53 protein-coding genes and 1 pseudogene (1 of these 54 cut by a window edge) are annotated in these 55,606 nt (G+C 72.1%); 13 read left to right on the top strand and 41 right to left on the bottom strand.

Annotation, left to right across the window (positions count from 1 at the left end):
• From pgsA to AB0F40_RS01665, 3 genes are all read right to left on the bottom strand, one after another.
• Window positions 1-428: the 5' portion of a CDP-diacylglycerol--glycerol-3-phosphate 3-phosphatidyltransferase gene (pgsA, locus tag AB0F40_RS01675; protein ID WP_357463157.1), read on the bottom strand. It extends 163 nt beyond the left edge of the window; only the first 428 of its 591 coding nucleotides appear in the window; its start codon is at window positions 426-428; its stop codon lies off the left edge, out of view.
• Between the two features lie 30 nt (window positions 429-458).
• Window positions 459-3,068: a DNA translocase FtsK 4TM domain-containing protein gene (locus tag AB0F40_RS01670; RefSeq protein WP_357463553.1), complete on the bottom strand. Its 2,610-nt coding sequence runs from the start codon at window positions 3,066-3,068 to the stop codon at window positions 459-461.
• Window positions 3,069-3,396: 328 nt separating this feature from the next.
• Window positions 3,397-3,807: a hypothetical protein gene (locus tag AB0F40_RS01665; RefSeq protein ID WP_357463154.1), complete on the bottom strand. Its 411-nt coding sequence runs from the start codon at window positions 3,805-3,807 to the stop codon at window positions 3,397-3,399.
• Window positions 3,808-3,900: 93 nt separating this feature from the next.
• Here AB0F40_RS01665 and AB0F40_RS01660 point away from each other — a divergent pair, with 93 nt between their 5' ends.
• Window positions 3,901-4,488 carry a TetR-like C-terminal domain-containing protein gene (locus AB0F40_RS01660; RefSeq protein ID WP_357463151.1) on the top strand — a complete coding sequence of 196 codons (588 nt, stop codon included), beginning with the start codon at window positions 3,901-3,903 and terminating at the stop codon, window positions 4,486-4,488.
• Window positions 4,489-4,505: 17 nt separating this feature from the next.
• Here the strand turns inward: AB0F40_RS01660 and AB0F40_RS01655 are convergent, their stop codons facing one another.
• The 5 genes from AB0F40_RS01655 to AB0F40_RS01635 form a co-directional block, all read right to left on the bottom strand.
• Entirely contained in the window at window positions 4,506-5,252 is a 747-nt protein-coding gene (locus AB0F40_RS01655) for a DUF4328 domain-containing protein (protein WP_357463148.1), read from the bottom strand.
• Window positions 5,253-5,349: 97 nt separating this feature from the next.
• Complete coding sequence (gene add / locus AB0F40_RS01650; protein ID WP_357463145.1) at window positions 5,350-6,363, bottom strand: adenosine deaminase; 1,014 nt, start codon at window positions 6,361-6,363, stop codon at window positions 5,350-5,352.
• 24 nt (window positions 6,364-6,387) lie between these two features.
• Window positions 6,388-7,218, bottom strand: a complete 831-nt coding sequence (locus AB0F40_RS01645) for a DUF4328 domain-containing protein (protein ID WP_357463142.1) — start codon at window positions 7,216-7,218, stop codon at window positions 6,388-6,390.
• 149 nt (window positions 7,219-7,367) lie between these two features.
• Entirely contained in the window at window positions 7,368-8,024 is a 657-nt protein-coding gene (locus AB0F40_RS01640; RefSeq protein ID WP_357463139.1) for a DUF998 domain-containing protein, read from the bottom strand.
• Window positions 8,025-8,118: 94 nt separating this feature from the next.
• A complete protein-coding gene (locus AB0F40_RS01635; RefSeq protein ID WP_357463136.1) occupies window positions 8,119-8,541 on the bottom strand; it encodes a MarR family winged helix-turn-helix transcriptional regulator in 423 nt (140 codons plus the stop codon).
• A gap of 89 nt (window positions 8,542-8,630) precedes the next feature.
• Between AB0F40_RS01635 and AB0F40_RS01630 the strand changes: the two genes are divergently transcribed.
• Window positions 8,631-9,446: an SDR family oxidoreductase gene (locus AB0F40_RS01630; RefSeq protein ID WP_357463133.1), complete on the top strand. Its 816-nt coding sequence runs from the start codon at window positions 8,631-8,633 to the stop codon at window positions 9,444-9,446.
• A gap of 94 nt (window positions 9,447-9,540) precedes the next feature.
• Here the strand turns inward: AB0F40_RS01630 and AB0F40_RS01625 are convergent, their stop codons facing one another.
• The 4 genes from AB0F40_RS01625 to rraA are packed head-to-tail and all read right to left on the bottom strand — an operon-like array spanning window position 9,541 to window position 13,339.
• Window positions 9,541-11,226 carry a ribonuclease J gene (locus AB0F40_RS01625; protein ID WP_357463130.1) on the bottom strand — a complete coding sequence of 562 codons (1,686 nt, stop codon included), beginning with the start codon at window positions 11,224-11,226 and terminating at the stop codon, window positions 9,541-9,543.
• Window positions 11,227-11,263: 37 nt separating this feature from the next.
• Window positions 11,264-12,253, bottom strand: coding sequence for a 4-hydroxy-tetrahydrodipicolinate synthase (dapA, locus tag AB0F40_RS01620; protein ID WP_357463127.1), 990 nt, complete (start codon window positions 12,251-12,253; stop codon window positions 11,264-11,266).
• 16 nt (window positions 12,254-12,269) lie between these two features.
• Complete coding sequence (locus AB0F40_RS01615; protein WP_357463124.1) at window positions 12,270-12,878, bottom strand: AAA family ATPase; 609 nt, start codon at window positions 12,876-12,878, stop codon at window positions 12,270-12,272.
• Window positions 12,875-13,339: a ribonuclease E activity regulator RraA gene (gene rraA / locus AB0F40_RS01610; protein ID WP_357463121.1), complete on the bottom strand. Its 465-nt coding sequence runs from the start codon at window positions 13,337-13,339 to the stop codon at window positions 12,875-12,877. The genes AB0F40_RS01615 and rraA overlap by 4 nt, the downstream gene beginning before the upstream one ends.
• A 92-nt stretch (window positions 13,340-13,431) precedes the next feature.
• Between rraA and AB0F40_RS01605 the strand changes: the two genes are divergently transcribed.
• From AB0F40_RS01605 to AB0F40_RS01585, 5 genes are all read left to right on the top strand, one after another.
• Window positions 13,432-14,904 carry an NAD-dependent succinate-semialdehyde dehydrogenase gene (locus tag AB0F40_RS01605; protein ID WP_357463118.1) on the top strand — a complete coding sequence of 491 codons (1,473 nt, stop codon included), beginning with the start codon at window positions 13,432-13,434 and terminating at the stop codon, window positions 14,902-14,904.
• 60 nt (window positions 14,905-14,964) lie between these two features.
• Window positions 14,965-15,684: an AzlC family ABC transporter permease gene (locus tag AB0F40_RS01600; RefSeq protein WP_357463115.1), complete on the top strand. Its 720-nt coding sequence runs from the start codon at window positions 14,965-14,967 to the stop codon at window positions 15,682-15,684.
• The gene (locus tag AB0F40_RS01595) at window positions 15,681-16,001 is read left to right on the top strand and encodes an AzlD domain-containing protein (RefSeq protein ID WP_357463112.1); all 321 of its coding nucleotides are present in this window, start codon (window positions 15,681-15,683) and stop codon (window positions 15,999-16,001) included. The genes AB0F40_RS01600 and AB0F40_RS01595 overlap by 4 nt, the downstream gene beginning before the upstream one ends.
• A 94-nt stretch (window positions 16,002-16,095) precedes the next feature.
• Window positions 16,096-16,599, top strand: coding sequence for a GNAT family N-acetyltransferase (locus AB0F40_RS01590; protein ID WP_357463109.1), 504 nt, complete (start codon window positions 16,096-16,098; stop codon window positions 16,597-16,599).
• A 118-nt stretch (window positions 16,600-16,717) separates the two neighbouring features.
• Window positions 16,718-17,185, top strand: coding sequence for a hypothetical protein (locus AB0F40_RS01585; RefSeq protein WP_357463106.1), 468 nt, complete (start codon window positions 16,718-16,720; stop codon window positions 17,183-17,185).
• 114 nt (window positions 17,186-17,299) lie between these two features.
• Here AB0F40_RS01585 and AB0F40_RS01580 read toward each other — a convergent pair whose 3' ends face one another.
• The 5 genes from AB0F40_RS01580 to AB0F40_RS01560 all read right to left on the bottom strand — a co-directional run bounded on the left by AB0F40_RS01580 (window position 17,300) and on the right by AB0F40_RS01560 (window position 21,518).
• Complete coding sequence (locus tag AB0F40_RS01580) at window positions 17,300-18,640, bottom strand: MFS transporter (protein WP_357463550.1); 1,341 nt, start codon at window positions 18,638-18,640, stop codon at window positions 17,300-17,302.
• A 305-nt stretch (window positions 18,641-18,945) separates the two neighbouring features.
• Window positions 18,946-19,305 (bottom strand): PRC-barrel domain containing protein, encoded by a 360-nt coding sequence (locus AB0F40_RS01575; protein ID WP_357463103.1) that lies wholly within the window; start codon window positions 19,303-19,305, stop codon window positions 18,946-18,948.
• Between the two features lie 10 nt (window positions 19,306-19,315).
• Entirely contained in the window at window positions 19,316-19,792 is a 477-nt protein-coding gene (locus tag AB0F40_RS01570; RefSeq protein ID WP_357463099.1) for a hypothetical protein, read from the bottom strand.
• Window positions 19,789-21,018: an Nramp family divalent metal transporter gene (locus AB0F40_RS01565; RefSeq protein WP_357463096.1), complete on the bottom strand. Its 1,230-nt coding sequence runs from the start codon at window positions 21,016-21,018 to the stop codon at window positions 19,789-19,791. The genes AB0F40_RS01570 and AB0F40_RS01565 overlap by 4 nt, the downstream gene beginning before the upstream one ends.
• On the bottom strand, window positions 21,015-21,518 hold the full coding sequence (locus AB0F40_RS01560; RefSeq protein ID WP_357463093.1) for a hypothetical protein: 504 nt from the start codon (window positions 21,516-21,518) through the stop codon (window positions 21,015-21,017). The genes AB0F40_RS01565 and AB0F40_RS01560 overlap by 4 nt, the downstream gene beginning before the upstream one ends.
• A gap of 142 nt (window positions 21,519-21,660) precedes the next feature.
• On the opposite strand from AB0F40_RS01560, the gene AB0F40_RS01555 reads away from it, so the two are divergent.
• Window positions 21,661-22,623 carry a TIGR03557 family F420-dependent LLM class oxidoreductase gene (locus tag AB0F40_RS01555; RefSeq protein ID WP_357463091.1) on the top strand — a complete coding sequence of 321 codons (963 nt, stop codon included), beginning with the start codon at window positions 21,661-21,663 and terminating at the stop codon, window positions 22,621-22,623.
• A 55-nt stretch (window positions 22,624-22,678) separates the two neighbouring features.
• Here the strand turns inward: AB0F40_RS01555 and AB0F40_RS01550 are convergent, their stop codons facing one another.
• Window positions 22,679-23,092, bottom strand: coding sequence for a nitroreductase/quinone reductase family protein (locus AB0F40_RS01550; RefSeq protein ID WP_357463088.1), 414 nt, complete (start codon window positions 23,090-23,092; stop codon window positions 22,679-22,681).
• Window positions 23,092-23,849 (bottom strand): annotated as a pseudogene (locus tag AB0F40_RS01545) (SDR family oxidoreductase). The gene AB0F40_RS01550 and the pseudogene AB0F40_RS01545 overlap by 1 nt, the downstream one beginning before the upstream one ends.
• A gap of 163 nt (window positions 23,850-24,012) precedes the next feature.
• Between AB0F40_RS01545 and AB0F40_RS01540 the strand changes: the two are divergent.
• A complete protein-coding gene (locus AB0F40_RS01540) occupies window positions 24,013-24,636 on the top strand; it encodes a TetR/AcrR family transcriptional regulator (RefSeq protein ID WP_357463085.1) in 624 nt (207 codons plus the stop codon).
• Here AB0F40_RS01540 and AB0F40_RS01535 read toward each other — a convergent pair.
• From AB0F40_RS01535 to AB0F40_RS01460, 16 genes are all read right to left on the bottom strand, one after another.
• The gene (locus AB0F40_RS01535) at window positions 24,621-25,130 is read right to left on the bottom strand and encodes a hypothetical protein (RefSeq protein ID WP_357463082.1); all 510 of its coding nucleotides are present in this window, start codon (window positions 25,128-25,130) and stop codon (window positions 24,621-24,623) included. The genes AB0F40_RS01540 and AB0F40_RS01535 overlap by 16 nt on opposite strands.
• Entirely contained in the window at window positions 25,127-25,900 is a 774-nt protein-coding gene (gene dapB, locus AB0F40_RS01530; RefSeq protein WP_357463079.1) for a 4-hydroxy-tetrahydrodipicolinate reductase, read from the bottom strand. Before dapB ends, AB0F40_RS01535 begins: the two co-directional genes overlap by 4 nt.
• Before the next feature lie 84 nt (window positions 25,901-25,984).
• Window positions 25,985-27,313 (bottom strand): pitrilysin family protein, encoded by a 1,329-nt coding sequence (locus AB0F40_RS01525; protein ID WP_357463076.1) that lies wholly within the window; start codon window positions 27,311-27,313, stop codon window positions 25,985-25,987.
• Between the two features lies 1 nt (window position 27,314).
• A complete protein-coding gene (locus AB0F40_RS01520; RefSeq protein ID WP_357463073.1) occupies window positions 27,315-29,567 on the bottom strand; it encodes a polyribonucleotide nucleotidyltransferase in 2,253 nt (750 codons plus the stop codon).
• Between the two features lie 220 nt (window positions 29,568-29,787).
• Complete coding sequence (gene rpsO, locus AB0F40_RS01515; protein WP_020016810.1) at window positions 29,788-30,057, bottom strand: 30S ribosomal protein S15; 270 nt, start codon at window positions 30,055-30,057, stop codon at window positions 29,788-29,790.
• A 168-nt stretch (window positions 30,058-30,225) separates the two neighbouring features.
• A complete protein-coding gene (locus AB0F40_RS01510) occupies window positions 30,226-31,770 on the bottom strand; it encodes a DUF6297 family protein (RefSeq protein ID WP_357463068.1) in 1,545 nt (514 codons plus the stop codon).
• On the bottom strand, window positions 31,767-32,447 hold the full coding sequence (locus AB0F40_RS01505) for an ABC transporter ATP-binding protein (RefSeq protein ID WP_357463065.1): 681 nt from the start codon (window positions 32,445-32,447) through the stop codon (window positions 31,767-31,769). The genes AB0F40_RS01510 and AB0F40_RS01505 overlap by 4 nt, the downstream gene beginning before the upstream one ends.
• Before the next feature lie 7 nt (window positions 32,448-32,454).
• Entirely contained in the window at window positions 32,455-33,927 is a 1,473-nt protein-coding gene (locus tag AB0F40_RS01500; protein ID WP_357463062.1) for an ATP-binding protein, read from the bottom strand.
• 123 nt (window positions 33,928-34,050) lie between these two features.
• Window positions 34,051-35,073 carry a bifunctional riboflavin kinase/FAD synthetase gene (locus tag AB0F40_RS01495; RefSeq protein WP_357463059.1) on the bottom strand — a complete coding sequence of 341 codons (1,023 nt, stop codon included), beginning with the start codon at window positions 35,071-35,073 and terminating at the stop codon, window positions 34,051-34,053.
• A 148-nt stretch (window positions 35,074-35,221) separates the two neighbouring features.
• Window positions 35,222-36,301, bottom strand: a complete 1,080-nt coding sequence (gene truB / locus AB0F40_RS01490) for a tRNA pseudouridine(55) synthase TruB (protein WP_357463056.1) — start codon at window positions 36,299-36,301, stop codon at window positions 35,222-35,224.
• Window positions 36,302-36,437: 136 nt separating this feature from the next.
• On the bottom strand, window positions 36,438-36,875 hold the full coding sequence (rbfA, locus tag AB0F40_RS01485; RefSeq protein WP_357463053.1) for a 30S ribosome-binding factor RbfA: 438 nt from the start codon (window positions 36,873-36,875) through the stop codon (window positions 36,438-36,440).
• Window positions 36,876-36,964: 89 nt separating this feature from the next.
• A complete protein-coding gene (infB, locus tag AB0F40_RS01480) occupies window positions 36,965-39,973 on the bottom strand; it encodes a translation initiation factor IF-2 (protein ID WP_357463050.1) in 3,009 nt (1,002 codons plus the stop codon).
• 177 nt (window positions 39,974-40,150) lie between these two features.
• Complete coding sequence (locus AB0F40_RS01475) at window positions 40,151-40,426, bottom strand: YlxR family protein (protein ID WP_357463047.1); 276 nt, start codon at window positions 40,424-40,426, stop codon at window positions 40,151-40,153.
• A gap of 90 nt (window positions 40,427-40,516) precedes the next feature.
• Entirely contained in the window at window positions 40,517-41,566 is a 1,050-nt protein-coding gene (nusA, locus tag AB0F40_RS01470) for a transcription termination factor NusA (protein ID WP_357463044.1), read from the bottom strand.
• A 1-nt stretch (window position 41,567) separates the two neighbouring features.
• Complete coding sequence (rimP, locus tag AB0F40_RS01465) at window positions 41,568-42,161, bottom strand: ribosome maturation factor RimP (protein WP_357463041.1); 594 nt, start codon at window positions 42,159-42,161, stop codon at window positions 41,568-41,570.
• A gap of 107 nt (window positions 42,162-42,268) precedes the next feature.
• Entirely contained in the window at window positions 42,269-42,436 is a 168-nt protein-coding gene (locus tag AB0F40_RS01460; RefSeq protein ID WP_357463038.1) for a hypothetical protein, read from the bottom strand.
• Window positions 42,437-42,452: 16 nt separating this feature from the next.
• On the opposite strand from AB0F40_RS01460, the gene AB0F40_RS01455 reads away from it, so the two are divergent.
• On the top strand, window positions 42,453-43,409 hold the full coding sequence (locus tag AB0F40_RS01455) for a DUF4439 domain-containing protein (protein WP_357463035.1): 957 nt from the start codon (window positions 42,453-42,455) through the stop codon (window positions 43,407-43,409).
• Window positions 43,410-43,434: 25 nt separating this feature from the next.
• Here AB0F40_RS01455 and AB0F40_RS01450 read toward each other — a convergent pair whose 3' ends face one another.
• Complete coding sequence (locus tag AB0F40_RS01450; RefSeq protein ID WP_357463032.1) at window positions 43,435-45,261, bottom strand: proline--tRNA ligase; 1,827 nt, start codon at window positions 45,259-45,261, stop codon at window positions 43,435-43,437.
• 343 nt (window positions 45,262-45,604) lie between these two features.
• On the opposite strand from AB0F40_RS01450, the gene AB0F40_RS01445 reads away from it, so the two are divergent.
• The gene (locus AB0F40_RS01445) at window positions 45,605-46,588 is read left to right on the top strand and encodes a DNA-formamidopyrimidine glycosylase family protein (protein WP_357463029.1); all 984 of its coding nucleotides are present in this window, start codon (window positions 45,605-45,607) and stop codon (window positions 46,586-46,588) included.
• Between the two features lie 21 nt (window positions 46,589-46,609).
• On the opposite strand, the gene AB0F40_RS01440 is transcribed toward AB0F40_RS01445, so the two are convergent.
• The 3 genes from AB0F40_RS01440 to AB0F40_RS01430 form a co-directional block, all read right to left on the bottom strand.
• Window positions 46,610-47,569: a GNAT family N-acetyltransferase gene (locus AB0F40_RS01440; RefSeq protein WP_357463026.1), complete on the bottom strand. Its 960-nt coding sequence runs from the start codon at window positions 47,567-47,569 to the stop codon at window positions 46,610-46,612.
• Window positions 47,570-47,628: 59 nt separating this feature from the next.
• Window positions 47,629-48,771, bottom strand: coding sequence for a flavodoxin-dependent (E)-4-hydroxy-3-methylbut-2-enyl-diphosphate synthase (gene ispG / locus AB0F40_RS01435; protein ID WP_357463547.1), 1,143 nt, complete (start codon window positions 48,769-48,771; stop codon window positions 47,629-47,631).
• A 72-nt stretch (window positions 48,772-48,843) separates the two neighbouring features.
• Entirely contained in the window at window positions 48,844-50,166 is a 1,323-nt protein-coding gene (locus AB0F40_RS01430; protein ID WP_357463023.1) for a site-2 protease family protein, read from the bottom strand.
• Window positions 50,167-50,305: 139 nt separating this feature from the next.
• On the opposite strand from AB0F40_RS01430, the gene AB0F40_RS01425 reads away from it, so the two are divergent.
• Window positions 50,306-52,612, top strand: coding sequence for a hypothetical protein (locus tag AB0F40_RS01425; protein ID WP_357463020.1), 2,307 nt, complete (start codon window positions 50,306-50,308; stop codon window positions 52,610-52,612).
• 110 nt (window positions 52,613-52,722) lie between these two features.
• Here the strand turns inward: AB0F40_RS01425 and AB0F40_RS01420 are convergent, their stop codons facing one another.
• Window positions 52,723-53,706, bottom strand: coding sequence for an SDR family NAD(P)-dependent oxidoreductase (locus AB0F40_RS01420; RefSeq protein WP_357463017.1), 984 nt, complete (start codon window positions 53,704-53,706; stop codon window positions 52,723-52,725).
• A gap of 46 nt (window positions 53,707-53,752) precedes the next feature.
• A complete protein-coding gene (locus tag AB0F40_RS01415) occupies window positions 53,753-54,781 on the bottom strand; it encodes an aldo/keto reductase (protein ID WP_357463014.1) in 1,029 nt (342 codons plus the stop codon).
• Between the two features lie 122 nt (window positions 54,782-54,903).
• On the opposite strand from AB0F40_RS01415, the gene AB0F40_RS01410 reads away from it, so the two are divergent.
• Window positions 54,904-55,497, top strand: a complete 594-nt coding sequence (locus AB0F40_RS01410) for a TetR/AcrR family transcriptional regulator (protein WP_357463011.1) — start codon at window positions 54,904-54,906, stop codon at window positions 55,495-55,497.
• Window positions 55,498-55,606: the final 109 nt, after the last annotated feature.

Genomic DNA, 55,606 nt, shown 5'->3' with positions numbered 1-55,606 from the left:
ATCGCCACGGACTGCAGCACCGTCTTGAGCTTCCCGCCGCGCGACGCCGGCATCACCTCGTACTTGAGCATGCCCATGCGCATGAAGGTGATGCCCAGCTCGCGCACCAGGATCACCACGGGGATCCACCAGGGCAGCTCGCCGAGCGGGATCCAGAGCAGGATCAGGGCGGCGCCGATGAGCAGCTTGTCGGCGATCGGGTCGAGCAGCTTGCCCAGGTCGGTGATGAGCCCGCGCGACCGGGCGAGGTAGCCGTCCACCTTGTCCGACACGGCAGCGACCACGAAGATCGCCGTCGCCACGAGCCGCCACGTGGTGTCGTCGCCGCCTTCGACGAGGAGTGCCCAGGCGAAGAACGGGACCATGGCGATGCGAATCATCGTGACGATGTTCGCAATGTTCCAGGGCGACGGAGCGTCGTTGACCATTGCTCCAGCCTAGCCGTCTGGCGGGACCCCTCAGCGCAGCGCGTCGGCGTCGTCGTGGTAGTCCGTGGCGACGGGCGGCAGGTGGCCGTCCGTCCCGTCGGCGTACTGGTCGTCGGTGTCCCGGTTCGTGCCGCCCCCGCCCCGCTCGGGTTCCGCCTGGTCGAAGACCTGCGGCGGCTGCTCGCCCCGGATGAGCGCGAGCGCCGACGGCAGCTCGTCCGCCAGCACGAGCACGTCGCGCGCCTTGGAGCCCTCGGAGGGCCCCACGATCTCGCGCGACTCCAGCAGGTCCATGAGGCGCCCCGCCTTGGCGAACCCCACGCGGAGCTTGCGCTGCAGCATGGACGTGGAGCCGAACTGGGTCGTCACCACGAGCTCCGTGGCCTGCAGCAGCAGGTCGAGGTCGTCGCCGATGTCCTCGTCGACCTGCTTCTTCGCGGCGGTCGGCGCGGCGACGTCCTCGCGGTACACGGGCTTGAGCTGGCTCTTGACGTGCTCGACGACCTCGTGCACCTCGGACTCGGTGACCCAGGCGCCCTGGACACGCATCGGCTTGGCGGCGCCCATGGGCAGGAAGAGCGCGTCGCCCTGGCCGATGAGCTTCTCGGCACCCGGCTGGTCGAGCACCACGCGGGAGTCGGTGACCGACGACGTCGCGAAGGCGAGCCGCGACGGCACGTTCGCCTTGATGAGACCCGTGACGACGTCGACGGACGGGCGCTGCGTCGCGAGCACGAGGTGGATGCCCGCCGCGCGCGCGAGCTGGGTGATGCGCTGGATCGAGGCCTCGACGTCGCGTGGGGCGACCATCATGAGGTCCGCGAGCTCGTCGACGACCACGAGGAGGTACGGGTAGGGCGCGATCTTGCGCTCGGAGCCCGCCGGCGGCTTGACCTTGCCGGCCCGGACCGCCGTGTTGAAGTCGTCGATGTGCTTGAACCCGTACATCGCCAGGTCGTCGTAGCGCGAGTCCATCTCGCGCACCACCCAGTCGAGGGCCTCGGCGGCCTTCTTCGGGCTGGTGATGATCGGGGTGATCAGGTGCGGGATGCCCTCGTAGATCGTGAGCTCGACGCGCTTGGGGTCCACCAGGATGAGGCGCACCTGCTCGGGCGTGGCGCGCATCAGGATCGAGGTGATCATCGAGTTGATGAAGCTCGACTTACCGGCGCCGGTGGCGCCCGCCACGAGGATGTGCGGCATCTTCGCGAGGTTCGCGACGACGTAGCCGCCCTCGACGTCCTTGCCGACGCCCATCACCATGGAGTGCTCGGTGCGCCGCGCGGCGCCCGAGCGGAGCACGTCGCCCAGCACGACGGTCTCGCGGTCCGTGTTCGGGATCTCGATACCGATGGCGGACTTGCCCGGGATGGGCGACAGGATGCGCACGTCCGCGCTCGCCACCGCGTAGGCGATGTTGTTGGACAGCGACGTGATGCGCTCGACCTTGGTCTTGGCCCCTACCTCGACCTCGTAGCGGGTGACCGTCGGACCGCGGCTGAAGCCGGTGACCTTCGCGTCGACGCCGAACTGCTCGAACACGCCGGTGAGCGACTCGACCACCCGGTCGTTGGCGGCAGAGCGGGCCTTGTGCGGCGGCCCCTGCACCAGCAGGTCCTCGTCCGGCAGCAGGTAGACCGTGTCGCCGTCGAGCATGGGCTGCACACCGCGCGGCATCGGTTCGCTGCCCTGGGGCGGCCCCAGTCCGTCCGACTTGCCGCGGTCGCCGTCGGGGCCGAGGACGCCCGGGCCGATGGCGGGTGCGCCGGTCACCTTGCCGGCTGACTCGCTGGTCGGGATGCGCTGCGTCATGAGCTTGCTCGCCTTCGCGGCGCGTTCGGCGGCCTCCACCTCGGCGGCCTTCTCGAAGGCCTCGTCGCCCGCGAACCCGGCCAGCCGCTCCTTCTCCGCCGCGATCTCCTGCTTGGTCCGGCGCTTGCGGCGCTTCGTGCCGGTGGCGGCGCCGTCGTGCGCCGACACGCCTTCGGCCAGCGCGAGCCCGTCCTTGTCCGTCGCCGCCGGCTCGCTGTGGTTGCCGGTGAGCCGGTCGTACAGGCCGCGCAGCCGTGCCGGGATCCGGTGCACCGGGGTCGCGGTCACGATGAGCACCCCGAAGAACCCGGCCAGGACGTACAGGGGGATCGCGAACCACTGCGTCAGACCGGTGACCACCGGGGTCGCGAACAGGAACCCGATGACACCGCCAGCGTCCTGCACCGGGGCGAAGCCCTCGGCGGGCGAGGGCAGGTCCGCGCTGATGTGCACGAGGGAGCACGTGGCGACGACCAGGAAGCTGAGCCCGATCGCCACCCGCCCGTTCTGCTGGGCGCGCTCGGGATGGCGCATGACCCGGACGGCGAGCCAGACGAGCAGCACGGGCAGGGCGACGCCCGCCACGCCGAACGTGCCGGCGACCACCGCGTGCACGCCGTCGCCGAATGCCCCGTCGATGCCCCACCACTCTCGCGCGGCGACGATCACCGCCACGGCGAGCAGCGCGAAGCCGACGCCGTCGCGCCGGTGGTCCGGTTCCAGTTCCTGCCCTCCCTGCTGCTCTGCCTTCTGCGCGCCCCCGTCGGACGGGTCCTGCGCCGTGCGCGGCCCCGCGGCACGGGTGGCCCCGCCCACGGCGTGCGCCATGCCCATCCACAGCCCCCGTAGCGCACGGACCGGCCACGGCGGGCGGGACGGCACGGACGCAGCCTTGGTGGCCGGGCGGGTGGTCCCCCGGCGCTTCGTCGATCTCGACGCTGCGGCCTTGGGCCTCGGGCGCTTCGCGCCCTGCCCGGATCCCTTCCCGGAGCTTCGCCGGGCCGACGTGCGGGTCGCCATGATGTCGCCACCGTAACCGGGGACGACGGCCGGGCCCAGGAACCCTCGCGGTGTGTCCCGGACCGGGCAGTCATCCGTCTTGTCGCGCTCCGCCCGTCCGCGCACGCCGAGCGGCCTGGCCCGAGCCGGGTCCGGTTCAGGCCAGGAGCAGGCCGAACGCCAGCGTCACCACACCCGCCGCCAGGAACGCAGCCCCGGCCGGAAGCAGCACGACGGCGCGGTTGGGCGTCGTCCGCCCCCGTCCCATCGCGGAGAAGAAGAATCCCGCCGGCATCAGGATCGCCGCGCAGAGCACGCCGGTGGCGGCCAGCCAGTGCGCGAACCCCGTCAGGTTCGTCGCCTCCGCCAGGAGCACGCAGAGCAGGCCGAGGATCACCAGCACGCCGGCGTGCGCGTGGCCCGCCCGGTAAAAGCTCTTCTGCAGGTCGGTGGTGACCAGCTTGCCGCCGAAGACCTTGAGCAGGAAGAACCCGCCCGACTCGACCCCTACGACGGTGAGCAGCACGACGCCCGCTGTGATGCGGGCCGGATCCGAGAGCTCGAGCACGACTTCCTCCTGGGCTGTGAGTGGTCCGATGTTTAGTAACACTGTTATCAAACAACGTTCGCAAACTCCCGTCAAGACTTCTAGACTCACGCCATGGCTCGACCACGACTGCACGACGACGCCCTGCGCACCCGGCTCCTCGACGTCACCTCGCGTGTGATCTCGTCCGACGGCGAGAGCGCCGTCACGGTGCGGAAGGTCGCCGGCGCTGCGGGGACCAGCGCCTCCGCGGTCTACGCGCTGTTCGGCTCGCGCGAGGCGCTGGTCGAGTCCGTCAGCGACGAGGGGTTCCGGCGCTTCGCCGAGCACCTGACCGCCGTCGGGCAGAGCGACGACCCTGGTGCGGACCTCCGGGCCCTCGGCGGGGCCTACCGGCGGTTCGCGCTGGCCGATCCGCACTTCTACCGGGTCATGTTCTACCGCGCCGTGTCGCCGACATCCGGCGATCCGGCGTCCGCGATCGAGGGCCCGACCTTCCGGGTGCTGTACGACGCCGTCGCCCGGGCGGTCCACGGCGCGCCGCCCGAGCACGTGCTGAGCGCCGCCGTCGGGCTCTGGGGGCTGGTGCACGGCCTGGTCTCGCTCGAGCTGGCGGGCCTGCTCCCCGGGGACGAGCACGAGCGCGCGGCGGCCTTCGAGCACGCCGCGGGAAGGGTCGGACCCGCGCTGCTCGGCCGCTGACGCGGCACGGGGTTTCGTCAGGCCGCTGCGGCCGCCCGCTCCGCGAGCTCGCGCTGGCCGGCGGTGATGTCCCGGATGATCCGGATCCAGAGGACCAGGGCGACGACCCCGGCCGCGGCCCCGATTCCTTCGACGACGGGCAGCGGCATATCGACCGTCAGCCGGAACGAGCCGGTGCCCGACGAACTAGAGAAGTTGAAGAAGAGGCTGAACACGAAGACCAGCCAGGCGGCCCACCAGGCACCGAGCGAGTGCTGCTGCCCTCGTACGCAACCGCGCCGGATGTCGGTGACGACCTGGAACGGGAACCACAGGCTCACGACGGGAACCACCCAGCCGAGCCACACCCAGACCGGGCCCCGCTCCTGGAGGATCTCCGGACGGGCGGCGACCGCGAAGGCGCGTGACGCGTGGAGCCACAGGCCGCCGACCACGAACCCACCGAGCGCCAGCGCCTGGGCGAGGCCGCTGAGCTGGCTGAAGGCCAGGTAGAACGGCGACCCGGCGGCCGCGGACACTCCCTCCTGGAGGATCCGGTCCGCCACCGGCCTCGCCGGGATCGACGCCACGAACACCAGGACCTGCGTCAGTGCCAGGCAGATCGCGACCACGACCGCCACCTGGGCGGCGCGGGCGGGGACCGGAGGTATCAGGGCCGGCGGCGGACCGCCGGCAGCCCACGGAACGGGCAAGGCCGGTACTGGGCCGAGCGGCTGGGGCTGCTGCTCCGGCGGACGGGGCTCGTACGGGTTCGGCTGGGACAACGTCGCCTCCTCGCGCGGTGTGCTGGGAACACTATCGGCCGCCGAGTCAGGCAAACGGGGGCATAGCGGGTGATTTCTGCGCGGGATCCTCTGGTGGTCAGGCACCTGCCGTGCGCCACGCCTCCACCTCGGCCAGGTGCACGTCCACGCGGTCCTGCGCGAGGAAGGACCCGCGGAACGACGCGGCCGCGAGACCCGCCCGCTGGTCCCTGGTGAGTCCGTAGGCCGCGGTCACGGCGTCGTCGACGTCGTCGACGTACGCGTCGAAGTACGGCGGGTCGTCGGAGTTGATGCTCACGAGCATGCCCGCCTCGATCATCGCGGGCAGCGGATGCTCGGCGAGGCTCGGGACCGCGCGCAGCCGCACGTTGGACACGGGGCACACGGTGAACGGGACCTCCTGCTCCACGACACGCGCGACGAGCCCCGGGTCCTGGACCACGGAGATGCCGTGGTCGATCCGCTCGGCGTGCAGGGCGTCGAGGGCCTCCCGGACGTTGGCGGCGGGCCCCTCCTCTCCCGCGTGCGCGGTCCGCCGCAGGCCGGCCAGCTCGGCGCGCGCGAACACGTCCTGGAACAGGCGGGGCGGGTAGCCGACCTCCGCGTTGTCCAGACCCACGCCGACGATCGGTGCGTCCATGGCGAGCAGCCGCTCCAGGACGTCGAGCGCCTCCGCGCTGTCCCGGTCACGGTGGAACGCGGCGATGAGCAGGGTCGAGATGCCGTGCTCGGCCTCGCTCCGCTCCAGGACCCGCGCGATGCCGCCTACGACGGCCTCCAGCGGCACCCCGCGCACGAGGTGCGCCTGCGGGTCGAAGCTGATCTCGGCGTGTCGCACCCCCGCCCGCGCGACCCGCGCCAGGTAGGCGCGGGTCAGGTCGGCGAAGTCGGCCTCGGTGCGCAGCACCGACATGCCCGCCGTGTACAGGTCGAGGAACGACTGCAGGTCCTCGAACTCGTAGGCCGCACGCAGGCTCGCCGGGTCGGGGTACGGCAGCCCGACGCCGTTGCGGGCCGCCAGCTCGAACGCCAGGTCCGGTTCCAGCGTGCCCTCGAGGTGTACGTGCAGCTCTGCTCGAGGAGGGCGGGACGACGGGAGGAGAGCAGCCATACGGGCAGGTTAACGTGCCCTCGATCAGGCGAAACCTGCGGCCTTCTCCTGAGCTCGTGTGATCTCGCGGACGATCCGGACCCACCAGGCGAACGCGACGGTCAACGCCGCCACCGCGACGGACCGGACGAGGATCTCCGCGTCGGCGGAGGACGAGGCCAGCACCCGCAGGCCCGACAGGAGCCAGAAGGACCACCACAGGCCGAGCACGACTCGGCGTCCGCCGTCCGGGACCACGGCGCGGCGGACGTCGCGGACCACGCCGTAGGGGATCCACAGGAGGGCTACCGGCACCCACCAGCCGAACCATGTCCAGGCCGGGCCGTGCGCGAACCGCGCTGCGGGGTTCGCGGCCTCGGCGAACCTGCGGCTGGCCCGCAGCCAGACGCAGGCGGCCACGAAGGCGGCCAGCCCGAACAGGAGCGTCACCGTGTCGCCGTTGGGGTCGAACCGGACACCCAGGCCGATCTCGATGCCCGCGGCGGCCCCGCCCCTGCCGCCGGTGACGAGCAGGATCGCCAGCTCGGCGAACTCGACGAAGAGCAGGCAGCAAGCGGCGACGATCGTCCCGACGGCCAGCCCGGCAGGGGGCTCGGGCAAGGGCTTGCTCGGCAGGCGCCGCCGTGCGGGCGGATAGGCCTCGTCGACGGCCACCTGATGCTGCGGCGCGGTGTCGACACGTTGCCCGGTGGTGACCGGGTACTGGCCGGTGCGATGCTCGGGGTACTGCGGTTCGGCGTACGGGGACTGCGGGTGCGCAGGGCTGCCCAGCTGCTCGGGGTAGGGCGGCCGGTCCTGCTGGCCGGGCCCTGACCAGGACGCAGCGTTCTGGTGGGGAATACGCGGATCGGACATCAATGGCCTCCGGTGTGTTCCCGACACCGTACTCACACCGCTATGTCCGGTAGCCACCAATTGCGGGTGAACCGCGACGTCCGCAACCAGGTCGCCGTCTGACCGGAGCACCGGTCGGACGGCGAACCAGCGTGCGTGGCGCGCCGCGGTCAGCGGCGCGCCACGTCCGGGTGCGGCACCTCTCGGTAGAGCCGGACGGAGGCGAGCAGCAGCCAGGCGAACCCGACGACCACGGCCGCCCAGATGCCGGCCATCCCGGCGGGGCCCAGAGCCGCCCCACCGACGAAGCCCACGAGGATCACGACGGCGGCGACGCGCGACCAGAGCGCCCCGGTGCGCTCGCCGTGCCGGGTCAGCCACCCGCCGAGCAGGAACGCCGCCACGGCGAACGCGACGAACCCGATACCGCCGAACGCGAGGTGCAGCAGGCCCGCGACGCTCGGTGTGGTGGCCCCGTCCTGCCCCGGCGGGAAGCCGGGCATCGGGTCGGGCGGGAAGATCGCGCTCGCCACCATCGCCAGACCGTAGATGCCCACCCCGATCCCGGTACCGCGGGCGGTCGCCCGTGCCATCCCCAGGCCGGCGACGAAGACCATCACGCCGCTCAGGGCCAGGTTGGTGGTCTGCATCCAGCCGCCGTCGCCCAGCATGAGCGCGCTGAGCGGGTGCCGCGCGAGGTCGAACCCCTCGCGGGTGAGCAACAGGACCAGCCCGACGACCAGGTAGAACGGCCCCGCGACCACGCCCCAGCCGAGCATCGACCGCGTCACCGCGGCCGCCATGTCGAACTCCGTGTCCTGTTCCATCGTGTCCTCCGGACCCGTCACGCCGGCCCGACGCCGACGTCCTGTCCGATAGACGACGGACCGCCCGAGAACTGAGCGCCGTGCGGCCCGTGGGCTATCCGGCAGACCGGGTGACGCGCTCCAGCAGCGTCATGAGCTGCCGCAGCTCGCTCCCGTCGAGCACTGCCAGCGGGGTCTTCTCCAGGGCCACGCGCACCAGCTCGGCGCGCACCTCGCGTCCCTTGGCCGTCAGGACCAGGACGCGGGACCGTCGGTCGTCCGGGTCCACCGCACGCTCCGCCAGGCCCCGGTCGACGAGCTGGTTGCTGATGAACGTCAGGTTGGGCGCGTTGCAGTACAGCCGCTCGGCCATCACCTTCATCGACGGAGGCTTCTCGTCGGGATCGATCACCCACAGCGCCTGGAACGTCGCCGGCGTCATCTGGTGCTCGGCCAGCGACGGCCCGAGCAGGTCGTTCGTCCGCATCCAGATGTCGTGGGTCGCCGCGACCACCGCGGTGAGCTCTGGCGTGGTCATTCCCGCATCCTACCGATAGTTCGAGTCTCGAAGTAGTCGTGCTACGTTCGTGGCTCAATACTTCGAGACTCGAAACAATGGAGGACCTTGTGAGCGACGACTATCGCGGCGTCACAGTGCTCGTCACCGGCGCGTCGAAAGGGCTAGGGCGGGCCTACGCGCTGGAGCTGGCCCGCCGAGGAGCGCGGCTGATCCTGCTGGCCCGCTCGGAAGAACCGCTGCGGGAGCTCGTCGCCGAGATCAGGGAACGGCACGGCGGCCCGGACGCCGAGGTGATCGTCGGCGACCTCTCGGCTCCCGACGGGCCCGAGCGGATCCTGCGGCAGCTGCGCGACCGCCGTCTGACCGTCGACCTGCTGCTCAACAACGCGGGCGCCGGCAGCGTGGGCCCGTTCCTCGGCCGCCCCCTCGGGCCCCAGCTGAGCACGGTCGGGCTCAACATCGGCGGACTCCTCGCCCTGACGCATGCGATCGGGGCCGAGCTGGTCGCTCGCGGCTCGGGCGGCATCATCAACGTCTCGTCGACCGCCGCGTTCCAGCCCATGCCCTACCAGGCCAGCTACGCCGCGACCAAGGCGTTCGTGCTCTCCTTCACCGAGTCGCTGGCCGAGGAGCTACGGGGAACCGGGGTACACGTCATGGCCGCGCATCCCGGTGCGATCGCTACCGGCTTCTTCGACGGGACCACGGCCACCATCGATGCCCGGGCAGCCGACACGCCGGAGCGGGTCGCGGCCCACACGCTGGACGACTACGCCCGGCGGCGCGCCGTCTCCTACCCCGGCCGGGCGGTGAACCGTGCGATGACCTGGCCGGCGAGGCTCCTGCCGCGCACCGCCGCCGTGCGGATCGCCGGAGCGCTCAATCGCCGGCTGCGCCTGGACGAGGTCGTCGACCAGGCTTGACGATCTCGGCCGACGAGAACGGGGTTATGTGTCTGATCGGGCCGATCAGACACATAACCCCGTTCTCAACGGTCCTCCAGCCCGACCGGACCGGTCAGGCCTCCACGACCACCGGGACGATCATCGGCTTGCGGCGCAGCCGCGTCGCCACGTAGCGACCGATGGTGCGGCGCATGATCTGCTGGAGCTGGTGCGTGTCGGTCGCCCCGCCCGCGATCGCGTTCTCGAGCGCCGCGGTGACCTCTGGCATGACCTTGTCGAACACCGAGGCGTCCTCGGCCATGCCGCGGGCCAGCACCTGCGGCGGCGCGAGCACCTTGCCCGTGGCGGTGTCGATGACCGCGAAGACGGACACGAAGCCCTCCTGGCCCAGGACCACGCGGTCCTTGAGCTCGGCCTCGGTGATCTCGCCGACCGACGATCCGTCGACGTACACGTAGCCGCAGGGCACCGCGCCGACCACGGAGGCCTTGCCGTCCACTAGGTCCACGACCACGCCGTCCTCGGCGAGCACCACGTGGTCGGCGGGTACACCGGTCTTGACCGCGAGCGCCGCGTTGGCCACGAGGTGGCGCACCTCGCCGTGCACCGGCATGACGTTCTTGGGCTTGAGGATGTTGTAGCAGTACATGAGCTCGCCGGCGGACGCGTGCCCGGAGACGTGCACCTTCGCGTTACCTCCGTGCACGACACGTGCGCCGAGGCGGGTGAGCCCGTTGATGATGCGGAACACGGCGTTCTCGTTGCCCGGGATGAGCGACGAGGCGAGGATCACGGTGTCGCCGAACTCGACCTGCACCTTGTGGTCGCCGTTGGCCATGCGGGAGAGTGCCGCCATCGGCTCGCCCTGGGAGCCCGTGGACATGTAGACGATCTGGTCGTCCGGCAGCGAGTCGGCCTTCTTGAGGTCGATCAGCACGCCGGGCGGCACGTCGAGGTAGCCGAGGTCTGCGGCGATGCCCATGTTGCGCACCATGGAGCGGCCCACGAGGGCGACGCGGCGGCCGTGGGCGTGCGCGGCGCGCAGCACCTGCTGCACGCGGTGCACGTGGGACGAGAAGGACGCGACGATGATCCGCTTGTCCGCGTGGGCGAACACGTCGTCCAGCACCGGGCCGATCTCGGCCTCGGGCGTCACGAAGCCGGGCACCTCCGCGTTGGTGGAGTCCACCATGAAGAGGTCGACCCCCTTCTCGCCGAGGCGGGCGAAGGCGCGCAGGTCGGTGATGCGGCCGTCGAGCGGCAGCTGGTCCATCTTGAAGTCACCGGTGTGCAGGACGGTGCCGGCGGCGGTGGTGACCGCGACGGCGAGCGCGTCCGGGATGGAGTGGTTGACCGCGACGAACTCGCAGTCGAAGGCGCCGAGCTTCTCGCGCTGCCCTTCCTTCACCTCGAGGGTGTAGGGCTTGATGCGGTGCTCCTTGAGCTTCGCCTCGATGAATGCGAGCGTGAGACGCGAGCCGACCAGCGGGATGTCCTTGCGGAGCCGCAGCAGGTAGGGCACGGCACCGATGTGGTCCTCGTGGCCGTGCGTCAGCACGATCGCCTCGATGTCGTCGAGGCGATCCTTGATGTAGTCGAAGTCCGGCAGGATCAGGTCCACGCCGGGCTGGTTGTCCTCGGGGAAGAGGACACCGCAGTCGATGATGAGCAGCTTGCCGGCATGCTCGAGGACCGCCATGTTGCGTCCCACCTCGCCCAGGCCGCCGAGGGCGACCACGCGCAGTCCGCCTTCGGGCAGTGCGGGGGGCAGGGACAGTTCAGGGTGAGGGTGGCTCACTTGGCCTCCAAGGCCTCGTTACGTACAGAGAAAGTCTTTAACGGGGGGTGGCGATCGCCGGGTGCCCGATGACCGCAGTGGCGTCCTCGGGGAGCTCCGGCGGCGACATCGGATGCGCGCTCGCGGGGATCACGCCGCCCGCGACCAGGACGGCGCGCAGGTGGGCCACCTCGTGGTCGGTGGCGGCGACGTTGGGCAGCCGCAGCGTCCGGTGCTCCAGGACCCCCTGCGCCTGCAGGGCGGCCTTGGTCATCACGGCCTGCGCGCCGGCGCCGTTGAGCGCGTTGATGATCGGCACCGTGGTCCGGAACACCGTGAGCGCACCGGCGTGGTCACCGGCGTCCCACAGCCGCACGACCTCGGCGAACTTCCGCCCGACCAGGTGCGCGGACACCGACACGATGCCGGCTCCACCCACGCTCAGGGAGGGCAGCAGCAGCCCGTCGTCGCCGGAGTACCAGGCGAGACCGGTGGCCTCGATGAGCTGCTCCGCCGACCAGACGTCGCCGGTGGCGTCCTTGTTGGCCACGACCAGGGGGTGCTCGGCGATGCGCGCGAACGTCTCGGGCGCGATGCGCACCCCGGACCGGCCGGGGATGTCGTACAGCATGACGGGCAGCTCTGTGGAGTCGGCCACGGCCGCGAAGTGCTGGTACAGCCCTTCCTGCGTGGGCCGCGAGTAGTACGGCGACACGACCAGCAGCCCGTCGGCGCCGGCGTCCGCGGCCTGCGTGGCCATCCGGATCGCGTGCGCCGTGTCGTTCGACCCGGCACCGGCCAGGACCGCGGCCCGGTCGCCCACCGCCTCGACGACGGCGGCGACGAGCTCCACCTTCTCGGGCGTGTGCGTCACCGGGGACTCGCCGGTCGTGCCGGACAGGACGAGGCCGTCGTTCCCGTCGTCGACGAGCTTCTTCGCCAGCTTGGCCGCCGCTTTCAGGTCGATGGCGCCGTCGGGCGTCATCGGGGTGACCATCGCGGTCAGGACCGCGCCGAACGGGCGCGCGGAGGCAGCGGGAAGAACCATAGGCCTACCGTACCGTTTACCGCCCCGTCACCGGGCTCGTGCTCGCCGGTCCGGCAGGGTCCTGGCCGGGGTCGCGGACCGCTCCGAGAAGCCGCTCCAGCCGCCCGACGGCGTCGGCGAGCCGTTCGCCGGTCAGCCGGAGCACGCCCGGCCGCAGGGCCACCTCGCGCAGGCCCGTCGCGTAGTCCGCGAGCGCCGCCGGGCCGAGGTCGCGCCGTTGGGGTGCGTCGTCCGCGGCCAGGCGCGCCGCCACCAGAGCGTCCGGCGTCTCCACCAGGACGTGGACGAACCGCGCGCCCGCCGTGGCCGCGGCGTCCGCGAAGCGCGACACCTGGTCGGCGCGCGCCACGAGCTGCGGCACGACGACGTCGCGCCCGCCCCGCAGGTGCTCGACCGCCATGGCGAGCCCGAGCGCCCGGGCCGGCTCCGCCGTGTCCGGCGCGGCGCCGCTGATCAGCGACCGGACCACGTCGATGTCAAGGTTCAGCGTTCCGGGGTGCCGCGCCGACCAGGCCGCCGCGACCGTGGACTTGCCCACGCCAGGCAGCCCGTTGAGCAGGACCAGCCGCGGCCCGTGCGGCCGTTCGGCTCCCCCGGGCGCGACACACCCCTGCCCCCGCGTCATCGTTCGACCAGCACGCCGTCCTCGTCCGCGTACACCATCGCGCCCGGCCGGAACACGACGCCGCCGATCTCCACCGCCTCGTCCACCACGCCGGCGCCCGCCTTCGACGACTTGCGGGGGTTGGTCCCGAGCGCCTTCACGCCGAGCCGCAGCTCGCCGATCGCCGTGGAGTCCCGGATCGCACCGTGGACGATCGCGCCGGCCCAGCCGTTCTCGACCGCCGCGGCGGCGATGAGGTCGCCCAGCAGGGCGCTGCGGAGCGATCCGCCGCCGTCGACCACCAGGACCGCCCCCTCGCCCGGTGTCCGCGTGATCGCCTTGACCAGGCCGTTGTCCTCGTGGCACCGCACCGTCCGCACCGGGCCGGAGAAGGCACGGGTCCCGCCGAAGTCGCGCAGCTGCAGAGCGAGCGAGGCCAGCGCCTCCCCGTGCTGGTCGTACAGGTCGGCCGTCGCCGTCATGGTGATCCCCCGTCTCGTTGGCGTGCGCCAGACGATACTCGGTCGCGGGTCAGCCCCCGTGCGCCGGTTGCGCGGACATGGATACTCGGATTATGACGGCGACGACGCTCTCCCCCGCACTTGTGGCACACCTGCCCACCGGCCTCCTCGTCGACGGGCACTGGGGCCCCGTCGCGGGCGGAGCCACGTTCGAGGTCACCGACCCGGCGACCGCCGAGCCCATCTTCGACGTCTCCGACGCCACGCCTGCCGACGCCGTCCGCGCCCTCGACGCCGCGCACGCCGCCGCACCCGCCTGGCGCGCCGTGCCGCCCCGCGAACGTTCCGACCTGCTGCGGGCCGTCTTCGAGCGCCTCATCGCGCGCGCCGGCGACATCGCGGCGCTCATCACCGCCGAGGCGGGCAAGCCGCTGGCCGAGGCCCGTGCCGAGGTCGTCTACGGCGCCGAGTTCCTGCGCTGGTTCGCCGAGCAGGCGGTGCGGGCGGACGGCCTGGTGCGCACGGCGCCGTCGGGCACCAACAAGCAGTACGTGAGCCGCCGGCCGGTCGGCCCGACCCTGCTGATCACCCCCTGGAACTTCCCCATCGCCATGGCGACCCGCAAGATCGCCCCGGCGCTCGCCGCCGGGTGCACCGTGGTGATCAAGCCCGCCTCGCTGACGCCGATGACCACCCTCCTGGTCGCGGAGATCATCCGCTCCGAGGCTGAGTCGCGCGGGCTGCCGGCGGGCATCGTCAACGTGGTCCCGACCTCGCGGTCGGGCCCCGTGACAGAGCCCCTGTTCGCGGACCCCCGGCTGCGCAAGGTCTCGTTCACCGGCTCGACCCGGGTGGGCTCCGTCCTGCTCGAGCAGGCCGCGAAGAACGTCCTGCGCAGCTCGATGGAGCTGGGCGGCAACGCGCCGTTCGTCGTGTTCGAGGACGCGGACGTCGACGCCGCCGTCGAGGGCGCGCTGATCGCGAAGCTGCGCAACTCCGGCCAGTCCTGCGTGGCCGCCAACCGCTTCCTGGTGCACGACGCCGTCGCGCACACCTTCGCGGAGAAGCTCGCCACGGCAGTGGGCGCCAAGGTCACCGGTCCGGGCACCCAGCCGGGCGCCGAGGTAGGGCCGCTCATCAACGAGTCGGCTGTGGAGAAGGTGACCGGCCTGGTGGACGACGCCGTCGCCCACGGCGCCCAGGTCCTCACCGGGGGCGGGCGGCTCGACCGCCCGGGCCACTTCTTCGAGCCGACGGTGCTCACCGGCATCAGCGGCGACGCGCGGATCGTGACGGAGGAGATCTTCGGTCCGGTCGCCCCGATCGTCGCCTTCGGGTCCGACGACGAGGCCTACGAGCTCGCCAACGGCACCCCGTTCGGCCTGGCGGCGTACGCGTACACGACCTCGCTGGCCCGGGCGCAGCGCGCCATGGACGAGATCGAGGCCGGGATGATCGGCATCAACCGAGGGCTGGTGTCCGACGCGAGCGCGCCGTTCGGCGGGGTCAAGGCCTCCGGGCTGGGCCGCGAGGGCGGCGAGGCGGGCATGGAGGAGTACCAGGAGACGGTGTACGTCGCGATGTGAGCCCCGTCCGGACGGCGGGCGCCGCACCGGACCCGCCCCGCGACGACGTAGCCTCACGACGTGAACGTCCTGTCCAGCAACCCGGCGGCGCGCGCCGCCGTCCGCCAGGGTGTGAGCGTCTCGGTGGCGACCGGCCTGTACGGCATCTCCTTCGGCGCGCTGTCGGTGGCCGCCGGTCTCGGTCTGGGCCCCACCATGGCCCTGAGCCTGCTCATGTTCTCCGGCGGGTCGCAGTTCGCCCTCGTCGGTGTCATCGGCGCCGCGGGCACCCCGGTCGCGGCAGTCGCCACGGCTGCCCTGCTCGGCCTGCGCAACACCCTGTACGGCGCGGTGGTCTCGCCGCTGCTCCAGGTGCGCGGCTGGCGCCGTCTCGCCGCCGCCCACCTCACCATCGACGAGTCGACGGCGGTCGCCGCCGCGCAGCCAGAACCGGCCGCGTCCCGGATCGGGTTCTGGGTCACTGGCGTCGGCGTCTTCGTGCTCTGGAACGCGTTCGTGCTCCTCGGTGCGCTCGCCGGCGACGCGCTCGGCGACCCGCGCGCCTGGGGGCTCGACGCCGCCGCGGCCGCCGCGTTCCTCGCCCTCGTCTGGCCGCGGCTCGCGCCCCGCCGCGCCCAGCTCGTCGCCGGGCTCGCCGTCGTGGCCACCGCAGCGCTGATCCCCTTCGTGCCCCCGGGCATCCCGGTGCTCGCCGCGGCGGCCGTGGCCGTCGTCGTCGGACTGGTCACCCCGGCCGGCCCGGGAACCGTCGTGGCGCCCGAGAAGGAGACCGTCCCATGACCACCACAGTGCTCTGGGTCACCGTGCTCGTCGCGTCGCTGGCCTGCTACGCCCTCAAGCTCGGCGGGCACCTGGTCCCCCGCACCTGGCTCGCGTCCGAGCGCGTCTCGCGGATCACCACCCTCGTGACCGTGGCGCTCCTCGTCTCCCTCGTGGTGGTCCAGGGCTTCGCCGACGGGCGCACCCTGACCGTGGACGCGCGCCTCCCCGCACTCGCGGTCGCCGCCCTGGCCCTCGCCCTGCGCGCACCGTTCATCCTCGTGGTGGTGCTCGCCGCCGGCACGGCCGCCGGCCTGCGCGCCCTCGGCTGGGGCTGACCGAGTGACCATGTACCTGCTGCCAAGAACCCGTCTTGTCTGGCAGCAGGTACATGGTCACTCGGGCGGCGGCACCGGCAGCTAGGGTGACCGGGTGGCACTGTTTCGCGAGACCGCCGACGTTTCCGTCCGCCCTGCCGTCGCCGGTGACGAGTCCGCCGTGACCGCCGTCCAGGTGGCCGCCTGGCGCGCCACCGGCGTCCTGGGCGAGGGGGTGATCGCCGCGCTCGACGTCCCGGCCATGCGCGGCCGGTGGTCGTCGGCGATCACCTCGCCGCCCGGCCCGGGCTTCGCGGTGTTCGTCGCGCTCGACGGGCCCGACGTCGTGGGCTTCGCCGCCGTCTCCCCCGGCCAGGTGCTGTCGCTCGAGGTGCTGCCCGAGGCACAGCGCGCGGGACACGGCTCCCGCCTCCTGGCGGCCGCCGTCGACCGCCTCCGCGCGGACGGGTCCGAGACCGTGACCACCTGGTCGCTCGTGGACGACACGGCGCGCGCCGCCTTCCTCGAGGCCAGCGGCCTCGGGGAGGACGGCCGGAGCCGCACGCTGGCGACGGGCGTCCGCGAGGTCGTCGAGCACCGGTGGTCCGCCCAGATCTGACGACGGGCCAGATCTGACGACGGCCCGGCCCCGTCCGGGCCGCCACCTGCGCACAGCGGACCCCAGGTTTCACGCCCGCGTGACAGTCCCGTGACACGGCCTTGCGACCATCAGCACCATGGGAATCCGCACGGAGTACTTCGCCGCACCCACCGACGAGGTGGCGGCGACGGCGCTCCACACCTCCGGTGGGCCGGCCGAGACCGACCAGCACACCGGCCTGCCCCACTTCGACACCGTCGCGGTGACGGCGGTGGACCCGTTCGTCATGCTCGGCGGGCTCGCGGGCGTGCTGTCCGGTCGCCCGTACGGTGAGGTCACGGCGCACCCCCGGCACGGCACCCTGGTCGGCAGCGGAGGCGACGAGGGGCCGTGGATAGTGACCGTCTCGCAGGACCTCGCCGACGACCTCGCCTCCGCCGGGCCCGTTCGCCTGGCCGAGGCGGCACGCGTGTGGTCCACCACCACGACACCATCGGTGCCGGCGCGCAGGCTCACCGCCACGCTGCTCCCCCTGGCGGCGCTCGCGGCGCGTGCGGCGGACCTGGGGCACGGGCTGTACTGCTGGACGAGCCTCACCGACTGATGGCGCCGCGTGCGCGCACGCCATCGTCCACGAAGGACGCCATGATCCACCGTTCGAGCCAGATCCCGCAGAAGATGGCGTGGCCCGCAGAGAATGGCGTGGCCCACGGGCCCGTCAGGCCGCGAGGGCGTGCGTCTCCGCGGAGACCTTCGGGCGTGCCACCGTGAGCCGACGGCGGACCGCACCCGCCACGATCGTGGCGAGCACGACCAGCCCGCCGGCCACGAGGGCACCCCGCACGCCCATCAGCTCCATCATGAGTCCCAGGAGCGGCGGCCCGGCAAGGCCCCACGCGGTGCTCGCACTGCGCCAGACACCCAGCACCCGCCCGCGCATGGCGGCCGGCGGGTCGGTCTGCAGCACTGTCGCACCGGCGGTGTCCGAGAGCGACTCCACCACTGCCATGGGCGCCACGACCACCAGCAGCAGGGCGAAGGTGGGCGAGAGGCCGGCGAGCACCTGGAGCAGCGCGCCGCTCGCGGCGAGCAGCGTCACGATCCGCACCGTCGGACGGCGGAGGCGGCCGGCGAAGAACGCTCCGACGATCCCGCCGACGGCCAGCACGGCGGCGACGGTCGCGAAGTCCTGCGTGGTCCCGGCGAGCGCCCCGGTGACGAGCACCGCGAGCGTGAGCGAGTAGTTGCGCCCGAAGACCGCGCTCACGGCCGTCACGGCCAGCAGCGCGACGAGGCGCGGACGGCTCAGGAAGTACCTGATGCCGTCGAGCGAGCTCGACGGAGGTTCGGCCGGCTCGACGGGGTCGACCTGGGCTGCCGCGGGGACGGGCACCACCGAGCCGGCCGGTGGCACCGGTTCGACCGGCAGCGTGTCCCCGAGGCGCTGTGCGTGCAGCCGCAGGAACGGCACCAGCGCGGCGACCGCCAGGAACGAGACACCGTTGATGAGGTAGGCGGCCTCCGGTCCCGTGAACGCGAGCAGGCCGCCGGCCACGCCGACCCCGGCCAGCCGGCCCACGCTGTTCGTCACGGAGCCCAGCCCGATGGCGGAGGGCACGTCGTCGGGCGTGACCAGGTCGTTGCCGAGGAGCGAGGTCGCCGGGCCGTCCACCGCGGCCACCAGGCCGGTGACCGCCGAGAGGGCGAGGAGGAGCGGCAGGTTCAGCACGTCGAGGCCGACGAGCAGGGCCGTCGTGAGGGCGACCAGACCGAGTGCCGCCTGGCTCACGGCGACCACCACCTTGCGGGGCCACCGGTCCACGACCGCGCCACCGGCGACGCCGAAGAGCAGGCCGGGGGCCGCCTGGACGGCCAGCGAGAGCCCTGTCGCGGCAGGCGATCCCGTGATCTGCAGGACGAGGAGGTTCTGGACGGTCATCTGCATCCAGGTGCCCGCGCTCGAGACGAGGTTGGCACCGGTCCAGAGACGCATCGCAGGATGGCGCAGCGCGCGCCACGGCGAGTGGCGGGAGGCCGGGTCGGTTTGTACGGGCTTCACACGCAGCGCGCGGAGCCGCGCGCTGAAAAAGGCAGGGAGGAGCACGAGAACTTTCAAGTCAGGGGGACGCCGCTGGCGAGTACCGCCGATCGCAGCGGCGTCAATTCAAACAACCGGCTCCGGGTGCGCTCTACCCTCAGCGGCTGATCGTGATCAAGGTCGCAGGTGACGGCCCTCTCCTGGCCTCCGGCGGCCCTCGCACGTCAGTCAGTCGGCGTAGCGCAATTAGAAGCTGGCACCTCGCGCACCGACTCGCAGGGGACTGCTTTCGACGAGGACGGAGCCGGACACCGGCCCTGCCCTCGTCAGAGCTCCGGCTCGTAGCAGGTGTATCCGGCACGGAGCACGACGACGGCGCCCCGCTCCGGCGCGGCGCCGTCCTGCGGTGCGGGCACCTGGGCTACGTCCGGCCAGTGCACGAGGAACGTCCCGCGGTGCCGCCACCGCAGGAGCGGGGCGATCGGCCACGGGTGGCGCACGCTCGACCGTTCGAAGCCCATGAACGACGTCCGGGTGCGTGGGGAGACCACCAGCCCGTGCAGCCGCGCGCGGGCGAGGTGCGTGTCCGGGGTCCCGTCGAGCACGAACCGCAGGTCGACCACCCAGCCGACGTGCGCCCCTCCGGCGTCGTGCACGGGCTTGTCGAGCAGGTCCGAGGCGATCACCGTCGTCTCCTCATCCTGAGCCCTCCGGATCGTGGTTGCCGCCGGGGATGCGGCCGATGATGTGGTTGCGCACCCAGCGCTCGAGCCAGGTCGCGTCGAAGCGCGACCCGCTCACGCCCAGGTGCACCGCCGAGCTGAGGTCCGTCACGTGCGACCACGGCAGCCGGTGCCACCGGGACACGGGCGGGCGTCCGCCGAACACCCGTGTGCCGAGGACGGGGCCGGTGAGCAGCGCGGTGATGACGACGGGGACGCTGCCGTCGATCGGCGGCTGGTCGCCGGAGCCCGGGCTCCGGTCGGGTCCCGCAGCCGGGCGGGAACCGGCGACCACGTCGAGCTCGAGGTCGTCGAGCGTGCACACCGGCGTGCCATCGACGTCGAGCACCTGCCGGTCCAGGAGGTGCAGCCGCGCGTCCAGGACCCGCCCGGGCTGCGGCGGCTCGGGGAGGCAGTCCGCGTCGCGCGGGCCGGTCCGGGAGCGCCTCATCCGCCCGCCTCCGTCACGATCATCAGGGGGATCGCCGAGACCGCTGCCACCACGAGGATGACCAGGTACACCGTGCCCAGCACGTTCATGAACCGCCCGTTGACGTGCTCGCCCATGTACTCGGGATCGTTGGCGACGACGAGGATCGGCAGGTAGGTCAGGGGCAGCGCGACGGCCGAGAAGACCACCGAGTACTCGGTGACGGCGATCGGGTCCACGTTGGTCATCAGGACGCCGACCGCGACGACGAGCGCCACGATCATCGCCAGGTGGAACCGGGGAGCCCCCGCTGGGCGGCGGAACTTGCCCCACGACCAGCCGAGGTACTGCGAGAGCGTGTACCCGGTCGACAGCGCGGTCTCCAGCGCGGCGCCGAACGTCGCCGCCACCATCCCGACGATCACCACCGCCACGAGCAGCGTGCCACCCGCCTCAGCGGCCGGCAGGGTGAGCTGGGAAATCGAGTCGACCTGGATGCCCGTGGGCAGCAGGACGATGGCCGCGCCGGCCGCGATGGCGATCGACAGGAGCCCGCCGAGCGGGAAGCCCACCAGCACGTTCAGGCGGGACGTCGCGAGGTCCTTCACGGTCCACGAGTCCTCCACGCCGCCCGACGAGAAGAAGAAGACCTCGTACGGCGTCATGGCAGCTCCGAACAGCGCCACGGCGAAGTACCAGTACGTCCCCACGCTCTCCTGCGCGGGAACGTCCGGGACCAGCTGCGCGCCGAGCTCGCCCCAGTCTGGGCCGAGCAGGAACACCGCTACCGCGAACCCGACCAGCGCCAGGCCCATCAGGCCCGTGGCGTTCTCCATGAGGTTGAACTTCACGCGCCACAGGACGAGCCACACCGCCAGCACCGCCACCGGGACCCAGAGCCGGTGGTCGACGCTGCTCGCGAGCTGCAGCGCGAGAGCGATACCACCCACCTCTGCGACGAGGGTCAGGACCGTGACGGCGAGGCTGGCCACCAGGTTCAGCCCGGCGGTCGTCGGCCCGAGCCGCTCCCGGATGATCTCGAACGTCGCCCGGCCGGACACCGCGGCGACCTTGCCGGACATGTGCGCGAAGACGCAGATGCCCACGACGCCGACCACGACGACCCAGGCCAGCGAGAGCCCGAACCGCGAGCCCACGACGGCGTTGGTGACCATGTCCCCCGCGTCGAGGAATCCGCCGATCGCGGTGAGCACACCGAGGGCCACGGCCAGCAGGCGGCTCCTCATGGCGCCGTCCGCGCCCACTGGACGTGCCGCACGGCACCGCTCGCCTCGTCGAGCGCGGTGGCCGCGTCGTCGAGCGCGCGCAGCACGTCGTCGGCCGACGACGACGGGCGGCCCAGCCAGGTGCGGGCGGCCGCGACCGGACCGACGGCGTCCGAGGCGGCGTCGAGCGCGTCGCCCCGCACCTTCTCGGCGTCGGCGGTGGAGAGCACGACCGTCCCGATCCCGTGCACGGCCCCCGTCGCGGTCTCCGCGGCGTCCCCGACCACCACGTCCGCGGTCACGGCGGGGAGCCGTCCGGCGGCACTGCCCCGCACGGCGAGCTCTGCCGACGCGACCGCCGAGCTCGCGTCCTCGAGATGGTCGGAGACGCTGCCGAGCACGTCGGCGTCGTCGGTCCGGGTGGCCGCCGGCCCGCACCCGGCCAGCACGCCGACCAGCGCCAGGACCAGCACCGCCGCGCCCCAGTGGCGAGCCGGCGGGCGATCGGGGCGGTTGGTCACGCTCGAAATACTGGCGCGGATCGACGGCTCTCGCACGCCGGATGTCTCCGCTGTCGGGATGCCGCCCGGACCGCGGAGAGCCGAGGGGCGAGCGGCAACCACCCTGCCTATCGTCATGAGGAAGACGCAGGAAGGAGCCCCCATGCGCATCGGGTACACCCTCATGACCGAGCAGAGCGGGCCGCGCGAGCTGCTGCGGTACGCCGTGGCCGCCGAGGAGGCCGGCTTCGACTTCGAGCTCTCCAGCGACCACTACTCCCCCTGGCTGACCGAGCAGGGGCATGCGCCCAATGCGTGGGTGCTCCTGGGAGCCGTCGCCCAGGCGACCGACCGGGTCGAGCTGATGACCTTCGTGACCTGTCCGACGATGCGGTACCACCCGGCGGTGGTGGCCCAGCAGGCGGCGACGCTCCAGCTCCTGGCCGGCGGCCGCTTCGTCCTCGGTCTCGGCGCCGGGGAGAACCTCAACGAGCACGTGATCGGCGACGGCTGGCCCAGCATCGCCGTGCGGCACGACCTTCTCGAGGAGGCGATCCACATCATCCGGGAGCTCCTCACCGGCGAGCTCGTCACCTGGGAGGGTCAGCACTTCCGCGTCGACTCGGCGCGGCTCTGGGACGTGCCGGACGCCGGGGTCCAGCTCGGCATCGCGGTGTCCGGCGAGCACGGGGTCAAGCGGTTCGCCCCGCTCGGCGACCACCTGGTCCAGGCGACGCCCGACGCGGAGGTGGTCAAGGGCTGGAACGACAAGCACCCGGGCGGCTCGCGCGCGTTCGGTCAGCTCCCGGTGTGCTGGGACCCGGACGAGCAGAAGGCGATCGAGCGCGCCCACGCCGAGTTCCGCTGGTTCGGCGGCGGTTGGTCCGTGAACGCCGACCTGCCGACCCCCGCCGGGTTCACCGGAGCCACGCAGTTCGTGCGGCCGGAGGACGTGGCGTCGTCGATCGCGTGCGGGCCGGACCTGGACAAGCTGGCCGAGAGCGCCCGGCCGTTCCTGGACGCCGGCTTCACCGATCTCTCGATCGTGCAGGTGGGCGACCACAACCAGGACCGGTTCCTCGCGGAGGCCGCTGGGCCGCTGCTCGAACGCCTGCGGGCGCTCTGAGGTACCGGCTGCCGATCGCCCGCGGACGAGTCCACCCTGCCGCGGGGGGCGCCGGTCAGTCCAGGAACGTCACCTCGACCAGCCGTGTCCGGCGCACCCAGTCCTCCAGGTCGACCGGCTGGGCCAGGTGGCCCGGGTTGGCGGGCTGGTTCAGGTCGGCGACGATCTCGGACAGCACCGCGCGCCGCTCCGGCTCCTCGGTGACCGGCCGTGCCATGGCCCGCAGGTCCGCCCGCACGCCGTGCTTGAGGTGGAAGGTGAGGGCCGGCTCGGCCACCAGGTTGACGTACCAGCTCGGCCGGTCGACCGTGCCGCTGCACAGGTAGACGCGTCCGGCCACGTGGTAGAAGAAGATCTCGATCCGGCGGGGCAGGCCGGTACGCCGGCCCGTCGTGGTGATGTCGATGACCCGCTGCCGGGTCGAGGCGGCCGGGGTGATCTCGACGGCCCGTCGTACGGCGTCGTCCATCACGCGGCCTCGGTCTCGTTCGCGGCCTCGGTCTCGGTCTCGTAGCGCAGGGCCGGCCCGAGCAGCAGGCCGCCGTCGAGCACGAACTCCGAGCCCGTCGCGAACGCGGCGTCCGCCGAGGTCAGGAAGAGCACGAGCTGTGAGAGCTCGGCCGGCTCCCCCAGCCGCGGCACGGCGAACGGCTCGGGCGAGTAGAAGTCCGCGATGGGACGCTCGCCCTCGGCGGCCGGGGTGGTGATCAGCGGCGTGGAGACCACTCCGGGGTGCACCGAGTTGACCCGGATCCCGTCGCGGCCCAGCTCCAGCGCGGCCGACCGGGTCAGGCCGCGCACCGCCCACTTGCTGGCCGTGTAGGCCGCGTAGTACGCCGTGCCGACGTTGCCCATGGTCGAGGAGATGTTGACGACGGCGCCCCCGCCACCGCGCCGCATGGACGGCGTCACCGCGCGGATGCCCAGAACTGGCCGGTCACGTTGACCTCCAGCGTGCGCCGGAACGCCTCGGCGCCCATGTCCTCGATCAGCGCCGCCGACTGCTGCATCCCCGCGTTGTTCACGAGCACGGAGACGGGACCGAACCGGTTCTCGGCGGTCACGACGGCCGCCGCCCACTGCGCCTCGCTGGTGATGTCCAGCGCCACGTGCACGGCCCGCTCCCCCAGCTCGGCGGCGAGCGTCGCGCCCCGTTCGGTGTCTCGGTCGGCGATCACCACGTTGGCGCCCTCCGCGTGGTACGCGCGCACGTGGCTGACGCCCATGCCGCCCCCGGCGCCGGTGACGATGACTGTCTTGTTCTCGAATCGCTGCACGGACCGGTCCTTTGCTAGTTGTGAGTCGAGCGACTTACCTCTCGATCAGAGTAGGCACGGCCGTAGAGGTGAGTCAAGCGACTCACCTCACAGCCTGAGGCATGATGGGCCCATGGCGACCGGCACCGGGACGTACCACCAGCAGCTCGCGGAGCAGAAGCGCGCGGCGATCATCGCCGCCGCCACCAGCCTGTTCCTGGACAACGGCTACGCCGGCACGTCGCTGGCCCGGGTGGCCGAGGCCGCGGAGGTGTCCAAGGCCACGCTGTTCAAGCAGTTCCCCACCAAGGCTCAACTGTTCGAGTCGATGGTCGAGGAGCACTGGAACCCGGGCGGCGACGAGCGCCCCGAGCCGGCGTCCGGCGACCTCAGCGGCGGGCTGGCCGAGTACGGGCGCAGGTACGCGGCCCTGATGTCCCGGCCTGAGATGGTGGGCCTGTACCGCATCGTCATCGCCGAGATGCCGCGTTTCCCAGGGCTCGCCGAGACCCACTTCGACGTCGGCAAGATGCCGTTCTTCGACTCGGTGCGGCGGTATCTCGCCGCTGAGCACGACTCCGGGGCGGCACGCATCGAGGACCCGGTGGCCGCCACCACCCAGTTCATGGGGATGATCTCGAACTTCACGTTCTGGCCCCGCCTGACCGTCGTCGGCTGGAACCCCTCCGACGCCGAGACGGCCCGCGCCGTCGACGACGCGGTCGCCACGATGGTCGCGCGCTACGCCGTCCGGTAGAAGCCTGCCGCCTTGCGCAGCGACTCCCGCGCCCGGCGACGGTCGCCCGCCGCGTCGTAGGCGAAGGCCAGGTGGTACCAGGCGCGCCAGTCCTCGGGGGCCGCCTCGACCGCCGCCCGGCGGGGCTCGAAGGCCTCGTCGGCGGCCGACCGGTCGATGCGCCCGCCGGGCGAGCGCGGCAGGTCGTCCGCGGGGAGGTTCCCCTCCGCGAACAGCGTGTCCGCCATCCGCTGCACCGTCGCAGCCAGCCGGAACTCGCGGACGATCAGCCCGATGACCAGCAGCGGGATGATCAGCACGCCCAGGCCGATGCCGATCAGGACCGGCTCGCCCGTGCGGACCATCGCTACGCCGCGACCGGCGATCTGCCACACGTACAGCACGAGCAGCAGCGTCACGGCCAGCGTGCCCGGCAGGCCCTTGGGGATCTTCCGGCCCGACGCCGGTGGCGTGCGCGGGCTCTGGTCCGAACGACCGGTCTCCGGCTCGCTCACGACAGGTCCAGCACGTGCTCGAGCCCGACGGTCAGCCCCGGCCGCGACACCACCGACCGGATCGCGAGCAGCACGCCGGGCATGAACGAGGCCCGGTCGAACGAGTCCTGCCGGATGATGAGCTGCTCACCCTCGTTGCCGAAGAGGATCTCCTCGTGCGCCACGAGCCCGCGCAGCCGCACGGCATGCACGCGCACCCCGTCGACGTCGGCCCCTCGCGCCTCCCAGCCCGCCTCGGTCGCGTCGGGCGACGGCCCGAGGCCCGCCTCGGCGCGGGCCGTGGCGATGGCCGCTGCGGTGTGCCGCGCGGTGCCCGACGGCGCGTCCACCTTGTTCGGGTGGTGCAGCTCGACGACCTCCGCCGACTCGAAGTAGCGCGCGGCCTTCGCGGCGAACGTCATCGCGAGCACCGCCGACAGCCCGAAGTTCGGGGCGATGAGCACACCGAGCGCCTCCCGGCCGCCCGTCCCCCTGGGGGACAGCTCGGCGAGGTGTGCGGCGACGCGGGCGCGCGAGTCGTCGTCCCAGCCGGTCGTGCCCACCACGGCGTGCGCGCCGGCGTCGAGCACCGCGTGCACGTTGGCCTCGGTGGCGGCGGGAACGGTGAAGTCCACGGCGACGTCGGCCCCGGCGAGCGTGCCCCGGGAGATCGTGTCTCCGTGGTCCAGCCTCGCCACCAGCTCGAGGCCGTCCGCGGCCTCGACCGCCGCACACGCCTGCGTCCCCATGCGCCCGCCGGCGCCAATCACGGCAACCTTGATGTCACTCACGATCTACCACCTTGTCCTCCGTTGAGTGCTGGCTATTTGTCGGATCGAACGCCCCGATTCGACAGATACCCCGCACTCAACGGGTCAGTTGTCGAACGGGCCCACTCGGATGATCGACCTCGGGCGCGCCGCCAGGTCCTCGGCCAGGGACCGGACGTCCGCCGCCGTGACCGACTGGATGCGCTCCAGCGACTCCTCCAGCGAGAGCAGGTCGCCGTACACGAGCTCGGCCTTGCCCAGGCGACTCATCCGCGCACCGGAGTCCTCCAGCCCGAGCACCGTACCGCCGGAGAGCTGGCCGATCGACCGCTTCAGCTCGGCCTCGGTGATCCCGTCGTGCGCGAGCTTCTCGAGCTCCTCGACGAGCAGGTCGGTCACCTGGTCCACCTTGGCCGCCGCGCAGCCCGCGTACAGGCCGAACGTCCCGAGCCCACCGTGCGCGGAGGCGAACGAGTACGTCGAGTACGCCAGGCCTCGCTTCTCGCGGATCTCCTGGAACAGCCGGGACGACATGCCCCCGCCCAGCACCGCGTTCAGCACGGACAGCGCGAAGCGCCGGTCGTCCGTCGCCGCGATGCCCGTCGAGCCGACGATGATGTTGGCCTGCTCGACCTGGCGGGTGACGGTCAGCTCCGCGCCCGCCTCCGGCACACCCGTCCGGTCCTCGGTGGAGACCCGGCGGTCGCACGGTGCGGTGGCCGCGTCGAGGTCCCACCCGCCGTCGGCCAGCACCTGCGTGACCTGGTGCACGAGCTTGTCGTGGTCGATCCCGCCCGCGGCCGTGACCACGAGGGTCTCCGGCCGGTAGTTCCAGCGGTAGTGGTCCCAGACGGCGTCCCTCGGGACGGCGTTGATCGTCTCGGGCGTGCCGCCGATGGGGCGGCCCAGCGCGTGGTCGCCCAGGACGAGGGCGGAGAACCGCTCGTGCGCGACGTCGGTCGGGTCGTCGTCGTCCATCGCGAGCTCTTCGAGGATCACGCCGCGCTCGGTCTCGAGCTCGTCGGTGTCGAGCCGCGCGGAGGTGAGCATGTCGGAGATGACGTCGACCGCCATCGGCAGGTCGGAGTCCAGCACCCGCGCGTAGTAGCAGGTGTGCTCCTTGCCGGTGGCCGCGTTCGCCTCACCGCCGACGGCGTCGAACGCCTCGGCGATGTCCATCGCGGACCGCTGGGCGGTCCCCTTGAAGAGCAGGTGCTCCAGGAAGTGCGTCGAGCCGAAGTGGCCGTCGGTCTCGTCCCGTGAGCCGACGCCGATCCACGCACCCATCGTGGCCGAGCGCTGGCCCGGCATGTTCTCGGTGAGTACACGGACACCGCCGGGCAGGACGGAGCGACGAATCGTCGCCCCGTCCTGCCCGGCGGTCAGCTCGGCACCGGGCTCGCCCGCAGGGACGAGCGGGAGGTGCCACGTCATGTCAGGCGTCCAGGTCAGCCGGCACAGATGCGGTGTCGTCCGCCTTCGCGGAGTCGGCCGGAGCCGCCTCGTCCTCGTCGGTCACGGCGACCAGCGAGAGCTTGCCGCGGGGGTCGATCTCACCGATCTCGACCTGGACCTTCTGGCCGATGGACAGCACGTCGTCGACGTTCTCGACGCGCTTGCCGCCCACGAGCTTGCGGATCTGGCTGATGTGCAGCAGACCGTCCTTGCCAGGGGAGAGCGAGATGAAGGCGCCGAACGACGTCGTCTTGACGACCGTGCCGACGAACCGCTCGCCCACCTCGGGGACGTGCGGGTTGGCGATCGCGTTGATCGCCGCGCGGGCGGCCTCGGCCGACGGGCCGTCGGTGGCACCGATGTAGACGGTGCCGTCGTCCTCGATGGAGATGTCCGCGCCCGTCTCCTCCTGGATCTGGTTGATCATCTTGCCCTTCGGGCCGATGACCTCGCCGATCTTGTCGACAGGCACCTTCACCGTGATGACGCGCGGGGCGTTCGGGGACATCTCGTCGGGCGTGTCGATCGCCTCGTCGAGCACCTCGAGGATGGTCAGGCGGGCGTCGCGGGCCTGGCCGAGCGCAGCACCCAGCACCGAGGCGGGGATGCCGTCGAGCTTGGTGTCGAGCTGGATGGCCGTGACGAACTCCTTGGTGCCGGCGACCTTGAAGTCCATGTCACCGAACGCGTCCTCGGCGCCCAGGATGTCGGTCATCGCGGCGTAACGGGTCTCGCCGTCCACCGTGTCGGACACGAGGCCCATCGCGATGCCCGCGACCGGGGCGCGCAGCGGCACACCGGCGTTCAGGAGCGACAGCGTGCTCGCGCACACGGAGCCCATGGAGGTCGAACCGTTGGAGCCGAGCGCCTCGGACACCTGGCGGATCGCGTACGGGAACTCCTCGCGGCTCGGCAGGACCGGCACCAGGGCACGCTCGGCGAGCGCTCCGTGGCCGATCTCGCGGCGCTTCGGGCTGCCCACGCGGCCCGTCTCACCGGTCGAGTACGGCGGGAAGTTGTAGTTGTGCATGTAGCGCTTGCGCGTCTCCGGACCGAGCGAGTCGATCTGCTGCTCCATGCGGAGCATGTTCAGCGTGGTGACACCCAGGATCTGGGTCTCGCCGCGCTCGAAGATCGCCGAGCCGTGCACGCGGGGCAGCACCTCGACCTCGGCCGAGAGGGTGCGGATGTCCGCGAGGCCACGGCCGTCGATGCGGACGCCGTCGGTGAGCACGCGCTGGCGGACGAGCTGCTTCTGCAGCGAGCGGAAAGCTGCGGACAGCTCCTTCTCGCGGCCCTCGAACTGCCCGGCCAGCTGCTCCTGCAGGCCGGCCTTGATGCCGTCCAGCGTGTTCTCGCGGTCCTGCTTGTCCGCGATGGTGAGCGCCTCGCGCGTCGCGGTGGCGACTGCCGCCTCGACGGCGGAGTACGCGTCGTCCTGGTAGTCCGGGAAGAGCTTGAAGTCCTGCGTCTCCTTGGCGGACTGCGCGGCGAGGTGCGCCTGCGCGTCGCACAGGGCCTTGATGAACGGCTTTGCCGCCTCGATGCCCTCTGCGACGACGTCCTCGGTCGGCGCCGCGACACCCTCGCTCTTGATGAGGTTCCACGCGTTGTCGGTGGCCTCGGCCTCGATCATGGCGATCGCCACGTCGTCGCCGACGACACGGCCGGCCACGACCATGTCGAAGACCGCGCGCTCCTTGTCGGAGTACTTGGGGAACGCGACCCACTGGCCGTCGACCAGAGCGATGCGGACCGCACCGATCGGGCCGTCGAACGGCAGGCCGGAGATCTGGGTCGACGCCGACGCGGCGTTGATCGCCAGCGTGTCGTACGCGTCGTCGGGGTGCAGCGCCATGACCGTCAGGACGACCTGGACCTCGTTACGCAGGCCCTTGACGAACAGGGGGCGCAGCGGGCGGTCGGTCAGGCGGCAGGTCAGGATCGCGTCGGTCGACGGGCGACCCTCACGACGGAAGAACGAGCCGGGGATGCGCCCGGCGGCGTACATCCGCTCCTCGACGTCCACCGTCAGCGGGAAGAAGTCGAACTGGTCCTTGGGGTGCTTGCCGGCCGTCGTGGTCGACAGCAGCATGGTCTCGCCGTCGAGGTACGCGGCGACAGCGCCACCGGCCTGCTTGGCGAGGCGTCCGGTCTCGAACCGGACGGTGCGGGTGCCGAAGCGACCGTTGTCGATGACGGCCTCGGCGAACTGGATCTCGGGACCCTCCACGGGTGCCCTCCTTCTGTTGGGTGTTCTCTCGGAACGCCCCCGTACCCGACGGTCATCGATCGAGGCCTACCGAACCACCGCTCGCCACAGGCGAGGGGTTCGGGAAGCCACTACCGAAGACCGGACGAGGTCACGGGCGGCGCGGTTGTGTTGTCGTACTACAGCATCTCACCAGACCAGCCCGGCCCCCGCAGCGGGGGCCGGGCTGGTGGGCGTCATGTCAGCGGCGCAGGCCGAGCTTGTCGACGAGGGCGCGGTAGCGCTCGATGTCGATCCCCTTGAGGTAACCCTGGAGACGACGGCGCTGGCCCACGAGGAGCAGCAGACCACGACGGCTGTGGTGGTCGTGCTTGTGCTCCTTGAGGTGCTCGGTGAGGTCCTTGATGCGCTGCGTGAGGAGCGCGATCTGCACCTCCGGTGAGCCCGAGTCGCCCGGCTTGGTCCCGTACTCGGAAATGATCTGCTGCTTCGTGGCAGTGTCGAGCGGCATGGCTCTCCTTCAGTGTCGTTGCGCGGTGCTCCGGGACTTGTTCACCGGGCGCTCTCGATCCGCGGCCGTTCAGACGGCAATACAACATTACCAGTGTTGAGGCGACCTGCCCGCCCGCTGACGCGGCGTCAGCTGTGACATCGGGCGGCCCACGACCGGACCGCCCGGTCAGTCGGTGCGCTTGACGTGCACCGCCCACAGCACCGCGCCGACGGCGAACGCCGCCTGCAGCGCGATCATCGAGGGCAGCACCGTCCCGGAGACCACCACCCACGCCAGCGGGAGGGTGCCGAGCACTGCCAGGTCCAGGCCCTTGAGCTGGTGCAGCACCAGTCCGGTGGGCACGCCACCCGCCGGCGTGGCGATCATCGGGACGTCCCACGGCACCGGCCCGCGATAGGCGGTCCGCACGGCGGCGGCCCCGAGCACGACGGCGGAGAGGCCGCCCAGCAGGAGCCACGGCCCGCCCCCGACCGCCGCGGCGACGGCCAGCAGGACGACCGCGGAGGTCAGCACCGGCCACGCCGTCCGAACGGCCCGGGTGGCACGGGCGCCCAGCGGCACCAGGGAGTCCAGGCGCGGGTTCTCCCCCGCCGACCGGGGGCCCACCGCACCGGCGATCGCCCCCGCGTACCCGGCGAGGGCGAGGACCGCCCACAGCCCGATCCCGCCGGCCAGCGCCGGCACCTGCACGAGGAAGGCCCCGGTCGCGGCGAGCGCGACCAGGCCGGCGAGCGCGGACGGCGAGCGGGCAAGGAGCGTGGCGTCCGCGGCGAGCAGGGCACCGGCTGGGCCGCGCGCCGTTCCGGGGAGCGAGGGCAGCACGCGGGACGCCGTCCGGCCCGCGCCGAGCGCGCGGCTCATGCCGCCGCTGTCGAGCGAGAGCAGGGCTGCCGAGACCTGCATCGCCGCCGACGCGCGGTCCCGGAGCTCGCCCGCCCGCAGGCGGTGCAGACGGGTGGCCCAGAAGGCGAGCGCCGCGCCCCCGGCCACGACCAGCCCCGTGGGCACGGGCCACGGCACGGCCCAGGCGGTCCATCCCGGTGCCCAGAGGGCCACGCCGAGCCCGGCCAGCGGCACCGCGGCGAGCAGGAGGTTGAGCACCCGCCCCGGCACGCTGCCCGACGCCGCCCCGGTCACCTGCAGCACACCGGTCCCGGCGACGACCAGGAGCCCGAGGGCCCCGCCGAGTGCCGCGTCGACGAGGATCCCGGCGAGGCCGACACCCACGAACGCCGCGGGCAGGCCGCCGACGACGAGGCCCGCGCCGACCCCGATGAGCACCGTGCGTACCACGGACGGCGAGGTCAGCCCGGCCCGGTCGGCCGGGGTAGGCACCCACCAGCGCACCCCGGCGGCGGGCAGGCCGGCCGGCCCGAGCCGTAGGGCGAGCACCGTGCCCGCGATGGCCGCCAGCGCGAGGACCAGTGCCTGGACCAGGCCGGGCCCCAGTCCGAACCCGGTGGCGTCGGACTCGAGCACCTCCCGCACGGGCGCGCCGAACCCCCACACGTACAGCGCGACGAGCGCGAGGGAGACCACGACCTCGCCGACGTCCATGGCGACCCGGCCCGCCTCAGCAGGGAGGTTGTGCGCCCGGACGCGTGCAGTCAGGCGGCGCAGCTCGGCGCCCGTAAGGCGCTCGTCCTCGTACCCGACGGGCCGTGGGAGCGCCGGCTGGTCCGCTGCGATGTCCGTCTGCCCGCCCGTCACCGGAAGCCCGCCAGCACACCCGGCGCCTCTGCCGGCGGCACCATGGCGGCGCCGTCGTCGGACAGGTACAGCGCGCCGGCGCCGGTCCCGGCCAGGAGCCGGTCGTCGTGCGTGGCGAACAGGACCGCGGTGCCAGCGGAGGCCTCCGCACGCAGCAGGTCGGCGAGCCGGGCGCGCATGGCGGTGTCGAGGCGCTGCTCCGGCTCGTCCAGGACGAGCAGGTCGCGCGGGCGCACCAGAGCGCTGGCCAGCAGGAACCTGCGGCGCTGCCCGGACGACAGGGTGTGCGGCATGGCGCCGCCGTGTCCGGTGATGCCCACGTGGTCCAGCACCTGGTCGGTGACCGCGCCGGCGTCGGGCACACCGTGGCCGCGCGCGGTGAGCACGAGGTGCTCGCGGACGGTCACGCCGGGAAAGAACGCGTCGTCGTCCAGCACGCCCGCCACCCGGGCGCGAAAGTGCCGCTCACGCTCGTCGACGGCGCGCCCGAAGGCGCTGACCGTGCCGGACAGCGGCTCCTGCAGCCCGAGCACCGTACGCAGCAGGGTGGACTTGCCGGTGCCGTTGGTACCGATCACGGCGACGACGTCGCCGGGGCTCAGGGTGAGCGAGACCGGCGGGCAGACGGCGTGGCCGCCGTAGCCGACGAGCAGGTCGGTCAGTTCGAGTGACGTCATGTCCACCTCAACGCGCGAGCCAGGGAAAGGTCTCCCGGTCGGGTCCTTGTCGCCAGGCGCCGACGATCTCGTCCGGACCCCAGTGCGCCGCCAGCGGGAGTCCCGGATCCACGCCGCACCGTGAGACGGCGACCAGGGGTGTGGCATCGCCCGTACCTGGCACAGCGCCACGGGCTCGGGCGAGCTCCTTGAGCTCGTGCGCTCCGAAGCTGGCGGTCTCGTACCACTTCACCGACCCGAGGAACTCCACGCGCCGCGCCGTGGGCGTGCGGTCCGCGCCGACCAGGTCGACCTCGGGGTTGTTCTGCCGGTTCCACCAGCCCCCGACCGCTTCGACCTCGGGCCACCGGGAGTCCAGCAAGATGCGCAGCAACGATTCCCGGACGAGTGGTTCCACGGCCCGACCGCGCCAGGTGGACCATGACCGCTCGATCCGGTCCAGCGCCACGTCGCTGCGCCCGCGTTCGACGAACGGAATCGCGCGGCGCAAGAAGGCGAGCCAGAAGCGCAGGTACGAGTCGCTGATGCGGTACCGCTTATTCTTTGTGTCGGACGACGTCGACAACGGTAGGTCGGTCTCGACGATCCGCTTGGCCTCCAGGGTCTTGAGCAGGGGGTTCAAGGTGCCGGCAGGCAGAGCGCCCGAGCTTCCGGCCGCAGCGGCGATGGCAGAGAACGTCCGCTCGCCGTCACCGATGGCTTCAAGGATGGCCCGGCTGCGCGACGACTCGGGGAACTCGCCGAGCAGGGACAGCTCACCTGCGACGAGCAGCGGCGAGAGCGGGTCACTGACCATGCCTCGGAGAAACTCCACCCGGGGCTGCCCGGCCTCCCAGGTCTGGACGATCTCGGGGAAGCCTCCGGTGAGCAGGTGCGTGTCGATCGCCTCGGCGGCCCCCAGTCCAGTCATGTCCTGGACGTCTGCCACGTTCAGCGGTGTGATGTCGAGCTTCGTCGCACGTCCGAAGAACGGCCGCCCATAGGTCTGCAGCGCCTCCATCACCGACAGGTCGCTGCCGATCAAGATCAGGAGAACCGGTTTCTGCGACAGGTCCTGGTCCCAGACCGTCTGCAGCGCTCCCTCGAACTCGGCATCCTGCTCGACGAGCCAAGGAACTTCGTCGAGCACCACCACGGTCGGCCTGTCATCCGGCAGGAACTCGGCCAGCGCACGCAGTGTGCCGTTCCAGTCCGGCGGGCTCAGGTGCGCGAAGATGGCGGGTGCGTTCAGACCTGACTGCGTGAGCGCGGCCAGGAAATCACGCCGCTCGGCCATCGCGTTGCGGCCACGCGTCGCCTGGAACATGAAGTACTCCCGACCGGTGCGATCACAGAACTCCTGTGCGAGCCGCGACTTGCCGACACGGCGACGGCCCGTCATGATCACGGCCCTGCCCCGCGTAGCTCCCGCCTTGCTCTCGACACCGTCGAGGAGTCTCGAGAGCCGGCGCAGGTCCGAGTCTCGACCGTGAAAATCCATGGCGCTCCAAACTAAGATCGGATCTTAGTAAGATCGTATCTTAGTTTAGCCAGCCGCGTGGCTCCGTGCGTGGCGGCTCAAGGGTTCTGCGGCCGCCCGCCCGGCCAACTTCCTGTCCGAGCCCTACGGCCGCAGGATCTTCCTGGCCTGCGCGACGTCGTCGTTCATCTGGGCGATGAGCGGCTCCATGCCGTCGAACCGCAGCGTGGGCCGCAGGTGGGCCACGAACTCGAGCACGACCGTCTGGTCGTACAGGTCGAGGTCGGTGCGGTCGAGCACGTACGCCTCGACGCGGCGCTCGACGCCGTCGAACGTCGGGTTGGTGCCGACGGAGATCGCGGCGGGCAGGATCTCCTCCTGGCCCATCCCGGCGCCCGACACGGCGGCCCGGTCCCCCTCGGGCCCCGCGAGGCTCGCACAGGTGGCGGCGGTGCCGCGGCGCAGCCATCCGGCGTAGACGCCGTCGGCCGGCACGAGCCCGGTGATGTCGCCGAGGTTGGCGGTCGGGAAGCCCATCTCCCGGCCACGGGCGTCACCGTGCACCACCGTGCCGCGTACGAGGTGCGGGCGGCCGAGCACGTCGGCGGCCTGGTCGACGTCGCCCTCCGCGAGCAGCGCGCGCACCGCCGTCGACGACCACCGGTGGTGCCCGTCGCCCGCTGGCCGCGGGAAGTCGCCGACGTCGTCGATGGCGACCACCTCGAACCCGTGCTGGCCACCGAGCTCGACCATGGTGGCCAGCGTACCGGCGTTCTGCTTGCCGAAGCGCACGTCGTGGCCCACGACCACCGTGCGAGCACCGAGGCCGTCCACCAGGTACCGGGAGACGAACTCCTCGGGCGTCTGGGCGGCGAAGTCGAGCGTGTAGCTCACGAGCAACGTCGCGTCCAGGCCCGTGCGCTCCATGAGCGCCAGACGGTCCTCCAGGCCGGTGATCAGCTCGGGGGCCGACTCGGGCCGGTGCACGGCGGACGGGTGCGGCTCGAACGTCACGGCGACGGCCCTGGCCGACTCCCCGCGGGCGAGCCGGAGGATGCGGTCGAGCACCGCCTGGTGGCCGCGGTGGACGCCGTCGAAGTTGCCGATCGTCACCACTGATGGCCCGAATCCCGGGGGAACCTGTTCCAGGTCCGTCCACAGCTGCACGCGGGTTGCTCCTCATGAATCGGGTGGCGCTGGTGCGGGGCCGCGCACGCGACGTCCGCACCGATCCCCAAAAGCCTACGGCGTGTTTTCGAAGTCGCGTGCCCGGCCGGAGCCCGCCCCGCCCCGGATCGGATCGCCGGCCGGCGGCTCAGCTCGCCGGCGCGAGCACCAGCACCGGCTTGGCGAGGTTCTCGCCCCGCCGGCGGGTGTCCTCCAGGAGCGCCACCAGCGCGCCCGACGGCGACAGCGCCGCCATCACCTCGGGGCGGCCCGACGGCTGCACCCACTGGCCGTAGCCGAGCGCGCGCACCTCGTCGTCGTCGAGCTCGCGCACCGGGAACGTGGCCCGGGCGGCCTCGGCCAGCGGGAGCGTGGCCAGCGTGCCGTCGGCGTCGGCCTGTGCCTCGAGCTGTTCCAGCGTGCGCGCGCCGGCCAGCTCGTAGCCGCCCACGCGGGTCCGGCGCAGCATCGTCAGGTGCCCCCCCGTGCCGAGCGCGGTGCCCAGGTCCCGCGCCAGGGCCCGCACGTAGGTCCCGGAGGACACGGTCACGCGCACGTCCACGTCGACCACCGGTATCTCGCGCGTCGGACCGTTCCCCGGTTCGGCCGCGGTCGGCGCCACGTCCGGCCGCGCGTCGGGATCCCCGTCGGCGGGCCCGTCCACGTAGACGTCACCCGGCTCGCCGTCGGGCACGATCGCCGTGGCGACGCGGACGTCCAGGACGTCGAACCGGGACACGGTGACGGGCCGCGCCTGGAGCTCGACCTCCTGACCCGCCCGGACCAGCGCGTACGCGCGCTTGCCGTCCACCTTGATCGCGGACACCTTCGTCGGGACCTGCTGGATGTCGCCCGTGAGGTCGGCGATAGCGGCGTCCAGCGCGGCCCGGTCCACCCGTTCGACGGCGCTCGGGTCCCCCAGCGCGGCGACGGCGCCCTCCGCGTCGTCCGTGGTGGTCGCCACCCCGAGCCGGATCGTGGCGTCGTAGTCCTTGTCGGCGCCCACCACGTACGTGAGCAGGCGGGTCGCCTTGCCGATACCCAGCACGAGCACGCCCGTCGCCATGGGGTCCAGCGTGCCGGCGTGGCCGACCTTGCGGGTCCCGGCGAGCCGTCGCATCCGCCCGACGACGTCGTGGCTGGTCCAGCCCTGCGGCTTGTCGACGACGACGAACCCGTCGGCGGCCGTGGGACGGCGCACCGGCGCCTGCGGGGTGGGGGAAATCATGGGTACCAGTATCTCGTGACTCGGGGGCGCCGCGCGGCGCCCGGAGACGACGACGCCGCCTGGCCCGACCGGAGCGTGGGCGTCCCGGTGAGGCGGCAGGCGGCGTCGAGGTCACGCGCGAGCGATGAGCCGGAGGTCACTCGACCTCGTCGTCCTCGCGCGGCTTCTTGTAGGGGTCCGCGTCACCCGCGTACCGGGCACCGGCACGCAGCGCCTCGAGCTCGGCGTCGCGCTTGCGAGCCTCGATCAGGGCGGCGTCGAGGTTGGCGGCGGTGTCGGGCACGGAGTCGAGGTGGAACTCGACGGTAGGCGTCAGGCGGATACCCGTCTGCTTCCCGACCTCCGATCGGATCAGGCCCGTCGCGCTCTTCAGCGCGGCGGCCGTTCCCTCGCGGTCCTCGTCCGAGCCGTAGACCGTGTAGAACACCGAGGCGTTCTGCAGGTCTCCGGTCACCCGGACGTCCGTGATCGTCACGAAGCCGAGCCGCGGGTCCTTGATCTTCGTGTCGATCATCTGCGCGACGATCACCTTGATGCGGTCGGCGAGCTTGCGAGACCGTGGATTATCGACCATGAACCAATCCTTTCAGCGTGAGTGCGGGGTATCCGCCCCGCCGGACGAGCCGGCCGGGCGAATACCCCGCACTCAATGAGCCATCAGCGTCAGACGCGCGGCTTCTCGCGCATCTCGAACGTCTCGATGGTGTCGCCCTCGTTGACGTCGTTGAACGACCCGAGACCGATACCGCACTCGAAGCCCTCGCGGACCTCGGTGACGTCGTCCTTCTCGCGACGCAGCGACTCGATGGTGAGGTTGTCCCCCACGACCGTCCCGTTGCGAAGCACACGCGCCTTCGAGTTGCGGCGGATGCTGCCCGAACGGACGACCGAACCGGCGATGTTCCCGAACTTCGAGGAACGGAAGACCTGACGGATCTCCGCGGAGCCGAGCTGGACCTCCTCGTACTCCGGCTTGAGCATGCCCTTGAGGGCTGCCTCGACGTCCTCGATCGCCTGGTAGATGACCGAGTAGAACTTGACGTCGACGCCTTCGCGCTCCGCCAGCTCCTCGACGCGCTCGCCGTACTTCACGTTGAAGCCGATGATCACGGCGCTGTCGACGGTGGCGAGGTTGACGTCGTTCTGCGTGATGGCACCCACACCGCGGTGGATGACACGCAGCTCGACCTCCTCGCCCACATCGATCTTGAGCAGCGCGTCCTCCAGTGCCTCGACGGCACCGGACACGTCGCCCTTGAGGATGAGGTTGAGGCTCTCGACCTTGCCCTTCTTGAGCTCGACGTCGAAGTCCTCGAGGCTGATCCGCTTGCGACGCTTGGCCAGCGTCGCCGCGCGCTCAGCCGCCTGGCGCTTCTCGGCGATCTGACGAGCGGTCCGGTCGTCCGGCGCCACGAGGAACGTGTCGCCGGCACCCGGGACGCTGGTCAGACCCAGCACCTGGACGGGGCGGGCCGGGGTGGCCGCCTCGACCGAGTTGCCGTGCTCGTCGAACATCGCACGGACGCGGCCGTAGGCCGTACCGGCGACGATCGCGTCACCGACGTGCAGCGTGCCGGCCTGGACCAGCACGGTCGCGACCGGGCCGCGGCCCTTGTCGAGGTTCGCCTCGATGGCCACGCCGCGCGCGTCCTTCGAGGGGTTGGCGCGCAGGTCGAGGGCGGCGTCCGCGGTCAGCAGGACTGCCTCGACCAGGCCGTCGATACCGATGCCCGGCTTCGCGGCGACGTCGACGAACATCGTGTCGCCGCCGTACTCCTCCGCCACCAGGTTGTACTCGGTGAGCTGCTGGCGCACCTTCGCCGGGTTCGCACCCTCGACGTCGATCTTGTTGACCGCGACCACGATCGGCACACCTGCGGCCTGCGCGTGGTTCACCGCCTCGATCGTCTGGGGCATCACGCCGTCGTCGGCCGCGACCACGAGGATCGCGATGTCGGTGACCTGCGCACCACGGGCACGCATAGCGGTGAACGCCTCGTGACCCGGGGTGTCGATGAACGTGATCGCACGCTCGGTGCCCTCGTGCTCGTGCGTGATCTGGTACGCACCGATGTGCTGCGTGATCCCGCCGTGCTCGCCTGCCACCACGTCCGACTTGCGGATCGCGTCCAGCAGCTTGGTCTTACCGTGGTCGACGTGACCCATGACGGTCACGACCGGCGGACGTGCGGCCAGGTCCTCGTCGGACTCGTCGGCCGCCTCGGCCGCGAGGTCGATGTCGAAGGCCCCGAGCAGCTCGCGGTCCTCCTCCTCGGCCGAGACCATCTCGATCTGGTAGCCGAGCTCGGTGGCCAGGGTGCCGAACGTGTCCTCGTCGAGCGACTGCGTGGCCGTGGCCATCTCGCCCAGGTGGAACAGCACGGTCACGAGCGCCGCCGGGTTCGCGTCGATCTTGTCCGCGAAGTCGTTCAGCGAGGCGCCGTGGCGCAGCCGAACGGTGGTGGTGCCGTTGCCGCGAGGGACCTGCACGCCACCGAGCGACGGGGCCTGCATCGCCTCGAACTCCTGGCGCTTCGCGCGCCTCGACTTACGCCCGCGGACCGGCTTGCCGCCGGCGCGCCCGAAGGCACCCTGCGTCGCGCCACGACCGCCGGCACCGCGACGCGGGCCGCCGAAGCCGCCACCGCCACCGGGACGACCCGGAGCACCCGCACCGGCGCCACCGGCGCCGGGACGACCGCCACCGCCGCCACCCGGACGACCACGACCGCCACCCGGAGCCGGGCGGTCGCCCGGACGCGGCATGGAGGTCTTGCCCGGCATCATGCCGGGATTCGGGCGCGGACCGCCGCCACCGGTGCCACCGGGGCGGGGCGCGGAAGGACGGGGACCACCCGGGCGGGGACCGCCCGAGCGCTCGCCGCTGGGAGCCTCGGTGCGCTCGGGACGCTGCCCCGGACGGGGCATGCCCTGGCTCGTCGCGAACGGGTTGTTGCCCGGACGCGGGTTACCGCCGGCCGGACGATCGCTGGTGCCGGTGCCGGCACCAGCGCCCGCACCCGGGCGGCCACCACGGCTACCCGGACGGGGCATGCCCTGGCTCGTCGCGAACGGGTTGTTGCCCGGACGCGGGTTACCGCCACCGGGGCGGCCACCACGACCGCCGTCGCGACCCGGACGCGCGCCGGAGGGCGCTGCGGGCGGCTTGGGCGCACCGGGCTTGGGAGCCGCGGCAGGCTTCGGCGCACCGGGCTTGGGGCCCGCGGCCGGCTTGGCGGACGCCGCAGGCGCCGCCGGGGACTCGTCGGCTGCCGGAGCCGGGGCCGGGGCGGGTGCCGCCGGCGCGGGGCTCGGGGTCGGGCTCGGGCTCGGGCTCGGGGCGGGCGCCGGTGTGGGCGCGGCCTCGGCCTCGGGCTTGCTCGGTGCCGGCGCGGGGGCCGGAGCCGGCGTCGGGGCCGACGCGGCAGGCTTCTGGGCCGCCGGCTTCGCGGCCGGCTTGGGCGCGCTGCTCGCGGGCTTGGCCGCTGCGCCCTTGTCGGACGAGCCGCCGCCACCGGCGGGGAACTTGTCGCGCATGCGCCGCACGACGGGCGGCTCGAGCGTCGACGACGCCGAGCGGACGTATTCGCCTGCCGACTTCAACTCGGCCAGCAGGGCCTTGCTTTCCACTCCGAGCTCCTTAGCGAGCTCGTAGACGCGGACCTTTGCCACAACTCTCCTGTCTCGGTCCGTCCCAAGACAGGGAGGACCACCGTTAGTACTGAGTACTCATCGCTGGGGACTCATCGGGTGCCCATCGGCTTCTGACCCGCTTCCTTGTCGACGAATCGCATAGTTCGGCCGGACGCACGGTTGCGCCCGGTCGGGACGGTCCTGCGGCCTTCGCACTCACTGGCCAAGATGTGCTCGTACCTCACCGAGGTCGAGGGGCCCGTCGACGCGCAGTGCGCGCGGTACGGCCCTGCGACGCTCGGCGAGCTCCAGGCACCGCGGCTCCGGGTGAACCCAGGCACCGCGACCCGGCAGGCAGGCACGGACGTCGATGACGATGTGCCGTGCACCTGCCACGGCGTCATCATGCATCGAGTCGTCCAGCACCAGACGCAGGAGTGCAGACCGCTGGTCGCGCCCCCGGCATCCGACGCACGTACGCACTGGACCCATGACGGGCGTTGTTGAACCAGGTACGTGGTACGTCGAAAGACGGGCGCGTGGCCCAGACTCGGACAGTCTACCGCGCCGACCCACCGGGCGTTACCGGCCGCCCTGCGCGTCGGCGGCCGTGCCACCCGCGTCGGCGTCGGCAGCCTCGTCGGACCGGATGTCGATGCGCCAACCTGTCAGCTTCGCGGCGAGACGGGCGTTCTGCCCTTCTTTACCGATCGCGAGGGACAGCTGGTAGTCGGGCACGATGGCCCGCGCGGCACGCATGTCGGCGTCGACCACTGTGACGGAAGACACACGCGCGGGCGACAGGGCGCTCGACACGAACGCGGCAGGGTCGTCGCTGTGGTCGACGATGTCGATCTTCTCGCCGTACAGCTCGGCCATCACCGCGCGCACCCGGGCCCCCATCGGGCCGATGCAGGCGCCCTTGGCGTTGAGCCCGGCCACCCGGGTGCGGACCGCCATCTTGGTGCGGTGCCCCGCCTCACGGGCGATGGCGGTGATCTCCACCGAGCCGTCGGCGATCTCCGGGACCTCGAGCTCGAAGAGCTTGCGCACCAGGTTCGGGTGCGTACGGCTCAACGTGATCTGAGGACCCTTCATCCCGCGGCTGACCTCGACCACGTAGGCACGCAGCCGCTCGCCGTGCACGTACTCCTCGGTCGGCACCTGCTCGTGCGGCGGCAGCACCGCCTCCGTGCCACCCACGTCCACGAGCACCATCCGCGGGTCGCGGCCCTGCTGGACGACGCCGGCAAGGACCTCGCCCTCCTTGCCGCGGAACGTACCGAGCACCTGGTCGTCCTCGGCGTCGCGCAGCCGCTGCACGATCACCTGGCGGGCGGTGGCCGTGGCGATACGGCCGAAGTCCTGCGGCGTGTCGTCGAACTCGGGCCCGAACTCCACGGTGGGACGCGCCTCGGGGTCGTCGGGGTCGGTGGCGACGGGCAGCTCCTCGCGCGCCCACACCGTGACGTGACCCGACGAGCGGTCCACCTCGACGCGGGCCCGGTTGTAGGCGTCCGGAGTGCGGTGGTAGGCCGAGAGGAGCGCCTGCTCGATGGCCGCGACGAGGACGTCCAGGCTGAGATCCCTCTCGCGCTCCAGCATCCGCAGGGTGGTCATGTCGATGTCCATGTCAGCCTTCCTCGTTGCGGCCGGGGTGACCCTCGGTCGTGTCGTCCGAACCAGCACCGTCCGAGTCGTCGTCGGTGCCTTCACCTGCACTCTCGCCCAGTTCCGATGCCTCGGCATCCTGGACGTCGTCGAGCTTCTTGAGCTCGACCTCGACCTTCCCGCGGCGGACGTCGCCCACCGGGATCCGCCTGTCGCCGTCGAGCACCAGGACGTCACCGTCGCCGTCCGGGAGCACGTCGGTCAACCGGCCCTCGACGCGGCTGCCGTCCATCATCTTCAGGGTCACCAGCCGGGTCCGAGCGCGCTTGAAGTGCCGCAGCTCGGTCAGTGGCCGGGACGTGCCCGGCGTCGAGGTCTCCAGCGTGTAGGCGCCCGCGACGACGTCGTCCTCGTCCAGGGCCGCCGAGATGGCACGCGCCACCTCGCCGAGCGCGTCGGAGTCAAGGCTGCCCAGGGCATCGTCCGGCAGGTCGACGGTGATCCGCACCACCGACTTGCCGCCCGCCTGGACGACGGTCACCTCCTCGAGGTGCAGCCCCGCGGCCTCGACCACCGGTCCTACCACCTCGCGGACCGCATCCGCCTGCTGTGTCATCGATTGCCTCCCGTCGGCTCCCCCACGTGCGGGGGCACGGTTCGAGCCGGAACGGTTCGACCGATGTGCTGTTGTTGTCCACGGCTAGCGTAACGAAGCGCCGGGCCTCAGCACTTCGCGTAGAACGTGACGTCCGTGACCTGACCTCTGTCCGTCGGGGCACGAATCGGCCGCTGGAACATGGCATCATCGGCCTCGATGAACGCCAACGGCCCGAGGGCCAGCACCCGAAGCCGGTCGGCCCTGACTGCGCTGGCCCTGACCTGCGCGATCATTCTCTCAGGTTGCGGCGTGCGGCTCGAGACGCCGCCACCCACCGAGCCGGTCCCCGACGCCGCGGAGGTCGTGCGGCGCACCGCCGTCGCCGACGCGCTGCTCGTCGCCGACCAGGCCGACGGCGCCGCCGCGGCCGACGGGGTCAAGTCCGACGTCGCCGCCGAGCTCGAGCTCATCGCCGAGGCGACGACCTTGCAGGCACAGCAGCTCGGGGGCGAGTACGACTCCGGCCTCGGCGACATCGTGGCAGAGGACGCCGGAGCCTCACCCTCTGCGACCACGCCGGAACAGACGCCCCGGGCGGTCGTCACGTCGTTGCGCGACGCCGCCACCCGCACCCGGGCCGCCGCCGACCAGGCGCAGGCGGGCCCGCTCGGCCGCCTGCTCGGCTCCATCTCCGCCGCGCAGACGCTGTATGCCAGGGACCTCGCGCAGCTGGCGGGTGTGCGCGGCCCTGCACTGCCCCCGACCGAGATCCCCGAGCCCGCCGAGTCCGGTGCCGAGCCGAGCGAAGCCTCGGCGACCCCGGCGTCAGCCGAGACGGGTCCGGCCGCCGTGCCGACGGGCCTGTCGGCGGAGGAGCTCGACGCCCTGGTCCTGGCCGAGGACTCCGCGGGGTACGCCCTCGAGGTGCGGGCGGCACAGGCCGACGGCGAGGTCCGCACCCGGGCCCACGACCGCGCCAGGCTGCACCGCGCCCGGGCCCAGGCCTGGGCGGTCCTGGCGGGTACCGACGGGACCGAGGAGGACCCACGTCGTGTCGCCTACGCGCTTCGCGACCCGGACATGGCGACGCCGGACCTCGCCCGCGGGCTCGAGGAGGACCTCGCGCAGAACTACGCGACCCTGATCGGTCTCGCGGAACCCGGTACGCGCGCCATCCTGGTCGCGCTCCTCACCGACGCCGCCCTGGCCGCCACCCAGTGGGGCGCCCCGGCAGTCCCGTTCCCGGGCCTGCCGGAACGCGCCTGACCCGCTGTGGTCGGGGGCGGCGGCGTCAGGCGAGGAGGGCCGTCACCCTGTCCGCGACCGCTGCCGCGACGTCGGCCACCGGGAGCTGCTCCGCCTCGCCGACGCGCGGCCGGACCTCGACGACGCCGTCGGCCAGGCCCTTGCCCACCACGACCACGAGCGGCGCGCCGAGCAACTCGGCGTCCTTGAACTTCACACCCGGCGACGTCTTGCCGGCCCGGTCGTCGTAGAGCACCTCGACGCCGCGGGCGGCGAGGTCGGTAGCAATGGACTCGGCGGCCTCGAACACCTCGGCGCCCTTGCCCGCCGCGACCAGGTGCACGTGCACCGGGGCGACGTGCGCGGGCCAGGCCAGGCCGCGTTCGTCGTGGTTGGCCTCGGCGAGCGCCGCGAGCGCACGCGTGACGCCGACGCCGTAGGAGCCCATGGTGACGACCGCCTGCTTGCCGTTCTCGTCGAGGACGACGAGGCCCAGCGCCTCGGCGTACTTGCGGCCGAGCTGGAAGATGTGGCCCATCTCGATGCCACGGGCGAGCTCCAGCGGGCCGGAGCCGTCCGGGGCGGGGTCGCCGGCGCGCACCTCGGCGGCCTCGACGGTGCCGTCGGCGGTGAAGTCACGGCCCGCGACGAGGTCGAACACGTGCTTACCGGGCTCGTTGGCGCCGGTGATCCAGCGGGTACCGGGCACGACGCGGGGGTCGAGGAGGTAGCGGATCGCGGGGACCTTCTCGCCGTCGGGCCCTTCGACCTGCTCGCCCTGGGGGCCGAGCGCCTGCGGGCCGATGTAGCCCTTGACCAGCCCGGGGAACTTCTTGAAGTCCTCCTCGGTGGCGGGCTCCGGCTCGGCGGGCGTGAGCGTGGCCTCGATGCGCTTGAGGTCGATCTCCCGGTCGCCGGGCAGGCCGACCACCACGAGCTCGCGGGTGCCGTCGGGCTGGACCAGGGCGAGCACCACGTTCTTCAGGGTGTCGGCGGCGGTCCAGGGCCGGTCGGAGCGAGGGAACTTCTCGTTCGCGACCGCGACGAGGGTGGCGATGGTGGGCGTGTCGGGGGTGTCCTCGACGTGGGCGGCGGGCGCGTCGTCGTACGGGATCGCCTCGGGGACGGGCGTGACCACGGCCTCCACGTTGGCGGCGTAGCCGCCGGGCGAGCGCACGAAGGTGTCCTCGCCGATCTGGGACGGGCTCAGGAACTCCTCGGAGCGGGAGCCGCCCATGGCGCCCGACATGGCGGAGACGATCACGTAGTCCAGACCGAGGCGCTGGAAGATCTTCTCGTACGCGTCGCGGTGCTTCTGGTAGCTGACCTCGAGGCCCTCGTCCTTGACGTCGAACGAGTACGAGTCCTTCATGATGAACTCGCGCCCGCGGATCAGGCCTGCGCGGGGGCGCGCCTCGTCGCGGTACTTGGTCTGGATCTGGAACAGGGTGACCGGCAGGTCCTTGTAGGACGAGTACAGGTCCTTGACCAGGAGCGCGAACATCTCCTCGTGCGTGGGCGCGAGGAGGTAGTCGGCCTGCTTGCGGTCCTTGAGCCGGAACAACGCGGGGCCGTACTCCTCCCAGCGACCGGTGGCCTCGTAGGGCTCCCGCGGCAGCAGCGCCGGGAAGTGCACCTCCTGGCCGCCCATGGCGACCATCTCCTCGCGGACGATCGCCTCGATCTTGGCCAGCACGCGCAGGCCCAGCGGCAGCCACGAGTAGATGCCCGGGGCGGCGCGGCGGATGTACCCGGCCCGCACGAGGAGCCGGTGGCTGGCGACCTCGGCCTCGGCCGGGTCCTCGCGCAGGGTACGGACGAAGAGGGACGACATGCGGAGCACGTCGCCCTGGATGAGGCGTGCGGAAGACATGGGGGACAGCCTATCCGCGAGGGCCGCTACGGCTCGCCGGAATTGCTGAGCCGCGGCCTACCCACTGTCTGGGGTGGGTGCCGAACCGCACGTTAGTCGTCATGCGGGGTGCCGAACCGCAAGCTTCGCGCCTCCGGGTGCCCTGGTTGACCCATAACCTGCGGTTCGCCGAGCAGATCGACGTCTAACCTTCGGCTCGCCCCGTCCAGTCACCTCGGAGGACCCCCAAGTTGCGGCTCGGCGCCTGCTCCAGGGTCTCCAGGGTCGGAAACCGGCGTAGGTTGCGATTCGGCCACGCTTCGCAGGTCTTGCCCCGCCCCGGGAAGTCTCGCAGGATGAGGCCATGCCGGAGCTGCCCGAGGTCGCCGCGCTCGCCGACTTCCTGCGCGCACGGACCTCTGGGCGCACGGTCGCCGCCGTCGAGGTCGGATCGATCGCCGCGCTCAAGACGTTCGACCCACCCACCGGCGCGCTCGTCGGAGGCGAGGTGACCGACGTCGGCCGGCACGGCAAGTGGCTGGACGTGGTGGTCGCGCCTGCGCCGGACGACCCGGCGCCCGGCGACCCGGCGCCCAGCGACCCGGTCCCCCGCGACCCGGTCCCCCGCGACCCTGCGCCCGGCGGCACGCTCCACCTGGTCTTTCACCTCTCGCGGGGCGGATGGGTACGTTGGTCGGACGCACTGTCCACCAAGCCGGTACGGCCGTCTCTCGGCGGCTCCGGCCGGGGCGCGGTCCTTGCGCTGCGCGTGCGGCTCGACGACGGCTCCGGCTTCGACCTGACCGAGGCGGGAACCCGCAAGCGGCTGGCGGTGCACGTGGTCCGCGACCCCGCCGAGATCGACATGATCGCGTCCCTCGGCGTCGACCCGCTGTCCGTCGAGTTCACCACGCAGACGCTGGCCGATCTGCTGTCCACGAAGAACCAGCAGGTCAAAGGCCTGCTGCGGGAACAGCGCTCGATCGCGGGCATCGGCAACGCGTACAGCGACGAGATCCTGCTCGTGGGCAGGTTCAGCCCGTACAAGCTGACGGCGTCGTTCACACCGGACGAGACGGCCAGGCTGCACGCGGCGATCGGCGACGTGCTCACGGAGGCGATCGCGGCGGCGTCGGGCAAGCCTGCCAAGGAGCTCAAGGACGCCAAGCGCGGCGGCATGCGGGTGCACGGCCGCGCGGGCCAGCCGTGCCCGGGGTGGGACGGGACGCCGTGCGGCGACATCGTGCACGAGGTGTCCTTCGCCGACCGGAGCATGCAGTACTGCCCCACGTGCCAGACGGGCGGAAAGCCGCTCGCGGACCGCCGGATGTCCAAGCTGCTCCGCTGACCCCAGGGGAAGCTGCGCAGCTCAGAACAGCACCGTCGCGAACGTGCCCACCTGCTCGAACCCCACCCGCTGGTAGGCGGCGACGGCCCGCTCGTTGTAGGCGTTCACGTACAGCGACACCACCGGCGCGATGGACGCGCGGGTCAGGGCGACCACTGCGGCCATGCCCGACTCCGACCAGCCGCGGCCGCGGAACGCCGGCTCCACCCAGACGCCCTGGACCTGTGCGACGCCGCCGGCCACCGCACCGAGCTCGGCCTTGAACGCGACGGCGGGCTGCCCGCCGACGTCGGGCACCACGCGGACGAACGAGCGGCCCTCGGTGATGAGGGACCGCACGCGTTCCGCGTAGGCCGAACCACCCGTGGCGACGGGCGAGTAGCCGACCTCCTCGGTGAACATGCGCACGCAGGCGGGCAGCACGAGACTCAGCTCGGAGGGCACCGAGCGGCGCACCGTGGGCTCGGGCGCCAGCGAGGGCGCCGTCCCGATGGCCATGGAGGGCTGGTCGGCGCGCACGTCGCGGGCCGGCGGCCAGTGCGGTGACAGTCGCTCCCAGAGCGCCAGCGCCGCCTCCTGCTCCCCCACGATCGACGACGACCTCCGGCCGTGGACGCGTGCCACCTCGGCGAAGGCCGCGATGGCCTGGGCACGGCGGCCGGGGTCCGCCAGCGGGATCACCGGCACCAGGTTGGCACCGGCCCAGCACACCGCCTCGAGCCGTCCGACGTCGGGGAAGCCCCAGGCCTGACCCGCGGCGGCGCCGAAGCCGGCGCGCGCCGCGATCTCCAGGCGAGCGGTGGCGAGCACCGACGAGACCGGGTCGACGGCGCAGACCGCGAGGGCCTGTGCCAGGTCGGCGCGGGTCAGCGACCGTGCGACGGACCGCCCGTCATCCGCCACTCGAATGTCCTGTTCGTCCGGTTGGGACGGCCCGTCGGGGCGCGCTCCGGTGGGTACCGGGGTGCGCCAGCGGGCCATGCTCTGCTCCGTTCGAATCAGACTCTTCGGAAGTTCCTGAGCCTGCTGTTCCGCTCGGCTCAGCTCACCGAGACGACCGGCGGACCGGCCTGCACATCATTCTCCGGCGAAGGCATCTCATCCGCGATCCGCATGGCTTCCTCGATGAGGGTCTCGACGATCATCGCCTCCGGGACGGTCTTGATGACCTCGCCGCGCACGAAGATCTGGCCCTTGCCGTTGCCGGAGGCCACGCCAAGGTCGGCCTCGCGTGCCTCGCCCGGGCCGTTCACGACGCAGCCCATGACGGCGACACGCAGCGGGACGGTCATGCCCTCGAGGCCCGCGGTGACCTTCTCGGCGAGCGTGTACACGTCCACCTGGGCACGGCCGCAGGACGGGCAGGACACGATCTCGAGCTTGCGGGGGCGCAGGTTCAGGGCCTGCAGGATCTGGTTGCCGACCTTGACCTCCTCCACCGGCGGGGCGGAGAGGGAGACGCGGATCGTGTCGCCGATGCCCTTGCTCAGCAGCGAGCCGAACGCGGTCGCCGACTTGATGGTGCCCTGGAACGCCGGGCCCGCCTCGGTGACGCCGAGGTGCAGGGGCCAGTCGCCACGCTCGGAGAGCAGCTCGTAGGCGCGGACCATGACGACCGGGTCGTTGTGCTTGACCGAGATCTTGAAGTCGTGGAAGTCGTGCTCCTCGAAGAGGCTCGCCTCCCACACCGCGGACTCCACGAGCGCCTCGGGCGTCGCCTTGCCGTACTTCTCCAGGATGCGCTTGTCGAGCGACCCGGCGTTGACGCCGATGCGCAGCGAGACGCCGGCGTCCTTGGCCGCCTGGGCGATCGCACCCACCTGGTCGTCGAACTTGCGGATGTTGCCGGGGTTCACGCGGACGGCGGCGCAGCCGGCGTCGATCGCCTGGAAGACGTACTTCGGCTGGAAGTGGATGTCCGCGATCACGGGGATCTGGGACTTCTTCGCGATGATCGGCAGCGCCTCGGCATCGTCGGAGGTCGGGACGGCGACGCGCACGATGTCGCAGCCTGCCGTGGTGAGCTCCGCGATCTGCTGGAGGGTCGCGTTGATGTCGGTGGTGGGCGTGGTGGTCATGGACTGCACGCTCACGGGTGCGTCACCACCTACCTCCACCTTGCCGACCTTGATCTTCCGAGTCTTGCGGCGGGGGGCGAGGACCGGCGGAGGTGCTGCCGGCATGCCGAGGCTGATTGCGCTCACGAGTTCAGTATCCCTGCTTCAGAAGGTGCCAGATGTACATCGTGTCGGGCATCACGTGATCCGCACCGGATCCACCAGGTCCGCCACGACGAGGACGCCACCCACCCCGAGCAGGATGAGGAAGACCACGTAGGCCACGGGCGTCATGCGGGCGACGTCGGCCGGTCCGGGCAGCACCGCGGCCCCGCGCACCCGCGCGAGCGTGCGCTTGCCGCCCTCGTAGAGGGCGTTGACCAGGTGCCCGCCGTCAAGCGGCAGGAGCGGGATCAGGTTGAAGGCGAACAGCGCGATGTTGAGGCTCGCGAGCAGGCTCAGGAAGAACATGACACGGTCGAGGATCGCCTCGTCCAGGGCCATGATCTCGCCGCTGATCCGCGCGACGCCGACCATGGACTGGACGGAGTCCTGCGAGCGCTCCTCCGAGGTGAAGGCCTGGGTGGCGGCCTCGGCCACGCGGACCGGGAGCGTCGCCACCATGGTCAGGGTCTGCCAGGTCTGGTCGCCCACGGCGGGCAGGACGCTGGACAGCGGCTGCGGCTCCCGCTCCTGGAGCGGGGAGAAGCCCACGAACCCGCCGGGCTTGACGACCGGCTCCCCCGCATCGTTCAGGACCGGTGCGCCCTGCTCGTCCACGACGGGGCGATCCGCCGGTGCCGGGGTGACCTCGAGGGTCGTGCGCTCGCCGTCCCGCAGCACCACCACCTCGGACTCACGCCCGGCGGACTCGTGGATGAGGCCGACGAGCTGCTGCCAGCCGGTCACCTCGGTGCCGCCGAAGGCCACGATCTCGTCGCCCGGCTCCAGCCCGGCGGCGACGGCGGGCGCGGCAGGCCGGTCCTCGCAGTCATCGCCCGACGCGGCGGACGTGACCGACGCCGGCACGCACTCCGAGAGCTGGGCGACCGTGGTGGAGACCGTCATCGCGCCGTACCCGACCATGATCACGGCGATCAGGACCGTGGCGATCACGAGGTTCATGAACGGCCCGCCGAACATCACGACGAGCTTCTTGGGCGTCGAGAGGTTGTAGAAGGCGCGGTGCTCCTCGCCCGGGCGCACCTCGGCGACCGACGCGTCGCGGGCGTCGGCGACGAGCTCGCTCCAGAACCCGGTGCCGCGCCGCGCGCCGGCCGGCGCCGGCGGCATCATGCCCACCAGCCGCACGAACCCGCCCAGCGGGATCGCCTTGATGCCGTACTCCGTCTCCCCCTTGGTCCGCGACCAGAGGGTGGGCCCGAAGCCGACGAAGTACTGGCTCACGCGGACGCCGAACTTCTTGGCCGGGATCATGTGGCCAAGCTCGTGCAGGCCGACGGAGACGATGACGCCCAGCAAGAGGACGAGCACACCAACAATGTGCGGAACGATGCTCACCGCACCGAGACTACGGCACCATTCCGGACACTCGGAAGCCAGCGCACGGCTCCCCCGCGACGGCCACCTGACGTTCACCTCCTTCCGAATTCATGGTGATTCGTTGAAACATCGGTTACTGATCATTAACCTGGCGCTCATGTCTGTCTCGTCTGTCTCGGCCCCCCGGGAGCTGCACCCCCACGGCCCGGTCTCCCTCACGGAGAGCCTGACGTCGATGTTCCAGACCGACGCCTGGCCGGCCGCCGACGGCGACTCCCGGGTCGCGAGACAGCTCCGCGAGATCGGCGTCGACGTCAGCGCGGTCTGGGCGGCGTCCCGCTGGAACATGGGCGAGGACGGCGAAGCGCCGAACCGCCGCCACCCGCTGCCCGGCGACCCCCGCGGACCGCAGACCGCCGCCGCCTTGACCGCCGTCGCCCACCTGCCCCGTGCCGCCGCCCTGCTCGGGGCCTACCTGTGGTCGCAGGCGAGCGACGCCCTGCAGTACACCTTCCGGCACGGCCGGATCATCGTCCCGCTGCGCGCCTTCGTCGAGACCTGGGCCACGTGCCGCGACCGCGCGCCCGACGACGTCTGCCGGGCCGAGGGCGACGCCGTCGCCGTCCTGCTCCGCACCCTGATCACCCAGATGCACACCTCCGCCGCCCGCAGCGCGGGCGACCTCGGCCGCGTGGCCGACGCCGCGACCCAGGCCGGCCAACGGTGCACCGACCTGCTCCTGGCAGCCCGCGCCATCCCCGACCCCGGCTCCCCGTTCCGCCTCGCCCTGGTGCCGCAGGCCGTGACCCGCATCCGGTACTTCCGCGCGCTCGCCGACGCCGCCCGGGCGGCCTCCGATGCGATGGCCGGCGAGCCCGCCCGGCTCGCCCCAGCGCTCGCCGGCCTGCGCGCCGCCGAGACCGACCGGCACCTCAACTACATCCTGGCCAGCGAGCTGCGCTCCTACCGGATGCACCTGACCGAGCTGCACCGCAACCTTGACGCGCCCTGGCTCACGCTGGACCGCCTGCGCACCGTCTACATCTACCCGTTCGGGCTGCGGGACATCAGGCCCGCCGCGGCCGTGGCGGCGCTCCGCACGCTCGCCGAACGCGACGAGCGGCCCCGGCTGCTCGGCGTCCAGGCGCTCGCGGTGCGCGGCCGGCTCAAGATGGACGACGTGTGGGCGAGCGTCGACCGGGCCGCGCGCCCGTACGGCGGGGTGTCGCTGTCGATGCCGAACGTGCGGCTGGAGCAGCCGGACGGGTCGTTCATCGCCGAGCTGTCCTGCGACGTGCGGTTCACCGAGTTCGGCAACCACTACGTCCGCTTCCGTTACTCGGCCCGTGACCAGTCGCCGCAGCAGGTCCGGGACGCCCGGTTCCGGCTGTCCAACCTGCACGCAGACATCCGGGTGCGCTGGATGACCCCGGACGGGTCACCCGTCGACGTCGACCACGGCGACGGTCCGCCGCCGGAGCGGCTGTTCGACCTCGCCGACCTGCTCCAGCGCGCCACCGCCGACCTGGTCCGGGAGGGCACCGAGATCGCCCAGGGCCGCGCGCACGTGGTCACCACCGTCTACGAGGCGAGCCGGGGGCGCGGGCCGGCCGCTCCCCCGGCGGAGCGCACGCCCGTCAACATGGGCGACGAGCTGCTGGCCGCGTTCGGCTCCCAGGTGCTGCTCCAGCCCGTCCCCTACGGCACCGCCACGCTGTGCGACTGGACGCTGCGCCAGCGCAACCCGGTGCTGCTCGAGGGGGTGCGCCACCTGGGCGACGTCGTCGCGGTGGCCACCAACTCGACCACCGTCGCCCTGGTCGGCACCGCCCACTTCAAGATCTCCCAGTACGGTTCGCTCGCCGAGTTCGTCGCCAGCCTCAACGGGCTGTTCAGCGCATGGAACGCCACGCTCGCGGACCATCTGCGGCTCGTCGCGGCGATGCTCGCCGACCACGACGTCAACAACGGTGCCGACCTCGCGGAACGCAAGGAACGGCTCACGCGTGAGCAGCTACGCCTGCACGAGTTCGCCTCGGAGGTCCGCACCACGCTGACCACCATCACCTCACCCACGTTCCTCGCCTCCGCGCTGGAGTCCAGGATGCTGCGCCAGCTGCTGCAGGCGTCGCACTTCGAGCAGCAGGCCGCCGTCGTCACCGAACGGCTGCGCGAGCTGCTGCAGGAACCGATCGCCGCGCGCCTGGCGGCCCTCGAGCGCCTGCACGGCGACCGGGAGCGGGCCGCCGAGGCGAAGCGCGAGCGCGGGCGCCGTCGGCTCATGGACGGCACGCTCTCGGCCATCACGGTGTTCGCCGGTGTCTACGCTCTCATCGGCACCGTCCAGGTCGCGCTGGACGCCGAGCTGATCGACGGCCTCCAGGCGGTCGCCGCCACGGCCCTGGTCACGGTGGGCGCCTTGGTGACGGGCATCGCGGTGTTCAACTGGACGCGGGGCCGCTGAGCCGGCGGCGCGCCTACCCAGCGATTCGGCCCGAAACCTCGGTGATTTCGGGCCCAATCACTGGGTAGCGCGCACTGGGTAGCACCGGTCTGGCCCAGATCCACTAGTGGCTAGCCCGCCAGGAGGCGCTCAGTCAGGGTCCACAGGCGCCGCGCCGACTCCGGGTCGACCGAGTGGGACACGACGTCGGCCGTGATCTCCTGCGCCGTGGGCGGCGGCTGGTTGTCGTCGAGCTGCGAGACGTCGCTGTTGTTCAGGTAGACGCCCCCGATGCCCGCCAGCAGCGGGCTGGTGGCCCCGAACACGATGGTCGCGGCGCCCTGGGCCTCGGTCTTCTTGCCGTGCTCGGGGTCGATGACCGGCCGGCCGGCGTCGTCGATCAGGCCCTGGGCGCGCTGCGCCTGAACACCGACCGAGCTGTTGAACGCCGTCGTGGCGACGACACCAGGGTGGGCGGCGAAGGCACGGATGCCGTCGTCGGCCCACCGGCGGTCGAGCTCCACCGTGAACAGCACGTTGGCCGTCTTGGACTGGGCGTAGGCGAGGCCCGCGTCGTAGCCGCCACGCGCGAAGGTCGGGTCGTCCCAGAGGATGTCCGACATCCGCTGGGCGCCGGACGTCGTGTTGACGACCCGCGCGCCGTCGGCCGCCCGCAGCGCGGGATGCAGGCCGACGGTGAGCTGGAAATGACCGAGGTGGTTGGTGGCGAACTGCGCCTCGTAGCCGCGCGCGTCCCGCACGATCTCGGCCGGCGCCGGATAGCCGGCGTTGTTGATCAGGACGTGCAGCGGGCGACCGGAGCCGAGGTACCGCGCGACGAAGGCGTCGATCGACGCCGGGTCCATGAGGTCGAGCCGGCTGATCTCGACGCGCTCGATGCCGGCGACGGCCGCCGCCGCACGATCGGTGTCGCGCGAGCCGACGGTGACCGAGGCGCCGGCCCGGGCCAGGGCCCGGGTGGCCACGAGGCCAAGTCCCGAGTGGCCCCCGGTGACGATGACGTTCTTGCCGGTCAGATCGATGCCGGCCAGCACGTCGTCGACGGTCGAGGCCGCTGTGAAGCCGGATCCGATGGGCTGTTGCTCGGTCGCCATGGCGATGCCTTTCGTTTTGCGGTTCTGACGGTTCTGCGGTTCCGGATCAGGCCGCGGCACGCTGCTCGGCGGGCCGACGGCGCAGGGGTGCCTGCTGGATGGCGGGTGGGTCGTAGGCCATGTCGAGGCGGCCGACGTCGGTGCCGGGCGGGACGATGGCATCGATCCGGTCGAGGATCTCGTCGCTCAGGACGACCTCGGCGCCGGCGAGCGCGCTGTCGAGGTGCTCCATGGTGCGCGGGCCGATGAGCGCGGAGGTGACGCCCGGGTGGGCGATCGTGAACGCCATCGCCAGGTGGTTCAGCGGGATGCCCGCGTCCTGGGCGACGGGGACGAGCTGCTCGACGACGTCGAGGCGCTGCTCGTCGCGCAGATGCTCGAACCCGAACTGCGCCCGGTGGGTGTCGTTGCCCTTGCCCTTGCGGTACCGGCCGGTGAGCAGGCCGCCGGCCAGCGGGCTCCAGACGAGAGTGCCCATGCCGTACTGCTGGGCGACCGGCAGGACGTCACGCTCGATGCCCCGGTTCAGGATGGAGTACGGCGGCTGCTCGACCCGGAAGCGTTCGAGACCGCGCCGCTCGGCGACCCACTGCGCCTCGACGATGTCGGCGGCGGGCATGGTGGACGAGCCGATCGCCCGCACCTTGCCCGAGCTGATGAGGTAGGTCAGCGCCGCCAGCGTGTCCTCGACGTCGGTCTCGGGGTCCGGGCGGTGGATCTGGTAGAGGTCGAGGTGGTCGGTCCCCAGGCGGCGCAGGGAGTTCTCGACCTCCGCGATGATCCAGCGGCGGGAGTTGCCGCGGTGGTTGGGGTCGTCGCTCATCGGCAGGTGCACCTTGGTGGCGAGGACCACCTCGTCGCGGCGGCCCTTGAGCGCCTTGCCCACGATCTCCTCGGACTCGCCGTGCGAGTAGGCGTCGGCCGTGTCGATGACGTTGATCCCGGCGTCGAGGGCCTTGTGGATGATCTTGATCGAGTCGTCGTGGTCGGTGTTGCCCACCGCCCCGAACATCATGGCGCCGAGCGCGTAGGGGCTGACCTTGATACCGGTCCGGCCGAGGTTGCGGTACTGCATGGGGCCCTCCTGGGGTCGAGAGGTCTGGTGAGCGCCCCGTCCGTGCCGTACTCTGGAACTAAGCGGAACGCTCTTCCAGAACTATATGGAAAGCCGTTCCGGATAGCAAGGGATGGAGTGAAGTGACCCAGAACACAGCGCCGAGACCGCTGCGCGCCGACGCGCAGCGCAACATCGACTCGCTGCTCGACGCCGCCAAGTCGGTCTTCGGCACGTCGGGCGTGGACGCGCCCGCGAAGGAGATCGCCGATCTGGCCGGCGTCGGCGTCGGCACGCTGTACCGGCACTTCCCCAAGCGGTCAGACCTGGTCAAAGCCGTGTTCCAGCACGAGGTCGACGCCTGCGCCGACGCCGCTCCCGTGCTCGCGGAGCGGCACGAGTCGGTCGAGGCGCTCGAGAAGTGGCTCCACCGGTACACGGAGTTTCTCGCGACGAAGCGCGGGCTCGCCTCAGCCCTGCACTCGGGCGACCCCGCGTTCGACGCCCTGCCCGCCTACTTCCTCGGGCGCCTGGGGCCGGCCCTCGGTTCACTGCTCGACGCCGCCACCGAGTCCGGCGCGATCCGCGCCGTCGCGAGCCCCAAGGACCTCCTGTACGCCGTCTCCAAGCTGTCCCTGCCCATGGGCGACGAGGAGCCGGAGCACGGCCGCCGCATGCTCGACCTGCTCGTGGACGGGCTGCAGCACGGTGCGGGCTCGAGCCCGTCATGCTCCTGAAGGCCGGCCTGCGGCCCTGACTCGCCGTACCGGGTACCGCGCCGACGGCGGGTGGGACCTCGACGCGGCCACCGCACCGTGCGACCGCCGGGTCTCCACCGAGGACCGG

This window comes from Promicromonospora sp. NPDC023987 (assembly GCF_040639055.1).
Taxonomy (GTDB): Bacteria; Actinomycetota; Actinomycetes; order Actinomycetales; family Cellulomonadaceae; genus Promicromonospora.
This window is presented reverse-complemented; position numbering and strand designations above follow the sequence as displayed.

What these genes read in the sequence shown, in the direction of transcription:
- AB0F40_RS01670 (WP_357463553.1), bottom strand. Translation starts at nt 3,068, where the DNA reads ATGGCGCACGCCGTGGGCGGGGCCACCCGTGCCGCGGGGCCGCGCACG.
- AB0F40_RS01660 (WP_357463151.1), top strand. Translation starts at nt 3,901, where the DNA reads ATGGCTCGACCACGACTGCACGACGACGCCCTGCGCACCCGGCTCCTC.
- add (WP_357463145.1), bottom strand. Translation starts at nt 6,363, where the DNA reads ATGGCTGCTCTCCTCCCGTCGTCCCGCCCTCCTCGAGCAGAGCTGCAC.
- AB0F40_RS01645 (WP_357463142.1), bottom strand. Translation starts at nt 7,218, where the DNA reads ATGTCCGATCCGCGTATTCCCCACCAGAACGCTGCGTCCTGGTCAGGG.
- AB0F40_RS01640 (WP_357463139.1), bottom strand. Translation starts at nt 8,024, where the DNA reads ATGGAACAGGACACGGAGTTCGACATGGCGGCCGCGGTGACGCGGTCG.
- AB0F40_RS01635 (WP_357463136.1), bottom strand. Translation starts at nt 8,541, where the DNA reads ATGACCACGCCAGAGCTCACCGCGGTGGTCGCGGCGACCCACGACATC.
- dapA (WP_357463127.1), bottom strand. Translation starts at nt 12,253, where the DNA reads ATGGTTCTTCCCGCTGCCTCCGCGCGCCCGTTCGGCGCGGTCCTGACC.
- AB0F40_RS01615 (WP_357463124.1), bottom strand. Translation starts at nt 12,878, where the DNA reads ATGACGCGGGGGCAGGGGTGTGTCGCGCCCGGGGGAGCCGAACGGCCG.
- rraA (WP_357463121.1), bottom strand. Translation starts at nt 13,339, where the DNA reads ATGACGGCGACGGCCGACCTGTACGACCAGCACGGGGAGGCGCTGGCC.
- AB0F40_RS01605 (WP_357463118.1), top strand. Translation starts at nt 13,432, where the DNA reads ATGACGGCGACGACGCTCTCCCCCGCACTTGTGGCACACCTGCCCACC.
- AB0F40_RS01595 (WP_357463112.1), top strand. Translation starts at nt 15,681, where the DNA reads ATGACCACCACAGTGCTCTGGGTCACCGTGCTCGTCGCGTCGCTGGCC.
- AB0F40_RS01585 (WP_357463106.1), top strand. Translation starts at nt 16,718, where the DNA reads ATGGGAATCCGCACGGAGTACTTCGCCGCACCCACCGACGAGGTGGCG.
- AB0F40_RS01570 (WP_357463099.1), bottom strand. Translation starts at nt 19,792, where the DNA reads ATGAGGCGCTCCCGGACCGGCCCGCGCGACGCGGACTGCCTCCCCGAG.
- AB0F40_RS01565 (WP_357463096.1), bottom strand. Translation starts at nt 21,018, where the DNA reads ATGAGGAGCCGCCTGCTGGCCGTGGCCCTCGGTGTGCTCACCGCGATC.
- AB0F40_RS01555 (WP_357463091.1), top strand. Translation starts at nt 21,661, where the DNA reads ATGCGCATCGGGTACACCCTCATGACCGAGCAGAGCGGGCCGCGCGAG.
- AB0F40_RS01550 (WP_357463088.1), bottom strand. Translation starts at nt 23,092, where the DNA reads ATGGACGACGCCGTACGACGGGCCGTCGAGATCACCCCGGCCGCCTCG.
- AB0F40_RS01540 (WP_357463085.1), top strand. Translation starts at nt 24,013, where the DNA reads ATGGCGACCGGCACCGGGACGTACCACCAGCAGCTCGCGGAGCAGAAG.
- AB0F40_RS01525 (WP_357463076.1), bottom strand. Translation starts at nt 27,313, where the DNA reads ATGACGTGGCACCTCCCGCTCGTCCCTGCGGGCGAGCCCGGTGCCGAG.
- rpsO (WP_020016810.1), bottom strand. Translation starts at nt 30,057, where the DNA reads ATGCCGCTCGACACTGCCACGAAGCAGCAGATCATTTCCGAGTACGGG.
- AB0F40_RS01505 (WP_357463065.1), bottom strand. Translation starts at nt 32,447, where the DNA reads ATGACGTCACTCGAACTGACCGACCTGCTCGTCGGCTACGGCGGCCAC.
- AB0F40_RS01500 (WP_357463062.1), bottom strand. Translation starts at nt 33,927, where the DNA reads ATGGATTTTCACGGTCGAGACTCGGACCTGCGCCGGCTCTCGAGACTC.
- truB (WP_357463056.1), bottom strand. Translation starts at nt 36,301, where the DNA reads ATGATTTCCCCCACCCCGCAGGCGCCGGTGCGCCGTCCCACGGCCGCC.
- rbfA (WP_357463053.1), bottom strand. Translation starts at nt 36,875, where the DNA reads ATGGTCGATAATCCACGGTCTCGCAAGCTCGCCGACCGCATCAAGGTG.
- AB0F40_RS01475 (WP_357463047.1), bottom strand. Translation starts at nt 40,426, where the DNA reads ATGGGTCCAGTGCGTACGTGCGTCGGATGCCGGGGGCGCGACCAGCGG.
- nusA (WP_357463044.1), bottom strand. Translation starts at nt 41,566, where the DNA reads ATGGACATCGACATGACCACCCTGCGGATGCTGGAGCGCGAGAGGGAT.
- rimP (WP_357463041.1), bottom strand. Translation starts at nt 42,161, where the DNA reads ATGACACAGCAGGCGGATGCGGTCCGCGAGGTGGTAGGACCGGTGGTC.
- AB0F40_RS01460 (WP_357463038.1), bottom strand. Translation starts at nt 42,436, where the DNA reads ATGATCGCGCAGGTCAGGGCCAGCGCAGTCAGGGCCGACCGGCTTCGG.
- AB0F40_RS01450 (WP_357463032.1), bottom strand. Translation starts at nt 45,261, where the DNA reads ATGTCTTCCGCACGCCTCATCCAGGGCGACGTGCTCCGCATGTCGTCC.
- AB0F40_RS01445 (WP_357463029.1), top strand. Translation starts at nt 45,605, where the DNA reads ATGCCGGAGCTGCCCGAGGTCGCCGCGCTCGCCGACTTCCTGCGCGCA.
- AB0F40_RS01440 (WP_357463026.1), bottom strand. Translation starts at nt 47,569, where the DNA reads ATGGCCCGCTGGCGCACCCCGGTACCCACCGGAGCGCGCCCCGACGGG.
- ispG (WP_357463547.1), bottom strand. Translation starts at nt 48,771, where the DNA reads ATGCCGGCAGCACCTCCGCCGGTCCTCGCCCCCCGCCGCAAGACTCGG.
- AB0F40_RS01425 (WP_357463020.1), top strand. Translation starts at nt 50,306, where the DNA reads ATGTCTGTCTCGTCTGTCTCGGCCCCCCGGGAGCTGCACCCCCACGGC.
- AB0F40_RS01420 (WP_357463017.1), bottom strand. Translation starts at nt 53,706, where the DNA reads ATGGCGACCGAGCAACAGCCCATCGGATCCGGCTTCACAGCGGCCTCG.
- AB0F40_RS01415 (WP_357463014.1), bottom strand. Translation starts at nt 54,781, where the DNA reads ATGCAGTACCGCAACCTCGGCCGGACCGGTATCAAGGTCAGCCCCTAC.